The sequence below is a fragment of the Streptomyces sp. NPDC048291 genome, from assembly GCF_043201715.1.
In the GTDB taxonomy this organism is placed as follows: Bacteria; Actinomycetota; Actinomycetes; order Streptomycetales; family Streptomycetaceae; genus Streptomyces.
Genome location: NZ_JBICZC010000009.1, coordinates 338,716 through 396,202 on the forward strand (window position 1 = coordinate 338,716; position 57,487 = coordinate 396,202).

51 protein-coding genes and 2 pseudogenes (2 of these 53 running past the window's edge) are annotated in these 57,487 nt (G+C 71.3%); 42 read left to right on the top strand and 11 right to left on the bottom strand.

The features are described from left to right. On the bottom strand, window positions 1-537 hold the 5' portion of the coding sequence (locus ACGF5O_RS25645; RefSeq protein ID WP_393812194.1) for a GlxA family transcriptional regulator. It extends 468 nt beyond the left edge of the window; 537 of the gene's 1,005 nt are visible here — the first part of the coding sequence; it begins with the start codon at window positions 535-537; the stop codon falls past the left edge of the window. A gap of 235 nt (window positions 538-772) precedes the next feature. On the opposite strand from ACGF5O_RS25645, the gene ACGF5O_RS25650 reads away from it, so the two are divergent. Next, entirely contained in the window at window positions 773-1,939 is a 1,167-nt protein-coding gene (locus ACGF5O_RS25650) for a TDT family transporter (protein ID WP_393812195.1), read from the top strand. Between the two features lie 13 nt (window positions 1,940-1,952). On the opposite strand, the pseudogene ACGF5O_RS25655 reads toward ACGF5O_RS25650, so the two are convergent. Both ACGF5O_RS25655 and ACGF5O_RS25660 read right to left on the bottom strand, forming a co-directional pair. Next, a pseudogene (locus ACGF5O_RS25655) lies at window positions 1,953-4,634 on the bottom strand (multifunctional oxoglutarate decarboxylase/oxoglutarate dehydrogenase thiamine pyrophosphate-binding subunit/dihydrolipoyllysine-residue succinyltransferase subunit); the annotation flags it as partial. Between the two features lie 6 nt (window positions 4,635-4,640). After that, window positions 4,641-4,886, bottom strand: a pseudogene (locus ACGF5O_RS25660) (hypothetical protein); the annotation flags it as partial. A gap of 107 nt (window positions 4,887-4,993) precedes the next feature. On the opposite strand from ACGF5O_RS25660, the gene ACGF5O_RS25665 reads away from it, so the two are divergent. Beyond that, the gene (locus tag ACGF5O_RS25665; protein WP_393812196.1) at window positions 4,994-5,512 is read left to right on the top strand and encodes a MarR family winged helix-turn-helix transcriptional regulator; all 519 of its coding nucleotides are present in this window, start codon (window positions 4,994-4,996) and stop codon (window positions 5,510-5,512) included. Here the strand turns inward: ACGF5O_RS25665 and ACGF5O_RS25670 are convergent. Further along, window positions 5,439-6,164 carry a 3'-5' exonuclease gene (locus tag ACGF5O_RS25670; RefSeq protein WP_393812197.1) on the bottom strand — a complete coding sequence of 242 codons (726 nt, stop codon included), beginning with the start codon at window positions 6,162-6,164 and terminating at the stop codon, window positions 5,439-5,441. The two genes, ACGF5O_RS25665 and ACGF5O_RS25670, sit on opposite strands and share 74 nt — an antisense overlap. A gap of 169 nt (window positions 6,165-6,333) precedes the next feature. On the opposite strand from ACGF5O_RS25670, the gene ACGF5O_RS25675 reads away from it, so the two are divergent. The 3 genes from ACGF5O_RS25675 (at window position 6,334) to thrS (ending at window position 10,219) form a co-directional block, all read left to right on the top strand. Then, window positions 6,334-6,900, top strand: a complete 567-nt coding sequence (locus ACGF5O_RS25675) for a DUF4365 domain-containing protein (RefSeq protein WP_362584655.1) — start codon at window positions 6,334-6,336, stop codon at window positions 6,898-6,900. Continuing rightward, window positions 6,897-8,132 (top strand): hypothetical protein, encoded by a 1,236-nt coding sequence (locus ACGF5O_RS25680; RefSeq protein WP_393812198.1) that lies wholly within the window; start codon window positions 6,897-6,899, stop codon window positions 8,130-8,132. Before ACGF5O_RS25675 ends, ACGF5O_RS25680 begins: the two co-directional genes overlap by 4 nt. A gap of 110 nt (window positions 8,133-8,242) precedes the next feature. Then, on the top strand, window positions 8,243-10,219 hold the full coding sequence (gene thrS / locus ACGF5O_RS25685) for a threonine--tRNA ligase (protein ID WP_393812199.1): 1,977 nt from the start codon (window positions 8,243-8,245) through the stop codon (window positions 10,217-10,219). A gap of 32 nt (window positions 10,220-10,251) precedes the next feature. Here thrS and ACGF5O_RS25690 read toward each other — a convergent pair whose 3' ends face one another. Continuing rightward, window positions 10,252-10,911 (bottom strand): potassium channel family protein, encoded by a 660-nt coding sequence (locus ACGF5O_RS25690; RefSeq protein WP_393812200.1) that lies wholly within the window; start codon window positions 10,909-10,911, stop codon window positions 10,252-10,254. A gap of 79 nt (window positions 10,912-10,990) precedes the next feature. Here ACGF5O_RS25690 and ACGF5O_RS25695 point away from each other — a divergent pair, with 79 nt between their 5' ends. After that, complete coding sequence (locus ACGF5O_RS25695) at window positions 10,991-11,542, top strand: HIT family protein (protein ID WP_393812201.1); 552 nt, start codon at window positions 10,991-10,993, stop codon at window positions 11,540-11,542. A 134-nt stretch (window positions 11,543-11,676) separates the two neighbouring features. Here the strand turns inward: ACGF5O_RS25695 and ACGF5O_RS25700 are convergent, their stop codons facing one another. Next, window positions 11,677-13,317 carry a hypothetical protein gene (locus tag ACGF5O_RS25700; protein WP_393812202.1) on the bottom strand — a complete coding sequence of 547 codons (1,641 nt, stop codon included), beginning with the start codon at window positions 13,315-13,317 and terminating at the stop codon, window positions 11,677-11,679. A 152-nt stretch (window positions 13,318-13,469) separates the two neighbouring features. Then, window positions 13,470-15,668 (bottom strand): elongation factor G-like protein EF-G2, encoded by a 2,199-nt coding sequence (locus ACGF5O_RS25705; protein WP_393812203.1) that lies wholly within the window; start codon window positions 15,666-15,668, stop codon window positions 13,470-13,472. A gap of 280 nt (window positions 15,669-15,948) precedes the next feature. On the opposite strand from ACGF5O_RS25705, the gene pgsA reads away from it, so the two are divergent. From pgsA to ACGF5O_RS25780, 15 genes are all read left to right on the top strand, one after another. After that, window positions 15,949-16,626 carry a phosphatidylinositol phosphate synthase gene (pgsA, locus tag ACGF5O_RS25710; RefSeq protein WP_393812204.1) on the top strand — a complete coding sequence of 226 codons (678 nt, stop codon included), beginning with the start codon at window positions 15,949-15,951 and terminating at the stop codon, window positions 16,624-16,626. Beyond that, a complete protein-coding gene (locus ACGF5O_RS25715; protein WP_393812205.1) occupies window positions 16,623-17,531 on the top strand; it encodes a phosphatidylinositol mannoside acyltransferase in 909 nt (302 codons plus the stop codon). Before pgsA ends, ACGF5O_RS25715 begins: the two co-directional genes overlap by 4 nt. Further along, on the top strand, window positions 17,528-18,688 hold the full coding sequence (locus ACGF5O_RS25720; protein WP_393812206.1) for a glycosyltransferase family 4 protein: 1,161 nt from the start codon (window positions 17,528-17,530) through the stop codon (window positions 18,686-18,688). The genes ACGF5O_RS25715 and ACGF5O_RS25720 overlap by 4 nt, the downstream gene beginning before the upstream one ends. Window positions 18,689-18,829: 141 nt before the next feature. After that, complete coding sequence (locus tag ACGF5O_RS25725; RefSeq protein ID WP_393812207.1) at window positions 18,830-19,381, top strand: hypothetical protein; 552 nt, start codon at window positions 18,830-18,832, stop codon at window positions 19,379-19,381. Window positions 19,382-19,485: 104 nt separating this feature from the next. Continuing rightward, window positions 19,486-20,391 carry a pyridoxal 5'-phosphate synthase lyase subunit PdxS gene (pdxS, locus tag ACGF5O_RS25730; RefSeq protein ID WP_393812208.1) on the top strand — a complete coding sequence of 302 codons (906 nt, stop codon included), beginning with the start codon at window positions 19,486-19,488 and terminating at the stop codon, window positions 20,389-20,391. A gap of 19 nt (window positions 20,392-20,410) precedes the next feature. After that, window positions 20,411-21,016, top strand: a complete 606-nt coding sequence (pdxT, locus tag ACGF5O_RS25735; protein ID WP_393812209.1) for a pyridoxal 5'-phosphate synthase glutaminase subunit PdxT — start codon at window positions 20,411-20,413, stop codon at window positions 21,014-21,016. Window positions 21,017-21,068: 52 nt separating this feature from the next. Then, entirely contained in the window at window positions 21,069-21,821 is a 753-nt protein-coding gene (locus ACGF5O_RS25740) for a YebC/PmpR family DNA-binding transcriptional regulator (RefSeq protein WP_393812210.1), read from the top strand. A 202-nt stretch (window positions 21,822-22,023) separates the two neighbouring features. Further along, window positions 22,024-22,563, top strand: coding sequence for a crossover junction endodeoxyribonuclease RuvC (gene ruvC / locus ACGF5O_RS25745; RefSeq protein ID WP_359222714.1), 540 nt, complete (start codon window positions 22,024-22,026; stop codon window positions 22,561-22,563). Continuing rightward, window positions 22,560-23,165 (top strand): Holliday junction branch migration protein RuvA, encoded by a 606-nt coding sequence (ruvA, locus tag ACGF5O_RS25750; RefSeq protein WP_393812211.1) that lies wholly within the window; start codon window positions 22,560-22,562, stop codon window positions 23,163-23,165. The genes ruvC and ruvA overlap by 4 nt, the downstream gene beginning before the upstream one ends. A 27-nt stretch (window positions 23,166-23,192) precedes the next feature. Continuing rightward, window positions 23,193-24,266: a Holliday junction branch migration DNA helicase RuvB gene (ruvB, locus tag ACGF5O_RS25755; RefSeq protein ID WP_393812212.1), complete on the top strand. Its 1,074-nt coding sequence runs from the start codon at window positions 23,193-23,195 to the stop codon at window positions 24,264-24,266. A gap of 580 nt (window positions 24,267-24,846) precedes the next feature. Continuing rightward, entirely contained in the window at window positions 24,847-25,365 is a 519-nt protein-coding gene (yajC, locus tag ACGF5O_RS25760; RefSeq protein WP_393812213.1) for a preprotein translocase subunit YajC, read from the top strand. 141 nt (window positions 25,366-25,506) lie between these two features. Next, window positions 25,507-27,312, top strand: coding sequence for a protein translocase subunit SecD (gene secD, locus ACGF5O_RS25765; RefSeq protein ID WP_393812214.1), 1,806 nt, complete (start codon window positions 25,507-25,509; stop codon window positions 27,310-27,312). Between the two features lie 3 nt (window positions 27,313-27,315). After that, the gene (gene secF / locus ACGF5O_RS25770; RefSeq protein WP_393812215.1) at window positions 27,316-28,425 is read left to right on the top strand and encodes a protein translocase subunit SecF; all 1,110 of its coding nucleotides are present in this window, start codon (window positions 27,316-27,318) and stop codon (window positions 28,423-28,425) included. After that, entirely contained in the window at window positions 28,422-28,961 is a 540-nt protein-coding gene (locus tag ACGF5O_RS25775; protein WP_393812216.1) for an adenine phosphoribosyltransferase, read from the top strand. Before secF ends, ACGF5O_RS25775 begins: the two co-directional genes overlap by 4 nt. Before the next feature lie 227 nt (window positions 28,962-29,188). Further along, window positions 29,189-31,717 (top strand): RelA/SpoT family protein, encoded by a 2,529-nt coding sequence (locus ACGF5O_RS25780; protein WP_393812217.1) that lies wholly within the window; start codon window positions 29,189-29,191, stop codon window positions 31,715-31,717. 76 nt (window positions 31,718-31,793) lie between these two features. On the opposite strand, the gene ACGF5O_RS25785 is transcribed toward ACGF5O_RS25780, so the two are convergent. Together ACGF5O_RS25785 and ACGF5O_RS25790 are read right to left on the bottom strand one after the other, a co-directional pair. Next, entirely contained in the window at window positions 31,794-33,023 is a 1,230-nt protein-coding gene (locus ACGF5O_RS25785) for a DUF349 domain-containing protein (RefSeq protein ID WP_393812218.1), read from the bottom strand. A gap of 135 nt (window positions 33,024-33,158) precedes the next feature. Beyond that, a complete protein-coding gene (locus tag ACGF5O_RS25790; RefSeq protein ID WP_393812219.1) occupies window positions 33,159-33,983 on the bottom strand; it encodes a peptidylprolyl isomerase in 825 nt (274 codons plus the stop codon). A 178-nt stretch (window positions 33,984-34,161) separates the two neighbouring features. Between ACGF5O_RS25790 and ACGF5O_RS25795 the strand changes: the two genes are divergently transcribed. From ACGF5O_RS25795 to rpsD, 6 genes are all read left to right on the top strand, one after another. Beyond that, complete coding sequence (locus ACGF5O_RS25795) at window positions 34,162-34,881, top strand: MBL fold metallo-hydrolase (RefSeq protein WP_393812220.1); 720 nt, start codon at window positions 34,162-34,164, stop codon at window positions 34,879-34,881. A gap of 11 nt (window positions 34,882-34,892) precedes the next feature. Next, window positions 34,893-36,155, top strand: a complete 1,263-nt coding sequence (hisS, locus tag ACGF5O_RS25800) for a histidine--tRNA ligase (RefSeq protein WP_393812221.1) — start codon at window positions 34,893-34,895, stop codon at window positions 36,153-36,155. A 129-nt stretch (window positions 36,156-36,284) separates the two neighbouring features. Further along, window positions 36,285-37,100 (top strand): tetratricopeptide repeat protein, encoded by an 816-nt coding sequence (locus tag ACGF5O_RS25805; protein WP_393812222.1) that lies wholly within the window; start codon window positions 36,285-36,287, stop codon window positions 37,098-37,100. A gap of 294 nt (window positions 37,101-37,394) precedes the next feature. Then, window positions 37,395-38,051: a vitamin K epoxide reductase family protein gene (locus ACGF5O_RS25810; RefSeq protein ID WP_393812223.1), complete on the top strand. Its 657-nt coding sequence runs from the start codon at window positions 37,395-37,397 to the stop codon at window positions 38,049-38,051. Window positions 38,052-38,110: 59 nt separating this feature from the next. After that, window positions 38,111-39,466 carry a replication-associated recombination protein A gene (locus ACGF5O_RS25815; RefSeq protein WP_393812224.1) on the top strand — a complete coding sequence of 452 codons (1,356 nt, stop codon included), beginning with the start codon at window positions 38,111-38,113 and terminating at the stop codon, window positions 39,464-39,466. Between the two features lie 310 nt (window positions 39,467-39,776). Continuing rightward, the gene (rpsD, locus tag ACGF5O_RS25820; RefSeq protein ID WP_046726586.1) at window positions 39,777-40,391 is read left to right on the top strand and encodes a 30S ribosomal protein S4; all 615 of its coding nucleotides are present in this window, start codon (window positions 39,777-39,779) and stop codon (window positions 40,389-40,391) included. 27 nt (window positions 40,392-40,418) lie between these two features. Here rpsD and ACGF5O_RS25825 read toward each other — a convergent pair whose 3' ends face one another. Continuing rightward, window positions 40,419-42,584, bottom strand: coding sequence for an ATP-binding protein (locus tag ACGF5O_RS25825; RefSeq protein WP_393812225.1), 2,166 nt, complete (start codon window positions 42,582-42,584; stop codon window positions 40,419-40,421). A 146-nt stretch (window positions 42,585-42,730) separates the two neighbouring features. Here ACGF5O_RS25825 and ACGF5O_RS25830 point away from each other — a divergent pair, with 146 nt between their 5' ends. The 13 genes from ACGF5O_RS25830 (at window position 42,731) to nusB (ending at window position 55,714) form a co-directional block, all read left to right on the top strand. Further along, on the top strand, window positions 42,731-43,171 hold the full coding sequence (locus ACGF5O_RS25830) for a DUF948 domain-containing protein (RefSeq protein ID WP_393812226.1): 441 nt from the start codon (window positions 42,731-42,733) through the stop codon (window positions 43,169-43,171). A gap of 12 nt (window positions 43,172-43,183) precedes the next feature. Continuing rightward, entirely contained in the window at window positions 43,184-43,531 is a 348-nt protein-coding gene (locus ACGF5O_RS25835) for a hypothetical protein (RefSeq protein WP_362584750.1), read from the top strand. Continuing rightward, window positions 43,531-46,203 (top strand): alanine--tRNA ligase, encoded by a 2,673-nt coding sequence (gene alaS / locus ACGF5O_RS25840; RefSeq protein ID WP_393812227.1) that lies wholly within the window; start codon window positions 43,531-43,533, stop codon window positions 46,201-46,203. Before ACGF5O_RS25835 ends, alaS begins: the two co-directional genes overlap by 1 nt. A gap of 14 nt (window positions 46,204-46,217) precedes the next feature. Then, window positions 46,218-46,682, top strand: a complete 465-nt coding sequence (gene ruvX / locus ACGF5O_RS25845; RefSeq protein ID WP_393812228.1) for a Holliday junction resolvase RuvX — start codon at window positions 46,218-46,220, stop codon at window positions 46,680-46,682. A 123-nt stretch (window positions 46,683-46,805) separates the two neighbouring features. Then, a complete protein-coding gene (gene mltG / locus ACGF5O_RS25850) occupies window positions 46,806-48,539 on the top strand; it encodes an endolytic transglycosylase MltG (RefSeq protein WP_393812229.1) in 1,734 nt (577 codons plus the stop codon). Next, window positions 48,520-49,359: a shikimate dehydrogenase gene (locus ACGF5O_RS25855; protein ID WP_393812230.1), complete on the top strand. Its 840-nt coding sequence runs from the start codon at window positions 48,520-48,522 to the stop codon at window positions 49,357-49,359. Before mltG ends, ACGF5O_RS25855 begins: the two co-directional genes overlap by 20 nt. A gap of 184 nt (window positions 49,360-49,543) precedes the next feature. Continuing rightward, the gene (gene aroC / locus ACGF5O_RS25860; RefSeq protein WP_393812231.1) at window positions 49,544-50,728 is read left to right on the top strand and encodes a chorismate synthase; all 1,185 of its coding nucleotides are present in this window, start codon (window positions 49,544-49,546) and stop codon (window positions 50,726-50,728) included. A 32-nt stretch (window positions 50,729-50,760) separates the two neighbouring features. Then, on the top strand, window positions 50,761-51,243 hold the full coding sequence (locus ACGF5O_RS25865; protein WP_393812344.1) for a shikimate kinase: 483 nt from the start codon (window positions 50,761-50,763) through the stop codon (window positions 51,241-51,243). Next, window positions 51,240-52,331, top strand: coding sequence for a 3-dehydroquinate synthase (gene aroB / locus ACGF5O_RS25870; RefSeq protein WP_393812232.1), 1,092 nt, complete (start codon window positions 51,240-51,242; stop codon window positions 52,329-52,331). The genes ACGF5O_RS25865 and aroB overlap by 4 nt, the downstream gene beginning before the upstream one ends. Before the next feature lie 142 nt (window positions 52,332-52,473). Further along, window positions 52,474-53,283, top strand: coding sequence for a Pro-rich N-terminal domain-containing protein (locus tag ACGF5O_RS25875; RefSeq protein ID WP_393812233.1), 810 nt, complete (start codon window positions 52,474-52,476; stop codon window positions 53,281-53,283). A gap of 268 nt (window positions 53,284-53,551) precedes the next feature. Beyond that, complete coding sequence (locus tag ACGF5O_RS25880; protein ID WP_393812234.1) at window positions 53,552-54,661, top strand: M24 family metallopeptidase; 1,110 nt, start codon at window positions 53,552-53,554, stop codon at window positions 54,659-54,661. A gap of 52 nt (window positions 54,662-54,713) precedes the next feature. Then, window positions 54,714-55,280: an elongation factor P gene (gene efp / locus ACGF5O_RS25885; protein WP_351487768.1), complete on the top strand. Its 567-nt coding sequence runs from the start codon at window positions 54,714-54,716 to the stop codon at window positions 55,278-55,280. A gap of 2 nt (window positions 55,281-55,282) precedes the next feature. After that, window positions 55,283-55,714, top strand: coding sequence for a transcription antitermination factor NusB (nusB, locus tag ACGF5O_RS25890; RefSeq protein WP_189264621.1), 432 nt, complete (start codon window positions 55,283-55,285; stop codon window positions 55,712-55,714). Between the two features lie 242 nt (window positions 55,715-55,956). On the opposite strand, the gene bldD is transcribed toward nusB, so the two are convergent. Continuing rightward, entirely contained in the window at window positions 55,957-56,460 is a 504-nt protein-coding gene (gene bldD / locus ACGF5O_RS25895) for a transcriptional regulator BldD (protein ID WP_293993121.1), read from the bottom strand. Between the two features lie 253 nt (window positions 56,461-56,713). On the opposite strand from bldD, the gene pyrR reads away from it, so the two are divergent. Together pyrR and ACGF5O_RS25905 are read left to right on the top strand one after the other, a co-directional pair. Continuing rightward, window positions 56,714-57,313 (top strand): bifunctional pyr operon transcriptional regulator/uracil phosphoribosyltransferase PyrR, encoded by a 600-nt coding sequence (gene pyrR, locus ACGF5O_RS25900; RefSeq protein ID WP_393812235.1) that lies wholly within the window; start codon window positions 56,714-56,716, stop codon window positions 57,311-57,313. An 85-nt stretch (window positions 57,314-57,398) separates the two neighbouring features. Beyond that, window positions 57,399-57,487: the 5' portion of an aspartate carbamoyltransferase catalytic subunit gene (locus tag ACGF5O_RS25905; RefSeq protein ID WP_393812236.1), read on the top strand. It continues 895 nt past the right edge of the window; only the first 89 of its 984 coding nucleotides appear in the window; the start codon lies at window positions 57,399-57,401; its stop codon lies beyond the right edge, outside the window.

Here is a 57,487-nt window from a genome sequence, read left to right on the forward strand (position 1 = left end):
GACCAGGGCGAGTGACAGGTCGATGCCCGAGCTGACGCCCGCGGAGGTCATCATGCGGCCGTCGCGCACGAACAGCGCGTCGGTCGCCACGGTCACCCGGGGGTGGCGCAGCGCGAGCTGGTCGGCGAAGCGCCAGTGCGTGGTCGCGGTGCGTCCGTCGAGCAGCCCGGCGGCGGCGAGGAGGAACGCGCCGGTGCACACGGACGCGGTACGGCGGCTGCGCGCGTCGAGTGCTCGAACGGTGTCCAGCAGCGAGTCGTCCTTGACGAGGGAGGGCCACTCGGGGCCGCCGGGGACGACCACGACGTCGCTGACCTCGCGCACCTGACCGGCCCCCGCGTCGACGCGCAGGCCGGTACCGGACGAGGTGACCACGTCGGCGCCGTCCGGGGAGACCGTGCGTACGCGGTACCGGCCGCCGAACTCGTTGGCCGTCGAGAACACCTCGATCGGACCGGTGACGTCGAGCAGCCGGACGCCAGGGAAGACCAGCACGGTCACCAGCAGCGGCTTCCTGCCTGACGGCCTGTCCTTCATCGTGCGCCTCCCGGCCGGACGGACCTCCCACCGTAGACCTGCTGGGTTGGATTATCAAACTTTCCGTTGTGCCGGGTGCCCCGATGTCCTGGTGTGAGGGCGTCCTGGCGCGTGCTGCTCTGTGGCGCGATCCCCGCCGCGCCATACGTTCGAAGGCGTCGGCCGCCCGACGGCCCCGGCCGCGGTCGGACCGGCGCGCGACAAGATCCGACACCGGAAGAAGGCCCTGCACGCCGTGGCACCCCACACCAGTACCACCCAAGCGGTCCCGCCCGAGGGCGGCCCGGATCCGAGCACTTCCGGACGGGCCCGGGCCCGTCCGGCCGGGGCGGACGGCGCAGGACGACGGCGGCTCGGGCCCGGCTGGTTCGCGGCCGTCATGGGCACCGGGATCGTCGCCGTCGCGGCGGCCACCCTGCCGCGCACCCTTCCCGGGCTCCGCGCGACCGCCACGGTGGTCTGGGCGGCGGCCGGGCTGCTGCTGATCGTGCTGGCCGCCCGCTATCTCGGGCAGCGGACGCTGCGCGTACACGCCGGTGATCCGCTGCTGGCGCAGTTCCTCGGGGCACCGCCGATGGCGCTGCTCACCGTCGGCGCCGGGACGCTGCTGCTCGGCCCGCGGCTGCTGGGGGAGCGGGCGGCGCTGGACGTGGACTGGGCGCTGTGGTCGGCCGGCACGGTGCTCGGTCTCGTCAGCGCCTGCGCGGTGCCGTGCCTGATGGTCACCCGGCACCGGTTCACGCCGGACGCGGCGTCCGGCGGCTGGCTGCTGCCGGTGGTGCCGCCGATCGTCTCCGCCGCGACGGGTGCCCTGCTCGTGCCCCGGGCACCGGCCGGCCAGCCGCGGCTCGCCCTGCTCCTCGGCTGCTACGCGATGCTCGGGCTCGGGCTGGTCGCGGTCCTGCTGGTGCTGGCCATGGTGTACAGCCGTCTGGTGCACCACGAGGCACCCGGCGGTGCGACGGTGCCCACGGTGTGGATCGGAGTGGGGGCGCTGGACCAGGCGGTGACGGCGCTGGGCGCACTGGCCAAGGCCACGCCGAGCACGCTGCCCGCCCCGTACGGTCGCGGCAGCGCGGTCGCGGCGCTCCTCGGCGGCCTCGGGATCTGGGGCTTCGCCATGCTGTGGCTGGTGCTCGCCACGGCGCTGACCGTGCGCGAGGTCCGCAGGGGCCTGCCCTTCGCGCCCACCTGGTGGTCCTTCATCTTCCCGCTGGGCGCCTGCGTCACCGGCACCAGCGCCCTCGCCGCCCGGACCGGCTCCCAGCCGTTCGTCTGGGGTGCCGTCGCCCTGTACGCACTCCTGGTCGCCGCCTGGGCGGTGGTCGCCTGGCACTCCCTGCGGCACGCCGTCGGCCAGTGGCGTCGGACCGGTGCGCGGGCCACGCACAGGCCTTCCTGACCAGGGCGAGCGGTCACCCGAAGGCCGCCGCCACGAGGGCCCGCTGCTCCAGGGCGTGCCTGCGGGCGGAGCCGACCGCGGGTGCGGGCGCCGGGGGCCGGCTGACGCAGGCCACCGGGCGGCCCGCCGGCCGGAGCAGACGCGGCGCGACGAAGGACCACGCACCCTGGTTGCCGTGTTCCTCCTGCACCCAGCGCACCTCCGCGGCAGCGGGGAAGCGGCCGAGCTCCGCCGCGAGCTCGGCCTCGGGGAACGGGTGCAGGCGCTCCACCCGGATGATCGCCGTGTCCGCCGCACCCGACTCGCGCCGGTGTGCGTCCAGGTCCTGGAAGACCTTGCCCGCGCACAACAGGACGCGGGTGACCCGGGCGGGGTCCACCGTGTCGTCCGGCAGGACCGGACGGAAGCGGCCCTGGGTGAACTCCGCCAGAGCGGAGGTGGCCGCCTTCGACCGCAGCATCGACTTCGGGGTGAAGACCACCAGCGGTCGCCTGCGGCCGTCCAGCGCCTGCTCCCGGAGCAGATGGAAGTAGTTGCTCGGCAGGGTCGGCAGCGCGACGGTCATGTTGTCCTGCGCGCACAGCTGGAGGAAGCGCTCGATCCGGGCGGAGGAGTGGTCCGGGCCCTGCCCCTCCAGGCCGTGCGGCAACAGCAGCGTCACCGCGGACCGCCGGCCCCACTTCTGCTCGGACGACGCGATGTACTCGTCGACGACCGTCTGCGCACCGTTGGCGAAGTCCCCGAACTGCGCCTCCCACAGCACCAGGGCCTCCGGGCGGGCCAGCGCGTAGCCGTACTCGAAGGCCAGCGCCGCCAGTTCGGACAGCATCGAGTCGTACGGCGCGAAGCTCGCGGCCCGCGGGCCCAGGGAGCTCAGCGGCGTGTGCTCCGCGCCGGTGTGCCGGTCGATCAGTACGGCATGGCGCTGGCCGAAGGTGCCGCGCCGCGAGTCCTGCCCGGCCAGCCGCACCGGGACGCCCTCCAGCAGCAGTGAACCGATCGCCAGCAGCTCCGCGGTGGCCCAGTCGACCGTCCCGGTCGTGAGCGTCGCCGCACGCCGCCGGAGCTGCGGCAGGACGCGCGGGTGCACGGTGAACCCCGGCGGCAGGTCGGTCTGCGACGCGACGACCCGCCGGACGGTCGACTCGTCGACCGCGGTCACCGCGCGGCGGGCGGGCTCCCGTCCGGTGCCGCGCAGGCCCTCGGCGCCGGGAGCGTCCTCGGCGGGTCCGGACGCGGACAGCCCGCGGGTCTCGGCGAAGGCCCGCTCCAGGTGGTCCCGGTAGGCGCGGCCGGCGCTCTCCACCTGCTGTTCGCCGATGTCCCCGCGGCTCATCAGGGCTTCGGCGTACAGCGCGCGCACCGAGGCCCTGGAGTCGATGCGGTCGTACATCACCGGCTGCGTGACGGACGGGTCGTCGACCTCGCTGTGCCCGTGGCGCCGGTAGCAGACCAGATCGACCACGACGTCCTTGCCGAACGTCCGGCGGTAGTCGAACGCCAGCCGCGCGACGCGGTCGACGGCCTCCGGGTCGTCGCCGTTGACGTGGAAGACCGGCGCCTCCACCATCCGCGCCACATCGGTGGCGTAGGTGCCCGAGCGGCCGCTCGCGGGCGCGGTGGTGAAGCCGACCTGGTTGTTGACGACCACGTGGACCGTCCCGCCCGTGCGGTAGCCGGGCAGCTGCGACATGTTCAGGGTCTCGGCGACCACACCCTGGCCGGCGAAGGCCGCGTCGCCGTGCACGACGACCGGCAGGACCGGCCGGCGCCCGCCGTGCTCCGCGGCCTGGTCCTGCCTGGCGCGCACCACTCCCTGGGCGACCGGGCCCACGACCTCCAGATGCGAGGGGTTCGCCACGACCGAGACGGCGATGGTGCCGCCGTGCAGGTCGTGGTAGGTGCCCTCGGCACCGAGGTGGTACTTCACGTCCCCCGAACCCTGGACGGACCCGATGTCCACGGCGTCCTCGAACTCGCCGAAGATCTGGGCGTAGGACTTGCCGACGATGTTGGCCAGGACGTTGAGCCGGCCGCGGTGCGCCATCCCGATGACGGCCTCCGCGACGCCTTCCTCGATGGCGCGGAGCAGCAGGGCGTCCAGCAGCACGACGGCCGACTCGCCGCCTTCGAGCGAGTACCGCTTGTGGCCCACGTACTTGGTCTGGAGGAACGTCTCGAAGGCTTCCGCCGCTCCCAGCCGGTAGAGGATCCGGAGCTGACCGGCACGGTCCGGCCGGTGCCGCCCGTTCTCGACGCGCCGCTGGATCCAGCGGCGTTCGCCGGGGTCCTGGATGTGCATGTACTCGAACCCCGCGCTGCCGCAGTAGAACTCCCGCAACGCGCCGAGCACGTCGTCGAGCGTCATCGTGGTGTGCCCGGCGAAGCCGTCCACGGCGAACTCCGCCGCCCGGTCCGCCTCGTGCAGCCCGAACGCGGCGATGTCCAGCCCCGGATGCGCCGCGGCGGACCTCGGCCCGAGCGGGTTCGTGTCGGCCGTCAGATGGCCGCGCACCCGGTAGGCGTGGATCAGGGCCGCGACCCGGACGGCCCCGACCGCCGCCTCGGCGCCGTCCCGGCGCTCCGGGACGGCGCGGGGGGCCGGGACGGCAGGGGGCACCGGGACGGCAGGGGGGGCCGGGACGGTCGGGGACGGCGGGGCCGCGAAGAAGTCCCGCCACGTCTCGTCGACCGAGTCCGGGTCGTGCAGGTAGCGCTGTCGCTGCTCGTCCACGACCCATTGGTTGAGTCCGAAGTCCAGCCTGTGCACCGCCGCTGGAGCGGTTTCTGATGGCGACGTCATGGCGCGCACCGCCTTCTTCCCTGTGCGAAGTCGTCGGGCTGTCGACGCTAGAACGCGGGGCGCGGGGAGACGGACGGCCCAGCGGGCCACATTTGCCTCACATCGGGACATCCGGCGACGCGCGCTAGGGGGCCGTGTCCTCATCCGAGGGCCCGCTGTCCATCCGGTGCGCGATCGGGGTCGTACGGAATCCGGTTGTGACCGTCGGGCCGCGCGTCCGCGGCCCGAGCGACGACCTCTGAGGAGCGAAGATGACCGACCGTGATCCGCCGGACACCGCCCGGCCGCAGCCTCCGTCCGTCCTGCGGACCCTGGGTCTCCTGCACGGCGAGCTGCGGGCCCGGCACGGCCTCTCGCTGCACGACTACCTCGTCCTCGGTGCCCTCGCCGAAGCCGAAGCCGAAGCCGAAGCCGAAGCAGACGGCCGGTCCGGGGCGGGGCCCGTGCCCGTGCCCGTGGCCCGGCTCACGGCACTCCTCGGGGAATCGGGAAACCGGATGTCCTTCGTCCTGAAGGGACTGCAGGAGGCCGGACTGATCGAACGCGACCGCCGGGCCGGCGACCGCAGGACGGTCGAGGTCACCCTCACCGACGTGGGACGCGCCGGTTTCACGGACGCGGAGAACTCGGCGCGGGCGCTGCTGCGCCGGCACCCGGTGGCGTCGGGGCGGGGCGCCGGTGCCGGCGCCCCGCCCGTCACGCCGCCGTCGGCAGTTCCGGACGCAGCGGCCAGTCCTGGTTCACCGTCTCCGGTGTGCCGCTGCGGGTGAACCATGCCTGGAGGCCGCGGGCCTGCGCCGCGTGCCAGGTCGTCTGCAGGGTGTGCAGCTCGGCCGGGGTCAGGCGCTCCAGGCGGGCCGCGAAACGGCGGCCCAGCGCCCGTACGAGCTCCAGGGACGCGAGCGCGTCCGCGCCCGCGTCGTGCGCGCCTTCGAGGGTCACCTCGTAGTGCGCGCACAGGTCGGTCAGGGTCCGGCGGCCCTTGCGGTAGCGGTCCAGATGCTTGTCCAGGACCCGGGGGTCGAGGACGAGCAGCGGGCTCGCCTCGAACCAGCGGTCCAGTGCGGACGCCCGGTGCCGGCGCAACTCCCGGTCCAGCAGCGTCAGATCGAACGGCGCGTTCATCACCACCAGCGGGCGGTGCATCGCCGCGTGCTCGGCCAGTTCCTCGGCTATCTCATGCATCACCGGCGCCGGCCAACGGCCGTTGCGCTGGAGGTGCTCGTCCGTCAGCCCGTGCACCGCCGTCGCCGCTTCCGGCACCGGCACACCCGGGTTGACCAGCCAGCGGGTCACCCGGGGTCGGGTGCCCGGGGCGTCCTGGACGACGACCGCGGCGGACACGATGCGGTCGGTCTCCACGTCCACGCCCGTGGTCTCCGTGTCGAAGGCCGCCAGGGGCCCCTCGTACCAGCACGTCATGCCAATACAACTCCTCGTTCACCCACGGCAGGTGACGTTCCGTCTTCTGCCCGTTTGGTGATACCCGGGCCGTTTGCGGCGTACGCCGGAAGGACACAACAGGAGTGCGGGTCTTTGCAGTTCAGCGGCCCGCCACGGGGAAACTCTTTGGCTGGGAAGGCTGTTGGTCATGGCGATAGCGCAGCCCGAACGGGGCGGGCTGCTGCCCGAACGTACGGGCCCCCATCGCGGCACACTCGCGACCACCGCCTGCATGGAGACACTGCAGGTGGGCTATCTGCATGCCGTCGCGGCGGCGGCCGGCTGCTCGCTGTCGCAGCCGTTCCCCGACAACGGCATCGACTGGCACGTCAGCCACGGCTCGCCCGGTCACACCGTCGACGACGAGGTGACGATAAAGGTGCAGCTCAAGTGCACCTACCAGATCGCACCCAACCCGCCGGGACGTTTCTTCTCCTTCACGCTGGACAACGACCACCTGCGCAAGCTCGCCCGCACACCGGTGTCGGTGCACAAGATCCTGGTGGTGATGCTGGTACCGCGCTCCCAGGACGACTGGCTGCGCGCCAGCCACGACCGGCTCGATCTGCGCCACTGCTGCTACTGGGTCAACCTGGCAGGGCACCAGATCACCGGCCGGCACCGGACCACCGTGCGGGTTCCGACCTCGCGCATCTTCGACGACCGGGCGCTCTGCGAGATCATGACGCGGGTCGGGACGGGAGGCAGACCATGAGGCACCGTCCGTACGAGGAGCAGCTGCGGGAGGTCCGGCCGCATCCCGACGATCTCCACGGGCCCCACTGGAACCATCCCCCCGAGCCCGCCGAGGTCGACCCGGCCGTGCTCGGCGCCCTGCTGCGCCGGCACGGCTGGCAGCGGCGCGGGGGCGCACCGGGACGCTACGGCCGCTGGACCCCACCCGGGCCGGGCAACACCGGCACCAGCCTGCTGGTACCCGAGAACCGCGCCTTCCCGGACAGTGACGACCTGCTCGGGGAGGCGCTCACGGCTCTCGTGCGCAGCGGTACGCCCGCCGCGCGTGAGGTGCTGGTCGGGCTCGCCGTGCCCAGCGACGAGATCCGCTGGTGGCGGGACGTGCCCAGCGGACCCGCGGACGCCGCGTCCTGGACGGTCGAGGAACAGTTGCGCACCGCCGCCCGGCAGACCCTGCTGGCCGGCGCGCTGGCCACCCGCGCGCGTGCCGGTTACTACGGCGCCCGGCACAAGCGCGCGGCCGCCGCCATGCTGGAGTCGGTCCTGGTCGGCTCGGCGGACGGCGGGCGCGGCCTGGCCGCGTTCGTGCCCGTCGGCACGGGCCGGCCCCTCGCCGTACGCCTCCACCAGGCCCTGTACGCCGTCCGCGAGGCCATCGACTACCAGCGGGCCACCGGCGGCATGGACGCCTTCGACGGCGCCGTCGAGGCGGGCGTGAGCCGGGAGCTGACCGACGCCCTCGTCACGCTCGTACGCGGCACGGAAGGCGCCCGGGTCTCCGTGGAGTGGGCGCCGGGCGCCGGGGTCCCCGACGACTGCGCGGCCACCACCGAGCCGATCGAGTTCTCGCCCGGCGACCTGCCCGTGCTGCGCGAGGCCGGCGCCCGCTACCTGCGCGACGAACCCTCGGTCGCGGTCCGGGTCACCGGCACCGTCGTGCGGATGCGCCGCTCCGAGCCGCGCGGCGAGGGCGCGGTACGGCTGCGGGTGATCGCCGGGGCCGAGGTGCCGTACGTCCGGGTCACCCTCGACGAGGAGGACTACCGGATCGCCGGGCAGGCGCATCTCGTGGGCCTTCCGGTGCGCGTGCACGGGCGCCTGGAGAGCCGGGGCGGCTTCCGGCGGCTGTCCGGCGCCTTCGGGGTCGCGCCGGTCCAGGTGGACGAGGCCGAGCGGGACCGGCTGATGAAGTCGCTGCAGGAGAACCTCGACTTCTTCGAGGAGGCGTGCACCGGGGACGACTGCGACTGAGCGCGGACTGACGGTAACCGTTTCGCGGACGGAGGGTCGGGGTCGGTACGATCCCCTATTGCGCGCGCTCCTGGTATGGCGCCGCATCCACCTTCAGTCAGGAGAGACCGGTGTCAGACGTCCGTGTGATCATCCAACGCGATTCCGAGCGGGAAGAGCGCGTGGTGACGACGGGCACTACGGCCGCCGAGCTCTTCGCCGGCGAGCGCTCGATCGTCGCCGCCCGGGTGGCCGGTGAGCTCAGGGACCTCGCGTACGAGGTGCGGGACGGCGAGACCGTCGAGGGCGTCGAGATCTCCTCCGAGGACGGCCTCAACATCCTGCGCCACTCCACCGCGCACGTCATGGCCCAGGCCGTGCAGGAGCTCTTCCCCGAGGCCAAGCTGGGCATCGGCCCGCCCGTCAAGGACGGCTTCTACTACGACTTCGACGTCGAGAAGCCCTTCCACCCCGATGACCTCAAGGCCATCGAGAAGAAGATGCAGGAGATCCAGAAGCGCGGGCAGAAGTTCGCCCGCCGTGTCGTCACCGACGAGGCGGCCCGCGAGGAGCTGGCGGACGAGCCGTACAAGCTGGAGCTGATCGGCCTCAAGGGCTCCGCGTCCAGCGACGACGGCGCGGACGTCGAGGTCGGCGCCGGCGAGCTGACGATCTACGACAACCTGGACGCCAAGACCGGCGAGCTGTGCTGGAAGGACCTCTGCCGCGGTCCCCACCTGCCCTCCACCCGCCTCATCCCGGCGTTCAAGCTGATGCGCAACGCCGCCGCCTACTGGCGCGGCAGCGAGAAGAACCCGATGCTCCAGCGCATCTACGGCACCGCCTGGCCGTCCAAGGACGAGCTGAAGGAGTACCTGGACTTCCTCGCCGAGGCCGAGAAGCGCGACCACCGCAAGCTGGGCAGCGAGCTCGACCTGTTCTCCATCCCGGAGCAGATCGGTTCCGGCCTCGCCGTCTTCCACCCCAAGGGCGGCGTCGTCCGCCGCGTGATGGAGGACTACTCGCGCCGCCGGCACGAGGAGGAGGGCTACGAGTTCGTCTACACCCCGCACGCCACCAAGGGGAAGCTCTTCGAGACCTCCGGGCACCTGGACTGGTACGCCGACGGCATGTACCCGCCCATGCAGCTCGACGAGGGCGTGGACTACTACCTCAAGCCCATGAACTGCCCGATGCACAACCTGATCTTCGACGCGCGCGGCCGCTCCTACCGTGAACTGCCGCTGCGCCTCTTCGAGTTCGGGACCGTGTACCGGTACGAGAAGTCGGGCGTCGTGCACGGCCTGACCCGGGCCCGCGGCTTCACCCAGGACGACGCGCACATCTACTGCACCAAGGAGCAGATGGCGGAGGAGCTCGACAAGACGCTCACCTTCGTCCTGAACCTGCTGCGCGACTACGGCCTGACCGACTTCTACCTGGAGCTCTCCACCAAGGACCCGGAGAAGTTCGTCGGCTCCGACGAGGTCTGGGAGGAGGCCACCGAGACGCTCCGCTCGGTCGCCGAGAAGCAGGGCCTCCCGCTCGTCCCCGACCCGGGCGGCGCCGCCTTCTACGGCCCGAAGATCTCCGTGCAGACCAAGGACGCCATCGGCCGCACCTGGCAGATGTCGACCGTCCAGCTGGACTTCAACCTGCCCGAGCGCTTCGACCTGGAGTACACCTCCGCCGACGGCTCCAAGCAGCGTCCGGTGATGATCCACCGCGCCCTGTTCGGCTCCATCGAGCGGTTCTTCGCGGTGCTCCTGGAGCACTACGCGGGCGCGTTCCCGGCGTGGCTGGCGCCGGTGCAGGCGGTGGGCATCCCGATCGGCGACGCGCACGTCGACTACCTGCACAAGTTCGCCGCCGAGGCGAAGAAGAAGGGCCTGCGGGTCGAGGTGGACGCGTCCTCCGACCGCATGCAGAAGAAGATCCGCAACGCCCAGAAGCAGAAGGTGCCCTTCATGGTCATCGCGGGCGACGAGGACATGGCGGCCGGTTCGGTCTCCTTCCGCTACCGCGACGGCTCGCAGGAGAACGGCATCCCGTTCGACGAGGCCATCGCCAAGATCGTGAAGGTGGTCGAGGAGCGGACCCAGGTCTGATCCGCCCCGCCTCCGTCAGGGGCCCTCGGAGATCACTTCTCCGGGGGCCTCCTCTCGTCCTCGTTCAGCGCGAACCGCTGCAGCATCCAGGACGAGAACGACCCCGTGACCGTGCCCAGCAGCGCAAGTCCGCAGGCCATCAGCCCCGCCGCGATGAACCGCCCCAGGGTGGTCACCGGGACGTAGTCGCCGTAGCCGACCGTGGAGAGGGTCGAGCACGTCCACCACAGGGAGTCGCCGAAGGTGCGGATGGTGGCGTTCGGGGCCGAGCGTTCGACCTGGTAGACGGCGAGGGCGCCGGAGAACCCCAGCAGGGAGATCGACAGCGTCGAGTAGAGCGCCACGCGCGCGTGCAACGGGAGCCGGGGTTCCCCGCGCCGGCGCTGGATCGACTCGTAGGTCCGCACGACCCGCACCGGCCGCAGCAGCGGCAGCACCAGGACGACCGTGTCCAGCCAGTGCCGCCGTACGAACCGGGGCCCCTCGCCGCTGAGCCGCCAGCGCACCGCGTAGTCGACGGCGAACAGCGCCCAGGCCGTGTACAGCAGCGACAGGAAGAAGGCGTGCGCGGCGTCCGGCATCCGGGGCAGCAGCACATGCACCGCGTACGAGCCGAGGAAGACCAGCGAGGCGGCGCCGAGCACGAGGTCGGTCCTCCGGTCCCAGCGCTTCAGCCGGCTGTCGTCGTCCATCCGCCCAGCTTCGCCGCCCGGGGCTTTCCCCCGGCCCCGGCGACACGCCGCGAACGGGCGAAGCCATATGCTGCCTAGCATGACGAGTGAGCCGGAGCAGCAGATCGGAGTGGGGACGCAGGACGCGTTCCAGCGCCTGTGGACGCCCCACCGGATGGCCTACATCCAGGGTGAGAACAAGCCGACCGGTCCGGGGGCCGACGACGGCTGCCCCTTCTGCTCGATCCCGGCCAAGTCCGACGAGGACGGGCTGATCGTCCGGCGCGGCGAGCACGTCTACGCGGTGCTCAACCTCTACCCGTACAACGGCGGTCACCTGATGACGGTGCCGTACCGGCACGTCGCCGACTACACGGACCTGACCGGCCCGGAGACCGTCGAGCTGGCCGAGCTGACCAAGCAGGCGATGACCGCGCTGCGCACGGCGTCCGGCGCCCACGGATTCAACATCGGCATGAACCAGGGCACGGTGGCGGGCGCCGGCATCGCGGCCCACCTGCACCAGCACATCGTCCCGCGCTGGGGCGGCGACACGAACTTCATGCCGGTGGTCGGCCACACCCGCGTGCTGCCGCAACTGCTCGCGGACACCCGCAAGATGCTGGCCGAGGCCTGGCCGACGGCACACTGAACAGCAGCGCAGCGCCCCGAAGGGGGCGCTGGGGGCACCCCCGGCCGAAGGCTGGGGGAGGAACTGCGCGACCAGCCACGACGGCGCCGCGGACAGACGACGGCGCAGCGCGCCAGTTCCAGCGGAGCGCTGCCTCACGCGTCGTACGTGTCGGCCTTCTTCGGTGACGCCTCCTGGACCGACCCGCTGAGCGCTCCCGCCCGCGCGTTGAACTTGTCCATGTTGACGTCGTGCTCCTTGAGCACGGTGAACGCGGCCCGGTGCACCGCCCGGAGCACCGGCGTGGCCGCGCGCAGCGCGTCGTCGGCCATGAAGCGGTGCTTCCACGGCTGGTCGGCCCAGGCGTGCCGCAGGCCGAACGGCTCGGGCAGGCCGAGGGAGCCGCCGAGCCACTTCAGCAGCGGCGGATACCAGCTGATCGACGCCCGCGCGGCGAGCCGGACCACCTCGTCCGGGGTGACCAGCGGCAGCTTGATCGTCCGGGTCTCCCAGAACCGGACGGTCTTGGCCACCGTCTTGGTGGGGGCCTCGGGTTTGCCGCTGAACAGGCCGTTGACCGGGCCGAGGGCGTGTCCGGTGACCTCGATCCGCAGGGTCTCCTTCAGCACGGTCACGGTGGCCATCATCGTGATGATCAGGCCGCCGTCCCACAGGTGCGGCCACTGCACGCCCAGGTAGTGCCGTTCGCCCTTGTCGAAGTGGTTGTTGTTGCAGATCCGCTCCACGTCGGCGGGGCCCACCTGGTAGTCCCCCTCGGGCCGGGACACCGCCTTGGCGCCCTCTCCGACATGGGTGACGATCCAGTGCCTGACCTGGGGCGCCGGGAAGCCGCCGGTCTTCAGGTGCTGCCGGTGCAGCACGCTCAGCTCCTTCTCGATCTCCCGGACGACCGTCCAGGCACGGAACTCGTGGACGCCCTTGACCGGATCGAGCGGGACCAGCTCCTCCGCGAGGTGCCAGGAGCCCCAGCGGGTGCCCATGCCGAGTATGCCCTTGGGCCCGGCGTAGAAGACCGAGTTGGACTGCTGCTCGGCGCTGAGCCGGGCCAGGGACTGGCGCAGCTGCTCGGCCGCCGCCTGGTCGGGGCTGGTCGGCACCGCCTCCGGGACCTTCGCGCCGACGCTGCCGCCGGACAGCAGGCCGTCCCAGGCCTCGCGCAGGTCCCGCGCGGTGCGCTCGCAGAGCCGCTTGGCCAGGTACCAGCCGACCACCGGGAGCACGATGCAGCCACGCGCGTACCAGCCCCAGAAGCCGGTGAGGGGCATCCGGATCAGGAAGACGATCGCGACGACGCCGACGGCGGCCAGCAGGGCGCTGCCGAGCCCGGAGACCCGCTTGTTGTCGGCCTTCATCATGGTGGCCCGGAGCTGGAAGACGCCCAGCCAGACGAGGAGTCCGGGCAGGAAGAGCACGCCGCACAGGAACATGACGGCGGTGAGCCGGGTGTCGCGTTCGCGGCGGATGCGGTTGGCCGCGAGGCAGTGCTCGACGACCACCTGGGGTTCGCTGCCGAAGGACTGGACGAGGGGTTTGCGGCCGACGCCCAGCATGCGGTCGATGACCGCCTGGGAGTACGCCTCACCGAAGTTGGGCCGGAATATCTTCGCCCACTTGCGGCCCTCGCTGACCGAGGACTGGTGCCACTCGTTGTCGGCCTTCTTGATCTCCTCCATCGGTGTGTCCCGGTAGGCCGCCGAGGCCAGGGCGTAGGTCGGTGCCTGCGCCTCGCCGCCCGGCCTGGGCACCTGTGGCCCGAAGAAGTCCTCGAAGCTCATTCCCGCCCCCACTTGCCGCCGTCCCGCTTCTGCGGCCTTCCCGACTTCCGTACTCCGCACACCTGTTGATCAAGTACTCAGAGTATCCCCAGCCACCGGCAGCCGTCGGCGGACGGCCGAAGCCGTCCGCCGAACGTTCGCCGCGGCACCGATCAGGAGGTGTCTTTGGCCTGTTCGCGAATCTTCTCGGCGATCTGTGGCGGCATCGGTTCGTGCCGGGCGTAGGAGCGGCTGAAACGCGCCGTGCCGTGCGACAGGGAGCGCAGGTCGACCGCGTACCGCCCGATCTCGAACTCCGGTACCTCCGCCTTGATCAGGGTGCGTCCGCCGCTGGTCTGCTCGGTGCCGAGCACCCGGCCGCGCCGCCCGGACAGGTCGCTCATCACCGCGCCCACGTAGTCGTCGCCGACCAGCACGGACACCTCGGCGACCGGTTCGAGGAGATGGATCCTCGCGTCCGCGGCGGCCTCCCGCAGCGCCAGCGCGCCCGCCGTCTGGAAGGCGGCGTCGGAGGAGTCCACCGAGTGCGCCTTGCCGTCGAGCAGGGTGACCCGCACGTCGACCAACTGGTAGCCGGCGGCGACCCCCTTGACGGCCTGGGCCCTGATGCCCTTCTCGACCGACGGGATGAACTGCCGGGGCACCGCGCCGCCGACCACCTTGTCGACGAACTCGATGCCGGAACCGCCCGGCAGGGGCTCCACCTCGATCTCGCAGATCGCGAACTGCCCGTGCCCGCCGGACTGCTTGACGTGCCGGCCGCGCCCGGCGGACTTCCCGGCGAACGTCTCCCGGAGGGACACCTTGTGCGGTACGACGTCGACCTGGACGCCGTACCGGCTGCGCAGCCGCTCCAGGGCGACGTCCGCGTGCGCCTCGCCGAGGCACCACAGCACCACCTGGTGGGTGTCCTGGTTCTGTTCGAGGCGCATCGTCGGGTCCTCGGCGACCAGGCGGGACAGGCCCTGGGAGAGCTTGTCCTCGTCCGCCTTGCTGTGCGCCTCGATGGCGAGCGGCAGCAGCGGGTCGGGCATCTCCCACGGCTCCATGAGCAGCGGGTCGTCCCGGCCGGAGAGGGTGTCCCCGGTCTCCGCGCGGCCGAGCTTCGCCACGCACGCGAGGTCACCGGCGATGACATGGGTGACCGGCCGCTGCTGTTTGCCGAACGGTGTGGACAGGGCGCCGATCTTCTCGTCGACGTCGTGGTCCTCGTGGCCGCGGTCGGCCAGCCCGTGCCCGGAGACGTGGACCGTCTCGTCGGGGCGCAGGGTGCCGGAGAAGACCCGGACCAGCGAGACCCGGCCGACGTACGGGTCGGAGGCGGTCTTCACGACCTCCGCGACCAGCGGGCCGCCGGTGTCGCACGGCTTGATCTCGCGCGGCTCGCCGTCGAGGGTGGTGACGCCCGGCGTGGGGTGCTCGAACGGCGTCGGGAAGCCGCCGGTGACCAGTTCCAGGAGCTCGACCGTGCCGAGGCCCTGGCGGGCGCCGTCGGCGGCCGGGGCGGCGGCCAGGACGGGGAAGAAGGACCCGCGGGCCACGGCCCGCTCCAGGTCCTCGATCAGCGTCTTGAGATCGATCTCCTCGCCGCCCAGATAGCGGTCCATGAGGGTCTCGTCCTCGCTCTCCGAGATGATCCCCTCGATGAGCCGGTTGCGGGCGTCCTCGATGTCCGGCAGCTGCTCGGGGCCCGGCTCGGACTCCTTGCGCTCGCCGGTGGAGTAGTCGAACAGCTTCTGCGTGAGCAGCCCGACCAGGCCGGTCACGGGCGCGTGCCCGTCCGGACCCTGCGGGCCGTACAGCGGCAGGTAGAGCGGGAGCACGGCGTCGGGGTCGTCGGCCCCGAACGCCTCGGCGCACACCCGGGTCATCTCCTGGAAGTCCGCGCGGGCGGCCTCCAGGTGCGTGACGACGATCGCCCGCGGCATCCCGACGGCGGCGCACTCCTCCCACACCATCCGGGTCGAGCCGTCCACCCCGTCCGAGGCCGAGACGACGAAGAGGGCCGCGTCCGCCGCGCGCAGACCGGCCCTCAGCTCACCGACGAAGTCGGCGTATCCCGGGGTGTCCAGGATGTTGATCTTGATTCCGTTCCATTCGACCGGTACCAGCGACAGCTGTACGGAGCGCTGCTGCCGGTGCTCGATGTCGTCGTAGTCCGAGACGGTCCCGCCGTCCTCCACCCGGCCCGCCCGGTTCACCGCTCCCGCGGTCAGCGCGAGCGCCTCCACCAAGGTGGTCTTTCCCGATCCGGAGTGGCCGACCAGCACCACATTCCGTACAGACGCGGGGTGGTCGGCCGCCCTTGCCCTGCCGGCGGCTCCGGGGTGTTCCTTGACCTTGTCGCCCATGGTTATGCCTCCCGTGCACGGTGAGGTCTCTGTGGGCGCGGGCGAGCATGGCGGGCCGCGTGCGGTGGCGGCTCCGATGACGCCCGCGGTTATTCGAGCTTTCCACTCCCGTCACGGTGCGTCCATACGAACGACGTGATCGTGCCCGCGGGACCCTTCCCGCCGGGCCGCCGGCCCCTCCTGCGAGTGCCCACCCGTCGCACACACGCGCGCGTGGCTACGATGGGCCAGCCGGGGTGGCCAGCAGGGGCCGCACGGCGCTACGACCGTCGGGAAGGCCATGCTGAACAAGTACGCGCGTGCATTCTTCACGCGTGTCCTCACACCGTTCGCCGCGTTTCTCATCCGCAGGGGCGTGAGCCCGGACACGGTCACGCTCCTCGGCACGGCCGGAGTGGTCGCGGGCGCGCTGGTCTTCTTCCCCCGGGGCGAGTTCTTCTGGGGCACGATCGTGATCACGCTGTTCGTGTTCTCGGACCTGGTGGACGGCAACATGGCCCGCCAGCTGGGCCGCACCAGCCGCTGGGGCGCCTTCCTGGACTCCACCCTGGACCGGGTCGCCGACGGCGCGATCTTCGGCGGCTTCGCTCTCTGGTACGCGGGCAACGGGAACGACAACGTCCTGTGCGCGGTCTCCATCTTCTGCCTGGCCAGCGGCCAGGTGGTGTCGTACACCAAGGCGCGCGGCGAGTCGATCGGGCTGCCGGTGGCGGTCAACGGTCTCGTGGAGCGTGCCGAGCGCCTGGTGATCTCGCTGGTGGCGGCCGGTCTGGCCGGCTTCCACAAGTTCGGCGTCCCGCACATCCAGATCCTGCTGCCGATCGCCCTGTGGATCGTCGCCGTGGGCAGCCTGGTCACCCTGGTCCAGCGGGTCGTCACGGTCCGCCGGGAGTCCGCCGAGGCGGAGGCCGCGGCCGAGCGCGAGAATGCCTCGCACGGGAGCGAGGCCTCCCAGTGACCGCCGCCGACCGGCTCACCGACTCTCTGTACGGTCTCGGCTGGAGCACCGTCAGGAAGCTCCCCGAACCGGTCGCCGTGCGCCTCGGCAACTCCGTCGCGGACCTCGCCTGGCGGCAGCGCGGCAAGGGCGTCCAGCGGCTGGAGTCGAACTACGCGCGCGTGCGGCCCGACGCGGGCCCGGAGCGGCTGCGCGAGCTCTCCAGGGCCGGCATGCGCTCGTACCTGCGCTACTGGATGGAGTCCTTCCGGCTGCCGTCCTGGAGCGAGGAGCGGATCCGCGGCGGCTTCGTCCCCAAGGACGTCCACCACCTCACCGACGGCCTCGCCTCCGACCGCGGTGTGATCCTCGCGCTTCCGCACCTGGCCAACTGGGACCTGGCCGGCGCCTGGGTCACCACCGAGCTGAAGACCCCGTTCACCACGGTCGCCGAGCGCCTGAAGCCGGAGACGCTCTACGACCGCTTCGTCGCCTACCGCGAGGGCCTCGGCATGGAGGTCCTGCCGCACAGCGGCGGCTCCGCCTTCGGCACCCTGGCGCGCAGGCTGCGCGACGGCGGCCTGGTCTGCCTGGTCGCCGACCGCGACCTGTCCGCCTCCGGCATCGAGGTCGACTTCTTCGGCGACACCGCGCGGATGCCCGCCGGACCCGCCCTGCTGGCCCAGCAGACCGGCGCGCTCCTGCTGCCCGTCACGCTCTGGTACGACGACAGCCCCGTCATGCAGGGCCGCGTGCACGCCCCGATCGAGGTACCCGAGTCAGGTGACAAAGCGTCGAAGACGTCTGTCATGACACAGGCGCTGGCCGACGCCTTCGCCACCGGGATCGCCGACCATCCGGAGGACTGGCACATGCTCCAGCGCTTGTGGCTCGCCGACCTCGACCCCGCGAAGGGACCGTCGTGAGGATCGGGATCGTCTGCCCCTACTCCTGGGACGTCCCGGGTGGCGTCCAGTTCCACATCCGCGACCTCGCCGAGTACTTCATCCGCCTGGGCCACGAGGTCTCCGTCCTCGCCCCCGCCGACGACGACACCCCGCTGCCGCCCTACGTCGTCTCGGCCGGCCGCGCCGTCCCGGTGCCGTACAACGGCTCGGTGGCCCGTCTCAACTTCGGCTTCCTGTCCGCCGCGCGGGTGCGCCGCTGGCTGCACGACGGCGCGTTCGACGTGGTCCACATCCACGAGCCGACCTCCCCGTCCCTCGGCCTGCTGACCTGCTGGGCGGCCCAGGGCCCGATGGTGGCGACCTTCCACACCTCCAACCCGCGCTCCCGCGCGATGATCGCCGCGTACTCGATCCTCCAGGCCGCCCTGGAGAAGATCAGCGCCCGGATCGCGGTCAGCGAGTACGCCCGCCGCACCCTGGTCGAGCACCTCGGCGGCGACGCCGTCGTGATCCCCAACGGCGTGGACGTCGACTTCTTCGCCAAGGCCGAGCCGCGCCCCGAGTGGCAGGGCGACACCATCGGCTTCATCGGCCGCATCGACGAGCCCCGCAAGGGCCTCCCGGTCCTGATGCGGGCCCTGCCCGAGATCCTCGCCGCCCGCCCGCAGACCCGGCTCCTGGTGGCCGGCCGGGGCGACGAGGAGGCCGCGGTCGAGTCCCTCCCCGCCGATCTGCGCTCCCGCGTCGAGTTCCTCGGCATGATCAGCGACGACGACAAGGCCCGCTTCCTGCGCAGCCTCGACCTGTACATCGCGCCCAACACGGGCGGCGAGAGCTTCGGGATCATCCTGGTCGAAGCCCTGTCGGCGGGTGCCCCCGTCCTCGCCTCCGACCTCGACGCCTTCGCCCAGGTCCTGGACCAGGGGGCGGCGGGCGAGCTCTTCGCCAACGAGGACGCGGGCGCGCTGGCGGAGGCGGCGGTACGGCTCCTGGCGGACCCGGAGCGCCGGGCCGGGCTGAGCGCCCGCGGCAGCGTGCACGTGCGGCGCTTCGACTGGTCCACGGTGGGCGCGGACATCCTGTCCGTCTACGAGACGGTGACGGCGGGCGCGGCGGCGGTGGCGGCGGACGAGCGGTCGGGGCTGCGGGCGCGGTTCGGGTTGGCGCGGGACTAGGCGCTCCGCTGGGAGGGGCGCCGATATCAGGAAGTGCCGCGCTGTGACGTCCGGCGGGTGCGGCGCCGTCGTGGCCGGGCGCGCAGTTCCCCGCGCCCCTGACGGGGCGCTGCCGTGGGCGTCTCCTATAGCGTTCCGCCCGTGAGCGCTTCCCTCGTCTGGACTCTCTGGATTCTTGCCGCCCTCGTGGTGATCGGGCTCTATCTGAGCTGGACCGCCGGTCGGCTGGACCGGCTGCATGCGCGGATCGACGCGGCCCGGGCCGCCCTCGACGCGCAGTTGCTGCGGCGCGCGTCGGTGGCTCAGGAGCTGGCGACCTCGGGGGTGCTGGATCCTGCCTCCTCGATCGTGCTGTACGAGGCCGCGCATGCCGCCCGGCAGGCCGAGGAGGAGCAGCGGGAGGTCGCGGAGAGCGAGCTGAGCCAGGCGCTGCGGGCCGTCTTCGAGCACCCGCAGCAGGTCGAGGAGGTCCGTCAGGCGCCCGGCGGCGACGCCGCCGCGAGGGAGCTGGCCGAGTCCGTGCGCCGGGTCCCGATGGCCCGCCGCTTCCACAACGACGCCGTCGGCGCGGCCCGCCGGCTGCGCGAGCACCGCAAGGTCCGCTGGTTCCGGCTGGCCGGGCACGCCCCCTTCCCGCTGGCCTTCGAGATGGACGACGAACCGCCTGCCGCGCTGGTCGAGCGCACGGCCTGACCGGAAAACGATCCACCGCCTTCCCATTGGCCCTTGCTGTGGACTGGTCCACTCGCGTTTCCTCGGTGTTTGCAGAAACCCTCTTTCAGCGAGTGAGGTCACCCGTGTCCACCAGTGAGAACCAGACCCCCGAGACCGGCACCGCCCGTGTGAAGCGCGGCATGGCCGAGCAGCTCAAGGGCGGCGTGATCATGGACGTCGTCACGCCGGACCAGGCGAAGATCGCCGAGGACGCGGGCGCCGTCGCCGTCATGGCCCTGGAGCGGGTCCCGGCCGACATCCGCAAGGACGGCGGCGTGGCCCGGATGTCCGACCCGGACATGATCGAGGGCATCATCGAGGCCGTGTCCATCCCGGTGATGGCCAAGTCCCGGATCGGCCACTTCGTCGAGGCCCAGGTCCTGCAGTCGCTCGGCGTCGACTACATCGACGAGTCCGAGGTCCTGACCCCGGCCGACGAGGTCAACCACTCCGACAAGTGGGCCTTCACCACCCCCTTCGTCTGCGGCGCCACCAACCTCGGCGAGGCCCTGCGCCGGATCGCCGAGGGCGCGGCCATGATCCGCTCCAAGGGCGAGGCCGGCACCGGCAACGTCGTCGAGGCCGTCCGCCACCTGCGCCAGATCAAGGGCGAGATCGCCAAGCTGCGCGGCTGCGACAACAACGAGCTGTACGCCGCCGCCAAGGAGCTGCGCGCCCCCTACGAGCTGGTCAAGGAGGTCGCCGAGCTCGGCAAGCTGCCGGTCGTGCTGTTCTCCGCCGGCGGTGTCGCCACCCCGGCCGACGCGGCCCTGATGCGCCAGCTCGGCGCCGAGGGCGTCTTCGTCGGCTCCGGCATCTTCAAGTCCGGCGACCCGGCCAAGCGCGCCGCCGCCATCGTCAAGGCGACCACCTTCTACGACGACCCGAAGATCATCGCGGACGCGTCGCGCAACCTCGGCGAGGCCATGGTCGGCATCAACTGCGACACCCTCCCCGAGGCCGAGCGCTACGCCAACCGCGGCTGGTAAGGCCAGAGGTTTCACGCACATGACCGACGCACCTGTCATAGGCGTCCTGGCCCTCCAGGGCGACGTACGGGAGCACCTCATCGCCCTGGCCGCGGCAGACGCCGTGGCCAGGCCGGTCCGGCGCCCCGAGGAACTCGCCGAGGTGGACGGCCTCGTCATCCCCGGCGGCGAGTCCACCACCATCTCCAAGCTCGCCGTCCTGTTCGGCGTGATGGAGCCCCTTCGCGCGCGCGTGCGGGCCGGAATGCCCGTCTACGGCACCTGCGCGGGCATGATCATGCTCGCCGACAAGATCCTCGACCCGCGCTCGGGCCAGGAGACCATCGGCGGCATCGACATGATCGTGCGCCGCAACGCCTTCGGGCGGCAGAACGAGTCGTTCGAGGCGGCGGTCGACGTACGCGGGATCGACGGCGATCCTGTAGAGGGCGTGTTCATCCGCGCCCCCTGGGTCGAGTCGGTCGGCGCCGAGGCCGAGGTGCTCGCCGAGCACGAGGGCCACATCGTCGCGGTCCGCCAGGGCAACGCGCTCGCCACGTCCTTCCATCCGGAACTGACCGGCGACCACCGCGTGCACTCCCTGTTCGTCGACATGGTGCACGCCGACCGGGCGACGGAGTCCTAGTAGGATCTCTGGCGTTCGTTGTTTGGATGGGTTACGCGAAGGAGACAGGCAGATGTCCGGCCACTCTAAATGGGCTACGACGAAGCACAAGAAGGCCGTGATCGATGCCAAGCGCGGCAAGCTCTTCGCGAAGCTGATCAAGAACATCGAGGTCGCGGCCCGGATGGGCGGCGTCGACATCGAGGGCAACCCGACTCTGTACGACGCCATCCAGAAGGCCAAGAAGCAGTCGGTCCCGAACAAGAACATCGACTCCGCGGTCAAGCGCGGCGGCGGCCTGGAGGCCGGCGGCGCCGACTACGAGACGATCATGTACGAGGGCTACGGCCCGAACGGCGTCGCGGTGCTCATCGAGTGCCTCACCGACAACCGCAACCGCGCCGCCTCCGACGTGCGCGTCGCCATGACCCGCAACGGCGGCAACATGGCGGACCCGGGCTCGGTGTCGTACCTCTTCAACCGCAAGGGCGTCGTGATCGTCCCCAAGGGCGAGCTGACCGAGGACGACGTGCTCGACGCCGTCCTGGACGCGGGTGCCGAGGAAGTCAACGACCTGGGCGAGTCCTTCGAGGTGCTCAGCGAGGCCACCGACATGGTCGCCGTCCGCACCGCCCTCCAGGACGCCGGGATCGACTACGACTCCGCCGAGGCCAACTTCGTCCCGACCATGCAGGTCGAGCTGGACGAGGACGGCGCCAAGAAGATCTTCAAGCTGATCGACGCCCTGGAGGACAGCGACGACGTGCAGAACGTCTTCGCCAACTTCGACGTCAGCGACGAGGTCATGGAGAAGGTCGACGCGTAACGCTGCCGCGGGCTGAGCGGAATCGGCGGGCTGGTGGGACACGTCCCACCAGCCCGCCGCCGTTGTCAGTGGCAGCGGCTAGCCTGGCGCCATCCGTAGATCGCCGTCCACGGACCGCAGCCATCAGTCGAGGAACCACGACGGCGCTCGGCCAGGTCCGCGAGAGCGGCGGCGGTTCAGCCGCAAGGAGGGGAGGGGCGCGGTGCGTGTACTGGGGGTGGACCCCGGGTTGACCCGGTGCGGTGTCGGGGTCGTCGAGGGCGTCGCCGGGCGGCCGCTCACCATGGTCGGCGTGGGGGTCGTACGGACTCCGGCGGACGCCGAACTCGGCCTGCGCCTGGTCGCCATCGAGCAGGGCATCGAGCAGTGGCTGGACGAGCACCGGCCCGAATTCGTCGCCGTGGAGCGGGTGTTCAGCCAGCACAACGTACGGACCGTGATGGGCACCGCCCAGGCCAGCGCCGTCGCCATGCTGTGCGCCGCCCGCCGGGGCATCCCCGTCGCCCTGCACACCCCCAGCGAGGTCAAGGCCGCCGTCACCGGCTCCGGACGGGCCGACAAGGCCCAGGTCGGCGCCATGGTGACCCGGCTGCTCCGGCTCAGCGCCCCGCCGAAGCCCGCCGACGCCGCCGACGCCCTCGCGCTCGCCATCTGCCACATCTGGCGCGCCCCCGCGCAGAATCGACTCCAGCAGGCCGTCGCCCTGCACGCAGCCAACGCAACGAAAGGCCGTACGGCATGATCGCCTTCGTCAGCGGCCCGGTCGCCGCCCTCGCCCCGGACTCCGCGGTGGTCGAGGTGGGCGGGATCGGCATCGCCGTCCAGTGCACGCCCAACACCCTGTCCGGGCTGCGCATGGGCCAGCCGGCCAAGCTCGCCACCTCGCTGGTCGTACGCGAGGACTCGCTCACCCTGTACGGCTTCGTCGACGACGACGAGAAGCAGGTCTTCGAGCTGCTCCAGACGGCGAGCGGGGTCGGTCCGCGGCTCGCCCAGGCGATGCTCGCCGTGCACAGCCCGGACGCGCTGCGCCGCGCGGTCGCCACGGGTGACGAGAAGGCGCTGATCGCCGTCCCCGGCATCGGCAAGAAGGGTGCGCAGAAGCTGCTGCTGGAGCTGAAGGACCGGCTCGGCGAGCCCGTCGGCGCCCCCGCGATCGGTGCGCCGGTCAGTCAGGGCTGGCGCGACCAGCTGCACGCCGCCCTCATCGGCCTCGGCTACGCGACCCGGGAGGCCGAGGAGGCCGTCACCGCCGTGACCCCGCAGGCCGAGGCGGCGGGCGGCACCCCGCAGGTCGGCCAGCTGCTGAAGGCCGCCCTCCAGACCCTCAACCGCGCCCGCTGACCCCACCACCGCTGAGGCACATCACTTATGAACTGGGACGACCCGACCGACACCGGCGCCGACGCGGAGCGGCTGGTGGGCGCCGTCGCCGACCGTGAGGACCAGGCCGTCGAGGCCGCCCTGCGCCCCAAGGACCTCGGCGAGTTCATCGGCCAGGAGAAGGTCCGCGAACAGCTCGACCTGGTGCTGCGCGCCGCACGCGCGCGTGGCGCCACCGCCGACCACGTGCTGCTCTCCGGCGCCCCCGGCCTGGGCAAGACCACCCTCTCCATGATCATCGCGGCTGAGATGGGCGCCCCCATCCGCATCACCTCGGGCCCCGCCATCCAGCACGCCGGCGACCTGGCCGCGATCCTCTCCTCCCTCCAGGAGGGCGAGGTCCTCTTCCTCGACGAGATCCACCGCATGTCGCGGCCCGCCGAGGAGATGCTGTACATGGCGATGGAGGACTTCCGGGTCGACGTCATCGTCGGCAAGGGCCCGGGTGCCACCGCCATTCCCCTCGAACTGCCCCCGTTCACCCTGGTCGGCGCCACCACCCGCGCGGGCCTGCTGCCGCCGCCGCTGCGCGACCGCTTCGGCTTCACCGCGCACATGGAGTTCTACGAGCCGCGCGAGCTGGAGCGGGTGGTGCACCGCTCGGCCAACCTGCTGGACGTCGAGATCGAGCCGGCCGGCGCCGCCGAGATCGCCGGCCGCTCGCGCGGTACGCCCCGTATCGCCAACCGGCTGCTGCGCCGGGTCCGGGACTACGCGCAGGTCAAGGCGGACGGACTTGTCACACGTGACATCGCGCACGCGGCCCTCGCCGTCTACGAGGTGGACGAGCGCGGCCTGGACCGGCTGGACCGCGCGGTCCTGCAAGCCCTGCTGAAGCTGTTCGGCGGCGGACCGGTCGGCCTGTCCACCCTCGCCGTCGCGGTGGGGGAGGAGCGGGAGACCGTCGAGGAGGTCGCCGAACCCTTCCTGGTCCGCGAGGGCCTGCTGGCCCGCACCCCTCGCGGCCGAGTCGCCACCCCCGCCGCCTGGGCCCACCTGGGCCTCACCGCCCCCCGCGGCACGACGGGCGGAACAGGCCAGCAGGACCTGTTCGGCACCTGACACGAACGCGGCGGGGGCCCTCCCGGCACCGACCCGGCCGGAGCCCTCCGGCACCGACACGGCAGAGGCCCTGCCGGCACCGACATGGCGGGGGCCCTGCCAGGACCGACGCGGCGGAGGCCCGGCCGCCCCGTGGGCACCTCCGGGCTTCGGGTCTGCGGAAAACCGGCCCACGGCCCCGGAAACCCGGTGACTCGGTGCCCGGACCTGCGCCCGGCCGGTGGCCGGACCTGCGCCCGGCCGGTTCCCGGCCGTAGGCGATGTTCGCGGTGCCCGGGACGTTGCCGGTGAGAACGTCTTGTGCCCGCCGTATCCCCGGACCGGTCCCGGACTCCCGCCCCTCCTCGCCCGGACAGCGCAGCGCCCGCGGACCAGGCTCCCGTCGCAGACGTGATCGCTTCGTGACGGCGGGGCATTGGCGGGCCCAGGAACCCAGGTGCCATGCTGAGCGTTGTTCCATGCGCGCGGACTCGCCTAGACTCCGCCGATGCCGCCTTTGCGGGCGGCGCCGACCACGCCCCCATCATCCAGGCCGCTCACCGCCGCGGCTGCGCGAAGGAAATTCCGTCCCGTGAATAGCTTGCCCATTCTCGTGTTCATCGTCCTCATCGCGGCCATGTTCCTGATGACGCGTTCCACCCGGAAGCGCCAGCAGCAGGCCACGCAGATGCGGAACGAGATCCAGCCCGGCAACGGGGTCCGCACCATCGGGGGCATGTACGCGACGGTCAAGGAAGTCAACGAGGACACCGTCCTCCTCGACGCCGGCCCGGGCGTCGACCTCCTCTTCGCGAAGAACGCGATCGGCGCCATCCTCACGGACGACGAGTACAACCGCATCGTGCACGGCGTCGAGCACGACCTGAAGTCCGACGCCGACGTCGTCCCGGACGACGCCTCCTCCCTCACCGAGACCGACGACGAGCCTGCCGAAGCTGCCGCCGCCTCCGACGACAAGGCCGTCGACCTCGGGAAGAAGGACGCCGCCGAGGACGAGGACACGGAGACCAAGACCGACGGGCCGGCCGAGTCCGCGACCGCCGAGGCGAAGGCTGACGAAGAGCCGAAGAAGACCGACGGCGACTCCGACGCGAAGTAGCCGTGTCCCGGGGAGCGGTGCGCACATCCCACGCGCACCCCGCACCCCGGGAGCGTCTGTTTCCCGCACGGGATCCCGACACCATGTCATGGCCGACCGCACCGACCAGGCGCGCGGCGGCCCGAGAGGGAGTACGAGAAGGTGGCAGCACCTAAGAGGGGCCGGAGCGCGAGCGCCCAGAGCAAGCCAGGGCGCTCGCTGGCCCTCATCCTGATCGCCATCGTGGCGCTCACCGGCGGAATGTTCGCCTCCGGAAACACCACTCCACGTCTCGGTATCGACCTGGCCGGTGGTACGAGCATCACGCTGCAGGCGAGGAACGAGCCGGGCCAGCCCAACGCGATCAACAAGACCAACATGGACACCGCGGTCGAGATCATGAACCGCCGTGTCAACGGTCTGGGCGTGTCCGAGGCGGAGGTCCAGACCCAGGGCACCAGCAACATCATCGTCAACATCCCCAAGGGCACCAACTCCGCAGAGGCCCGCCAGCAGGTCGGCACCACCGCGAAGCTCTACTTCCGCCCGGTCCTGGCCCAGGAGGCCAGCGCCGCCGCCTCGTCGAGCGCCTCCCCGAGCGCGTCCGCCAGCGGCAGCTCCACCTCCTCCCCGAGCGCCTCCCCGTCGAGCAGCGCGTCCGGGACCCAGAAGGCGACCGGCTCGTCCGCCTCGCCGTCCTCCTCGGCCACCTCGCAGGGCCGCGCGGTCACCGACGCCCTGAAGGCCGGCTCCACGCCGTCGTCCTCGGCGTCCGCCTCCTCCTCGGCGAGCCCCTCCGCCACCTCCTCGGCCGACGCGAGCGCCTCTGCCAGCGCCTCCGCCGCGGCCTCGAAGCTGGAGGCCGAGTACACCGCACTGGACTGCACCAAGGCCGCGCAGCGCGCCACCGCGGGCAAGAGCGCCAAGCCGACCGACACCACCGTGGCCTGCGGCCAGATCGGTGGCGCCTGGTACAAGTACGTGCTCGGCCCGGCCCGCGTGGACGGCACCGATGTCAAGAAGGCCCAGGCCGTCTTCGACACGCAGGGCGCCTCCGGCTGGCAGGTCCAGATGTCCTTCACCTCCGGTGGAGCCAAGAAGTTCGCGGACGTCACCGCCGAGCTCGCCAAGAACGCCTCCCAGCCGACGAACGAGTTCGGCATCGTCCTCGACGGCGAGGTCGTCTCCAGCCCGACCGTGAGCCAGTCGATCACCGGCGGCCAGGCGGAGATCTCCGGCAGCTTCACCCAGGAAGAGGCCCAGAGCCTCTCCAACATGCTGTCCTACGGCGCGCTCCCGCTCTCCTTCAGGACCGAGAGCGTCACCACGGTGACCGCCGCCCTCGGCGGCCAGCAGCTGCACGCCGGTCTGATCGCGGGCGCCATCGGCCTCGCGCTGGTCATCATCTACCTGCTGGCCTTCTACCGCGGCCTGTCGCTGATCGCGATCCCCTCGCTGCTGGTCTCCGCGGCTCTCACCTACACGATCATGTCGCTGCTCGGCCCCACGATCCACTTCGCGCTGAACCTGCCCGCCGTCTGCGGTGCGATCGTCGCGATCGGTATCACGGCGGACTCGTTCATCGTGTTCTTCGAACGCATCCGGGACGAGATCCGCGAGGGCCGCACGCTGCGCCCCGCCGTCGAGCGGGCCTGGCCGCGCGCCCGGCGCACCATCCTGGTCTCCGACTTCGTGTCGTTCCTGGCCGCCGCCGTGCTGTTCATCGTGACCGTCGGCAAGGTCCAGGGCTTCGCGTTCACCCTCGGTCTGACCACGGTGCTCGACGTGGTCGTCGTCTTCTTCTTCACCAAGCCGCTGATGACGATCCTCGCCCGGCGTAAGTTCTTCGCGAACGGCCACAAGTGGTCGGGCCTCGACCCGAAGGGCCTGGGCGCCAAGGCCCCGCTGCGCCGCACCCGCCGTCCCGCCGGCCCCGTCGCCGGCCCTGCCGACCCGAAGGAAGCGTGAGCGATGTCGAAACTCGGCAACCTCGGCGCCCGACTGCACCGCGGCGAGATCAGCTACGACTTCGTCGGCAAGCGCAAGATCTGGTACGGCGTCTCCATCCTGATCACCATCACGGCCATCGTCGGCCTGGCGGTGCGCGGCCTGAACATGGGCATCGACTTCCAGGGCGGCGCCGTCTTCACCACCTCGAAGACCAGCGTCTCGGTGTCCCAGGCGGAGACCTACGCGCAGCAGGCCTCCGGCCACGAGGCGGTCGTACAGAAGCTCGGCACGGGCGGTCTGCGCATCCAGATCGCCGGTATGGACACCGAGAAGTCGGACGCGACCAAGGCCGCGCTCGCCAAGGACATGAACGTGGACCCCGAGTCCATCAACTCCGACCTGGTCGGCCCCAGCTGGGGTGACGAGATCGCCAACAAGGCCTGGGAAGGCCTCGCCATCTTCATGGTCCTCGTGGTGATCTACCTGGCGATCGCCTTCGAGTGGCGGATGGCGGTCGCGGCCCTGGTCGCGCTGATCCACGACATCACCATCACGACCGGTATCTACGCCCTGGTCGGCTTCGAGGTCACGCCCGGCACGGTCATCGGTCTGCTGACCATCCTCGGTTACTCGCTCTACGACACGGTCGTCGTCTTCGACAGCCTCAAGGAGCAGACGAAGGACATCACCAAGCAGACCCGCTTCACCTACAGCGACATCGCCAACCACTCGATCAACGGCACCCTGGTCCGTTCGATCAACACCACGGTGGTCGCGCTGCTGCCGGTCGCGGGCCTGCTGTTCATCGGCGGCGGCTTCCTCGGCGCGGGCACGCTCAACGACATCTCGCTGTCGCTGTTCGTCGGTCTCGCCGCCGGTGCCTACTCGTCGATCTTCATCGCCACGCCGCTCGTCGCCGACCTCAAGGAGGCCGAGCCGCAGATGAAGGCCCTGAAGAAGCGCGTCCTCGCCAAGCGTGCCCAGGCCGCGGCCGAGGAGGAGATGGCCGAGGCCCGGGTGGACGGCTCCGAGGACCCCGAGGACGCCGCTCCGGCCGTCGTCGGCCCGCGCAACCAGCCCGCGTCCCGCAACCGGGGCGGCCGTGGCCGACCGTCGGGGAAGCGCCGGTGACCGACATCGAGGAACTGCTGCTCAGCCGTATCCGGGACGTCGAGGACTACCCGGAGCAGGGCGTGATGTTCAAGGACATCACCCCGCTGCTGGCGGACCCGGCCGCGTTCACCGCGCTCACCGACGCCCTCGCGGAGATCGCCGAGCGCACCGGCGCCACCAAGATCGTCGGCCTGGAGGCCCGGGGCTTCATCCTGGGCGCCCCGGTCGCCGTCCGCGCCGGACTCGGCTTCATCCCGGTCCGCAAGGCGGGCAAGCTCCCCGGAGCCACCCTGCGCCAGGCCTACGAGCTGGAGTACGGCTCGGCCGAGATCGAGGTGCACGCCGAGGACCTCGGGGCGGACGACCGGATCCTGATCGTCGACGACGTGCTCGCCACCGGCGGCACCGCCGAGGCCGCGATCCGGCTGATCCACCGCGCCGGTGCCGAGGTCTCGGGCGTCGCGGTCCTGATGGAGCTGGGCTTCCTGGGCGGCCGGAGCCGCCTGGAGCCGGCCCTGCGGGGAGCGCCGCTGGAGGCCCTCCTCCAGGTCTGAGCGCCCTACGACCGACCGAACGGCCGCCCCTTCGGGGGCGGCCGTTCGCGTTCCGCGGGGGCCGTGGCCACCCGCACGACACCCCTGTGGAATCCCACGGCAGCCTCCGGTGTTTCTCCCGTATACGGTCCACCGTCCGGCCTGCAGGCGATGACATGGCCCAGGATCGCTACCATGGGCACTCCGGAGCCTGACCGGGGGACCCGGATCGCGCACGAGGAGCCCTCTTGCCAGACGAGGCCCAGCCACTGACAGCCGCCAAGCCCGAGCCTGCCTCGGCGCCCGCGGCCAAGCCCGCGCCGAACGTGTCGCAGACGAAGAACGACACCCGTGGGCCGGTCGAGCACGCCCAGTCCGCGCCGGTCGAGAAGTCGGCGGAGACCTCGCGTCCCAAGCCGGCCCCGCCCGAACGCCCCGCGACCCGCCCCAACAGCGGCCAGCCCGCCCGGTCCGGCTCCTCCAACCGCGTCCGCGCCCGCCTGGCCCGCCTCGGCGTGCAGCGCGCGAACCCGTACAACCCGGTCCTGGAGCCGTTGCTGCGCATAGTCCGTAGCAACGATCCCAAGATCGAGAACGCCACGCTGCGCCAGATCGAGCGCGCCTACCAGGTCGCCGAGCGCTGGCACCGCGGCCAGAAGCGCAAGAGCGGCGACCCGTACATCACGCACCCGCTCGCGGTCACCACCATCCTCGCCGAGCTGGGCATGGACCCGGCGACCCTGATGGCGGGCCTGCTGCACGACACCGTCGAGGACACCGAGTACGGCCTGGAGGACCTGCGCCGCGACTTCGGCGACGTCGTCGCGCTGCTCGTCGACGGCGTCACCAAGCTGGACAAGGTCAAGTTCGGCGAGGCCGCGCAGGCCGAGACCGTGCGCAAGATGGTCGTCGCCATGGCCAAGGACCCGCGCGTCCTGGTCATCAAGCTCGCCGACCGCCTGCACAACATGCGCACCATGCGCTACCTCAAGCGCGAGAAGCAGGAGAAGAAGGCGCGCGAGACCCTGGAGATCTACGCGCCGCTCGCCCACCGGCTGGGCATGAACACCATCAAGTGGGAGCTGGAGGACCTCGCGTTCGCGATCCTCTACCCCAAGATGTACGACGAGATCGTGCGGCTGGTCGCCGAACGGGCGCCCAAGCGGGACGAGTACCTCGCCATAGTGACCGACGAGGTCCAGGCCGACCTGCGCGCCGCCCGGATCAAGGCGACCGTCACCGGCCGCCCGAAGCACTACTACAGCGTCTACCAGAAGATGATCGTCCGCGGCCGGGACTTCGCGGAGATCTACGACCTGGTGGGCATCCGCGTCCTGGTGGACACCGTCCGCGACTGCTACGCGGCCCTGGGCACCGTCCACGCGCGCTGGAACCCGGTTCCGGGGCGCTTCAAGGACTACATCGCGATGCCCAAGTTCAACATGTACCAGTCGCTGCACACGACGGTCATCGGACCCAACGGCAAGCCCGTCGAACTCCAGATCCGCACGTTCGACATGCACCGCCGCGCCGAGTACGGCATCGCCGCGCACTGGAAGTACAAGCAGGAAGCGGTCGCCGGCGCCTCCAAGGTCCGCACCGACGTGCCCAAGTCGTCCGGCAAGGGCAAGGACGACCACCTCAACGACATGGCCTGGCTGCGGCAGTTGCTCGACTGGCAGAAGGAGACGGAGGACCCCGGCGAGTTCCTGGAGTCCCTGCGCTTCGACCTGTCCCGCAACGAGGTCTTCGTCTTCACGCCCAAGGGCGACGTCATAGCGCTCCCGGCCGGGGCCACCCCGGTCGACTTCGCGTACGCGGTCCACACCGAGGTCGGCCACCGCACGATAGGGGCCAGGGTCAACGGCCGCCTGGTGCCGCTGGAATCGACGCTGGACAACGGCGACCTGGTAGAGGTCTTCACCTCCAAGGCGACCGGCGCCGGACCGTCCCGCGACTGGCTCGGCTTCGTCAAGTCCCCGCGCGCCCGCAACAAGATCCGCGGCTGGTTCTCCAAGGAGCGCCGGGACGAGGCGATCGAGCAGGGCAAGGACGCCATCGTCCGCGCGATGCGCAAGCAGAACCTGCCGATCCAGCGCATCCTCACCGGCGACTCGCTGGTCACGCTGGCGCACGAGATGCGCTACCCGGACATCTCCTCGCTGTACGCGGCGATCGGCGAGGGCCATGTGGCCGCGCAGAACGTCGTGCAGAAGCTGGTGCAGGCGCTCGGCGGCGAGGAGGCGGCCACCGAGGAGATCGACGAGGCGGTCCCGCCGACCCGCGGCCGCCGCAACAAGCGGCGCAGCAGCCAGGACCCCGGCGTGGTCGTCAAGGGCGTCGACGACGTCTGGGTCAAGCTGGCCCGCTGCTGCACCCCCGTGCCCGGCGACCCGATCATCGGCTTCGTCACGCGCGGCAGCGGGGTCTCGGTGCACCGCAGCGACTGCGTCAACGTCGAGTCACTGTCCCGCGAGCCCGAGCGCATCCTCGACGTCGAGTGGGCGCCCACCCAGTCCTCGGTCTTCCTGGTCGCCATCCAGGTCGAGGCCCTGGACCGGTCCCGGCTCCTGTCGGACGTCACCCGCGTCCTGTCCGACCAGCACGTCAACATCCTCTCCGCGGCCGTCCAGACCTCCCGCGACCGGGTGGCCACCTCCCGCTTCACCTTCGAGATGGGCGACCCGAAGCACCTGGGCCACGTCCTGAAGGCCGTACGGGGCGTGGAGGGCGTGTACGACGTCTACCGGGTCACCTCGGCGCGCAACCGGTCGTAGCGGCGGACGGACATACGACGAGGGGCCCCGTACGCGGTGTACGGGGCCCCTCGTCGAACCGTGCGTGCGCGGGGACTCAGCCGCCGAACTCGTGGAGGCCCTTCAGGGCCTGGTCCAGGAGTGCCTGGCGGCCCTCCAGCTCACGCTCCAGCTTGTCCGCCTTCGACGTGTTGCCCTGGGCGCGGGCCTGCTCGATCTGCGACCGCAGCTTGTCCACGGCGGCCTGCAGCTGGCCGGTCAGACCCGCGGCACGCGCGCGTGCCTCCGGGTTGGTCCGGCGCCACTCGGCCTCCTCGGCCTCCTGGATGGCCCGGTCGACCGTGTGCATCCGGCCCTCGACCTTCGGACGCGCGTCGCGCGGCACGTGGCCGATGGCCTCCCACCGCTCGTTGATCGAGCGGAAGGCGGACCGCGCGGTCCGCAGGTCCGTGATCGGCAGGAGCTTCTCGGCCTCGGCGGCCAGCTCCTCCTTCAGCTTCAGGTTCTCCGTCTGCTCCGCGTCCCGCTCCGCGAAGGCGGAGCCGCGTGCGGCGAAGAACACGTCCTGGGCGCCGCGGAAGCGGTTCCACAGGTCGTCCTCGTGCTCGCGCTGGGCGCGGCCGGCGGCCTTCCACTCGGCCATCAGCTCGCGGTAGCGCGCGGCCGTGGGACCCCAGTCCGTCGAGTCGGAGAGCGACTCCGCCTCGGCGACCAGCTTCTCCTTGGCCTTGCGGGCGTCCTCGCGCTGGGCGTCGAGCTGCGCGAAGTGCGCCTTGCGGCGCTTGGAGAACGCCGACCGGGCGTGCGAGAAGCGGTGCCACAGCTCGTCGTCCGACTTGCGGTCCAGCCGCGGCAGGCCCTTCCAGGTGTCCACCAGGGACCGCAGCCGCTCGCCGGCCGCCCGCCACTGGTCGGACTGCGCCAGCTGCTCCGCCTCGACGACCAGGTCCTCCTTGGCCTGACGGGCCTCGTCGGACTGCTTGGCGCGCTGCGCCTTGCGCTCCTCGCGGCGCGAGTCCACGGTCTTCACCAGCTCGCCCAGCCGGGTCCGCAGCGCCGCCAGGTCACCGACCGCGTGGTGCGCCTCCACCTGCTCGCGCAGGTGGTCGATGGCGACCTGGGCGTCCTTCGTGGACAGGTCGGTGGTCTGTACTCGCTTTTCGAGGAGGCCGATCTCGACAACCAGGCCCTCGTACTTGCGCTCGAAGTAGGCCAGCGCCTCCTCGGGGGAGCCGGCCTGCCAGGACCCGACGACCTGCTCGCCGTCGGCCGTACGCACGTACACGGTCCCCGTCTCGTCGACGCGGCCCCACGGGTCGCTGCTCACAGCGCCTCCTCCACATGATGCCCGCGAGGGGCCTCAGCGCCCCCGGGCATCGTCCACAGTTTCGTCACGGCCAACATAGGCGACCGGCGGGTTGCCTGTCCGCATCCCGCGCGACCGAAATTTCGCAGTTCGTGGTCAGGATTTCGCGACCGTGGCCTTGTTGATGACGACCGTCGCGTTCGGGGCTCCGTCACCCTGTCCGGTGTTCTCACCCGCGGCGGCGATTTTCTTCAGGACCTTCATTCCGGCCGCGTCGACGGTGCCGAACGGGGTGTAGCTGGCCGGCAACTGGCTGTCCTGGTAGACCAGGAAGAACTGGCTGCCACCGGTGTGCTTCTGGCCCGTGTTGGCCATCGCGACCGTACCCGCCGGATAGACACCGCCCTTCAGGCTCGTGTCCTTCAGGTTCTCGTCGGGGATCGTGTACCCGGGGCCGCCGCTCCCGGTGCCCGTCGGGTCGCCGCACTGCAGCACGTAGATGCCGTTGGTGGTGAGCCGGTGGCACTTGGTGTGGTCGAAGTAGCCCTTCGACGCGAGGAAGTCGAACGAGTTCGCGGTGTGCGGGGCCGCCGACGTCTTCAGCGCGACGCCGATGTCGCCGCAGGTCGTCGACAGCGTCATCGTGTACTTCGCCGACGTGTCGATCGTCATCGCCGGCTCCTTCTTCCAGCTCAGCTTCTTCACCGAGCCGGCCGCGGCCTTCTCGCACGGGTCCGGGGCCTTGCTGGGCGAGGCGGAGGCGCTGGGCGTCGTCTCCGAGCTGGCGTTCGCCTTGTCGTCGTTGCCCTTCAGCGCACCGGTCATGTACAGCGTGACGCTGCCGATCACGACCACGCCGAGCACCGACGCGATCACGGAGTTGCGCGTGCGTGTCTTGCGCCGTGCGCTGGTGCGCCGCTGCTGCTGCCGCAAGAACTTCTCCCGGGCGAGCTGACGCCGCCGCTGCTCCTGGCTGACCACCGGGTTCTCTCCTCATGCGTGTCGTGTGTCGACCGGTACGCGTGCGTCCTGTGCGCTGTGTGAGCCGACTGCTGCGTGTAGCCCCGTACCGTATATGGGTTCGCTGAGGAAACGGCAGCGCCGGTAGGCTCTGGACCACAGCTTGCAGCCACCCGAACCGACACAACGAAGGACGATCGTGCTCATTGCCGGGTTCCCCGCCGGGGCCTGGGGGACGAACTGTTATCTCGTCGCCCCCGCCGCAGGCGCGGAGTGCGTGATCATCGACCCCGGCCACCAGGCCGCCGAAGGCGTCGAGGAAGCACTGCGGAAGCATCGGCTCAAGCCCGTCGCCGTCGTCCTCACCCACGGCCACATCGACCACGTGGCCTCGGTCGTCCCCGTCTGCGGAGCGCACGACGTACCGGCCTGGATCCACCCCGAGGACCGGTACATGATGAGCGACCCCGAGAAGGCGCTCGGCCGGTCCATCGGCATGCCGCTGATGGGCGAGCTGACCGTGGGGGAGCCGGACGACGTCCGCGAACTGACCGACGGCGCGCGGCTGGAGCTGGCCGGACTCGAGTTCTCCGTCGCGCACGCGCCGGGCCATACCAAGGGGTCGGTGACCTTCCGGATGCCCGAGACGGCCGAGATCCCCTCGGTCTTCTTCTCGGGCGATCTGCTCTTCGCCGGCTCCATCGGACGCACGGACCTGCCGGGCGGCTCCATGGACGACATGCTGGCCTCGCTGGCCCGTGTCTGCCTGCCGCTCGACGACTCCACCGTGGTCCTGTCCGGCCACGGCCCCCAGACGACCATCGGCCAGGAGCGCGCCACCAACGCCCATCTGCGGCAAGCGGCCGCAGGCCGCCGAGGTCACAGTGCGCAGGCCGACGCTCCCCGACGAGGAATGTGACGAGAACTTCCGTGAGCACCTTTCAGGCCCCCAAGGGCACGTACGACCTGATCCCGCCGGACAGCGCCAAGTACCTGGCCGTCCGCGAGGCGATCGCCGCTCCGCTGCGCAACTCCGGCTACGGCTACATCGAGACCCCGGGCTTCGAGAACGTCGAGCTCTTCGCGCGCGGTGTCGGCGAGTCCACCGACATCGTCACCAAGGAGATGTACGCGTTCGAGACGAAGGGCGGCGACAAGCTGGCCCTGCGCCCCGAAGGCACGGCCTCCGTGCTGCGCGCCGCCCTGGAGGCGAACCTCCACAAGACCGGCAACCTCCCCGTCAAGCTCTGGTACTCCGGCTCGTACTACCGCTACGAGCGTCCGCAGAAGGGCCGTTACCGCCACTTCTCGCAGGTCGGTGCCGAGGCGATCGGTGCCGAGGACCCGGCCCTCGACGCCGAGCTGATCATCCTGGCCGACCAGGCCTACCGCTCGCTGGGCCTGCGCGACTTCCGCATCCTGCTGAACAGCCTGGGCGACAAGGAGTGCCGCCCGGTCTACCGCGCCGCGCTCCAGGACTTCCTGCGCGGCCTGGACCTGGACGAGGACACGCTGCGCCGCGCGGAGATCAACCCGCTCCGCGTCCTGGACGACAAGCGCGAGTCTGTCCAGAAGCAGCTCGGCGACGCCCCTCTCCTGCGGGACTACCTCTGCGACGCCTGCAAGGCGTACCACGAGGAGGTCCGCGAGCTGATCACGGCGGCGGGCGTGGCCTTCGAGGACGACCCGAAGCTGGTCCGCGGCCTGGACTACTACACCCGCACCACCTTCGAGTTCGTCCACGACGGCCTGGGCTCCCAGTCCGCGGTGGGCGGCGGCGGCCGGTACGACGGCCTTTCCGAGATGATCGGCGGCCCCGCGCTGCCGTCCGTCGGCTGGGCCCTGGGCGTCGACCGCACGGTGCTGGCGCTGGAGGCCGAGGGCGTCGATCTCGACATCCCGTCCGCCACCAGCGTCTTCGCGGTACCGCTCGGCGAGGAGGCGCGGCGCGTCCTCTTCGCGAAGGTCACGGAGCTGCGCAAGGTCGGCATCGCGGCGGACTTCTCCTACGGCGCCAAGGGGCTCAAGGGCGCCATGAAGAGCGCCAACCGCAGCGGCGCCCGCTTCACGATCGTGGCCGGCGAGCGGGACCTCGCCGAGGGCGTCGTCCAGCTGAAGGACATGGAGTCCGGCGAGCAGACGGCGGTGGGCGTCAACGAGATCGTGGCGGAGCTGGAGTCGAGGCTCGGCTGACGGGGCCGGGAGGCCGGCCCGCCTGCCATCGGCCGGTCAACTCACCGAAGAATCGGCTCGGTTGACCGGCACGGTAAACCCTCGGCGATGTCTCCGAACGGGTGCGCGCGGCATGTCTACGCTGCGCGCATGAGATTCTTCCGGTCGCGCGACCGCGTGGACACCCGGCCCCCGGCGAACTCTCCCCTGCACCTGGCGCACGCCCACTTCCGGGCCGGGCGGTACGCCGAGGCGGCGGCCGAGGCACGGGCGGTGGCCGCCCTCGACGCCCGGTACGCTCCGGCGGCTCTCAGCCTCGTCGCGACGGCCCTGGGCGCCCAGGGCCGTCATGCCGAGGCCGTCGCCGAGTACGACGCGCTGCTGCCGGTCTTCGGCAGGAACCACGGCGCCGAACACCCGTTCACGCTGCAACTGCGCTCGAACCGCGCCCAGGCGCTGATCGCGCTCGACCGGTACGCCGAGTGCGAGATGGAGTGCGCCGCCGTCGCCAGGGCGGCGGACCGCGGCACGGGACCGGAGATGACGGTCCTCGCGGTGGCCGCCCGCAACGGACAGGTCTACGCCGTCAACGCGCAGGGCCGCCACGAGGAGGCCGAGGCGCTCGCCCGTGCCGCCCTGGCCGCCCGTGACTCGCCCGACCGGCTCACCCTCGTCCTGCGGCTCGGCCTGGCCCGCAGCCTCAACGGCCAGGCCCGCCACGACGAGGCCTTCGCGGAGGCGCTGGACGCCGAAGACCTGTACCGGAGCCTGTCCGAGGACCAGCGCCGCCCGGAGACCGGTACCGCCGAACTGGCCAAGGCCACCGCCCTCGTGGGGCTGGGCCGCGGCGCCGAGGCCCGCCCGCTGGTCACGGCCGCCCGCGACGCGTGCGTGGCCGCCTTCGGGCCGGACCACTACCGCGTCGCCGAGGCCCGGGCCCTGCTCGACCGCGTCGACGGAGCCTGACCGGAGGTGCGCGGCACCGGCGCGCACCGGGTCGACCGCCGCCCGCCGCCGGCATCCGTCGCGCGCGGACCGTCAACTCGGCGGGCGCCGGTTCGTCCTGCCGGACGATGCCCGTCCGGGACCGTCACGCGTATCCGTGTGCTGTCATGGCCCCGGGCATCGGCCGGAACCGAGCTGTCCGGGACGACCGTGCGTACTTCCTTATGTCCACCGAACGGTGGACAGGGCGCCTCGTGCGGCACAATGGCCCCTGCCCGAAGAAGTTCCAACTCTCAAACAGACGGAATCGGCGTGATGAGCAAGACGACAGTCAAGGACGTCTCCACCGAGCCCGAGCCCGAGCACGCCCCCGCGGCACCGCGCACGGAGGGCGGCAGCGTCGCCTTCGCGCTGCTGCTGATCATCACGGGTGCCGCCGGCCTGCTGGCCGCCTGGGTCATCACGATCGACAAGTTCAAGCTGCTGGAAGCCAAGGTCGAGGGCAAGACGTTCACCCCCGGGTGCAGCCTCAACCCGGTGGTCTCCTGCGGCAGCGTCATGGAGTCCAAGCAGGCCGCCGCCTTCGGCTTCCCGAACCCGATGCTCGGCCTGGTCTGCTACGGCATCGTCATCTGCGTCGGCATGAGCCTGCTGGGCCGTGCCCGGTTCCCGCGCTGGTACTGGCTGACCTTCAACTTCGGCACGCTCTTCGGCGTGGGCTTCTGCACCTGGCTGCAGTTCCAGTCCCTGTACCGGATCAACGCGCTGTGCCTGTGGTGCTCGCTGGCCTGGGTCGCCACCATCACCATGTTCTGGTACGTGACCTCCTTCAACATCCGCAAGGGCTTCCTGCCGGCGCCGAACTGGCTGAAGTCGTTCTTCGGCGAGTTCACCTGGGTGCTGCCGGTCCTGCACATCGGCATCATCGGCATGCTGATCCTGACCCGCTGGTGGGACTTCTGGACCAGCTGACGACCGGGGCCACCGACGGCCCCGGCGGGATTGTCAGTGCCGTGACTTAGGGTTTCAGCGTGGAACCCGACCTGTTCACCGCCGCCGCAGAAGAACGCCAGGAGAAGGACCCCGCCGGGAGCCCCCTGGCGGTGCGGATGCGCCCGCGCACCCTCGACGAGGTGGTGGGCCAGCAGCATCTGCTCAAGCCGGGATCCCCGCTGCGCAGACTGGTCGGCGCGGGCTCCGGCGGCCCGGCCGGCCCCTCGTCCGTGGTCCTCTGGGGGCCGCCCGGCACCGGTAAGACCACCCTCGCGTACGTCGTCTCCAAGGCCACCGACAAGCGGTTCGTGGAGCTCTCCGCGATCACCGCGGGCGTCAAGGAGGTCCGCGCGGTCATCGACGGCGCCCGCCGCGCCACCGGGGGCTACGGCAAGGAGACCGTCCTCTTCCTCGACGAGATCCACCGCTTCAGCAAGGCCCAGCAGGACTCCCTGCTCCCGGCCGTCGAGAACCGCTGGGTCACCCTGATCGCCGCCACCACCGAGAACCCGTACTTCTCGGTGATCTCCCCGCTCCTGTCCCGCTCCCTGCTCCTCACCCTCGAACCGCTCACCGACGACGACGTCCGGGGCCTGCTGCGCCGGGCGCTCACCGACGAGCGGGGCCTCAAGGAGGCCGTCACCCTCCCCGAGGACACCGAGGAGCACCTGCTGCGCATCGCCGGCGGCGACGCCCGCCGCGCCCTGACCGCCCTGGAGGCCGCCGCCGGGGCCGCCCTCGACAAGGGCGAGACGGAGATCGGCCTCGCCACCCTGGAGGAGGTCGTCGACCGGGCAGCGGTCAAGTACGACCGCGACGGCGACCAGCACTACGACGTCGCCAGCGCCCTCATCAAGTCCATCAGGGGCTCCGACGTCGACGCGGCCCTGCACTACCTCGCCCGCATGATCGAGGCCGGCGAGGACCCCCGCTTCATCGCCCGCCGCCTGATGATCTCGGCGAGCGAGGACATCGGCCTCGCCGACCCGAACGCCCTGCCCATAGCCGTGGCCGCCGCCCAGGCCGTCGCCATGATCGGCTTCCCCGAGGCCGCCCTCACCCTCAGCCACGCCACCATCGCCCTCGCCCTGGCCCCCAAGTCCAACTCCGCGACCACCGCGATCGGCGCCGCCCTGGAGGACGTCCGCAAGGGCCTGGCCGGACAGGTGCCCCCGCACCTGCGCGACGGCCACTACAAGGGCGCCGCCAAGCTCGGCCACGCGCAGGGATACGTCTACCCGCACGACCTGCCCGAGGGCATCGCCGAGCAGCAGTACGCCCCGGACACCGTCCGGGACCGCGAGTACTACACCCCGACCCGGCACGGCTCCGAGGCGCGGTACGCCGACGCCGTCGAGTGGACCAGGAAGCACCTCGGTCGCAGGCGGTCCTGAGCAGCCTGTAGACTTCCCCGAGCGCCGAGTCCCGCGCAGTCAGAGCGGGACAGCCGGCCGGAACCCCCGTCAGGGGGATCCAGGAGCGTCGCGCACCGTCGATCGGTGTCGCGGGCAGCCCACCACCATCCGTCGGGCTCACAGACGACGGGACCGGTCGGTGGGCCACTCGCGTGCTGCACGTATGTGCCCAGACCAGGGGAGCGGCTGCCCACCAGACCCGGCAACGGGATCCGGAGGGTTTCCCCGGCTGCGGATTGCGACCTCCCTCAACCCTGACAAGCCGAATATCAGAAGGAAGAAAGAGACAGTGGCGAACCAGTCCCGCCCCAAGGTCAAGAAGTCGCGTGCCCTCGGCATCGCGCTGACCCCGAAGGCCGTCAAGTACTTCGAGGCCCGCCCCTACCCGCCGGGTGAGCACGGCCGTGGCCGCAAGCAGAACTCGGACTACAAGGTCCGTCTGCTGGAGAAGCAGCGTCTGCGCGCGCAGTACGACATCTCCGAGCGCCAGCTGGTCCGCGCCTACGAGCGTGCCTCCAAGGTGCAGGGCAAGACCGGTGAGGCCCTGATCGTCGAGCTGGAGCGCCGCCTCGACGCGCTGGTCCTGCGTTCGGGCATCGCCCGCACGATCTACCAGGCCCGCCAGATGGTCGTCCACGGCCACATCCAGGTCAACGGCCAGAAGACCGACAAGCCGTCCTTCCGGGTCCGCCCGGACGACGTCGTGCAGGTCCGCGACCGTTCCAAGGACAAGACGCTCTTCCAGGTCGCCCGTGAGGGTGGCTTCGCCCCCGACGGCGAGACCCCCCGCTACCTGCAGGTGAACCTCAAGGCCCTGGCGTTCCGCCTGGACCGCGAGCCGAACCGCAAGGAAGTTCCGGTCATCTGCGACGAGCAGCTCGTCGTCGAGTACTACGCCCGCTGATCACCAGCCGGGTGTAGCACCTCAGCGTCAGCCCGCCGTCTCCCCGCCCTTCCGGGTGGGCGAGGCGGCGGGCTTCCGCATGTCGGTGCCCTCCCGCCGCTGCCGCACCGGCCCGCGCGGCGCGGGCAGCACCTCCGGCGCCCGTACCCCGAAGTACTCCAGCGCCCGGGCCACCGCCGCCTCCCGGTCCAGCAGGGCCCCCTGCCGTACGCACTCCGCGTACCGCTCCTCGCCCAGCGCCCGCCGGGCCGTCGCCGCGCACAGCTCGTGCGGGGCGTTGTAGTGCGCCGAGCCGAACAGCGGCAGCCCCACCGACGGCCACATCCGCCCGGCCGCGCCCTGCAGCACCGCCGCCTCCGCCGGATCGCCCTGCGCCACCGTCACCAGGGCGAGCAGCTCGATCGACAGGACCGAGCCGAGCAGGTCCCGGAAACCGTGTGCGTGGCCCAGGCAGTCGGTCAGCAGCTCCCGGGCCACCGCGTGGTCGCCGTCCTGCCAGGCCGCGTACGCCAGCACGTACAGCGCGTACGAACGGGCCCAGCGCTCGCCGTGGTCCTCGCACACCCGGCGCACGTCCTCGCACAGCCGTACCGCGTCCGCCAGATCACCGCGGAACGCCCTGGTCATCGCCAGCTCCACCTGCGCCATCAGGACGTTGCTGTTGAGCTCGCCGATCTCCTGATAGCGGTGGAGGGCCGAACGCAGCAGCGTCTCCGCCCGCGCCATGTCGTCCGTGACCAGCGCCAGACAGCCGGTCCGGTGCTCCGCGTACGCCGCCGCCGTCGGGTCGGCGGCCAGCTCGGCCTCCGCACGGCACTCCTGGAGCGCGGACAGCGCGGGCACCGCGTCGCCCTGGAGGATCGCCACGTAGCCGAGCACCCACAGCGCCTTCAGCCGGGACTGCGGATACTCCGAGTCCAGCTCCAGGCTCCGCTCCAGCCAGCGCCGCCCCTCTGAGAGCCGCCCGCAGCCCGCCCAGTGGAACCACAGCGAACCCGCCAGGTACTGGCCCAGATGCGCCTCGTCCGGCTCGGTCAGGCAGTGGTCGAGGGCCGCCCGCAGATTCGGCAGTTCGCTCTCGACCCGCGCGGCCACCTCACCCTGCCGCGGCGAGAACCACTCCAGTTCGCACCAGGTCGCCAGCCCCATGAACCAGTCCCGGTGCCGGCGCCGCAGCCGCCCCGCGTCCCCGGTCGCCGCCAGCCAGTCCGCGCCGTACGCCCGCACGGTGTCCAGCATCCGGTAGCGCACGCCCGACGGCGTCTCCGCACGGCAGACCACCGACTGGGCGAGCAGCTCCGCCAGGACGTCCAGGACCTCCTCGGCCGCCAGCCCGTCCCCGCTGCACACGTACTCGGCGGCCTCCAGGTCGAAGGTCCCCGCGAACACCGACAGCCGCGCCCACAGCAACCGCTCGGCGGGCGTGCACAGTTCGTGGCTCCAGCCGATCGCCGTGCGCAGCGTCCGGTGCCGGGGGAGCGCGTCCTGCCCGCCGCCGGTCAGCAGCCGGAACCGGTCGTCCAGCCGCTCCAGCAACTGCCCCGGCGACAGCGCCCGCAGCCGCCCCGCCGCCAGCTCGACCGCCAGCGGGATCCCGTCCAGACGCCGGCACACCTCCCGTACCTCCGCGCAGTCCCGCACCTGCAGCCCCTGCCGCCCGGCGCGCTCGGCGAACAGCTCCACCGCCTCGTCCTCGCCGAGCGGACCCACCGGGAACAGCAGCTCGCCCGCCACCCCGAGCGGCCGCCGGCCCACCGCCAGCACGGCCAGGTCCGGCAGCCGCCGCAGCAACTCGGCCACCAGCTCCGCACACGCGTCGACCAGATGCTCGAACCCGTCGAGCAGCAGCAGGACCCGCCGGCCGGCCAGCTGCTCCAACAGCGTCTCGCGCGGCAGCCGGGTGGTGTGGTCGGTCAGGCCGAGCGCCTCCGCGACCGCGTACTCCACGAACTCCGGATCGCGCACCGGCGCCAGCTCCACCCGCCACACCCCGTCCCGGGGCGCCACGCCGGCCGCCGCCCGCGCCGCCAGCCGGGACTTGCCCACCCCGCCTGCCCCGGTCACCGTCACCAGCCGGCCGGACCCCAGGACCCGGGACAGCTCGCCGAGTTCGGCCGACCGGCCCACGAATGCGGTCAGTTCCAGGGGCAGATTGCCGTCCGCCGAAGGGCCGGGGCGCTGAGGACCTCGCATGGGACACGGAGCGTACTTAACCGTGTTCATTCCGTACAATCGCTTCCCGCAACTCCGCCGCTCGCGCGCGGTAATCCGGTACGGAGCCCGACGTCCCGCGCGATAGGCTCGGAGCCCAGTAGATTTCGCGGAAGAGCGGGAAGCAGGTGCGCACGGTGTCCGGTGGAGAGGTGGCCGGGATCCTGGTGGCCGTCTTCTGGGCGATCCTGGTCTCCTTCCTCGCGGTGGCTCTCGTGAGGCTGGCCCAGACGCTCAGGGCGACCACCAAGCTGGTGGCGGACGTGACCGACCAGGCCGTCCCGCTGCTCGCCGACGCCTCCGCGGCCGTACGCTCCGCGCAGACCCAGATCGACCGGGTCGACGCGATCGCCTCCGACGTCCAGGAGGTCACCTCCAACGCCTCCGCGCTGTCCACCACGGTCGCCTCCACCTTCGGCGGCCCGCTGGTCAAGGTCGCGGCCTTCGGCTACGGCGTGCGCCGGGCGCTGGCCGGACGCAAGGCGGACGTGCCCGTGAAGGAACCCGGGCGCACGGTGATCGTGGGCCGGACCGTCCCCGCCGCACGGCGCAAGAACCGGGGAAAGTAGGAGCCAGGCCACATGTTCCGCCGTACGTTCTGGTTCACCACCGGTGTCGCCGCCGGAGTGTGGGCCACCACCAAGGTCAACCGCAAGCTGAAGCAGCTGACCCCCGAGAGCCTCGCCGCCACCGCCGCGAACAAGGCCCTGGAGACCGGTCACCGGATCAAGGACCGGGCGATCGGCTTCGCGCTCGACGTACGCGACAACATGGCCCAGCGGGAGGAAGAGCTGGGCGACGCGCTCGGTATCAACGCGGACCCCGAACTCCCCGCGCCCCGGCGGTTCGCCGCCATCGAGAACCGCAGCAACCCGAAGTACGCCGATGACAGGACGACGTACTCGTACAACCGGAATGAGGACCACTGATGGAGTCGGCCGAGATCCGCCGCCGCTGGCTGAGCTTCTACGAGGAGCGCGGTCACACCGTCGTCCCTTCGGCGTCGCTCATCGCGGACGACCCGACTCTGCTCCTCGTCCCGGCCGGCATGGTGCCCTTCAAGCCGTACTTCCTCGGTGAGGTCAAGCCGCCGTGGGCGCGCGCCACCAGCGTGCAGAAGTGCGTGCGCACCCCCGACATCGAAGAGGTCGGCAAGACCACCCGGCACGGCACCTTCTTCCAGATGTGCGGCAACTTCTCCTTCGGCGACTACTTCAAGGAAGGCGCCATCAAGTACGCCTGGGAGCTGCTCACCAGCCCCCAGGACAAGGGCGGTTACGGCCTTGAGCCGGAGAAGCTCTGGATCACCGTCTACAAGGACGACGACGAGGCCGAGCGCATCTGGCACGACGTCATCGGCGTGCCGAAGGAGCGCATCCAGCGCCTCGGCATGAAGGACAACTACTGGTCCATGGGCGTCCCCGGCCCGTGCGGCCCGTGTTCCGAGATCAACTACGACCGCGGCCCCGAGTTCGGCGTCGAGGGCGGCCCCGCCGTCAACGACGAGCGGTACGTGGAGATCTGGAACCTGGTCTTCATGCAGTACGAGCGCGGCGAGGGCATCGGCAAGGACAACTTCGAGATCCTCGGCGAGCTGCCCAGCAAGAACATCGACACGGGCCTCGGCCTGGAGCGTCTCGCCATGATTCTGCAGGGCGTGCAGAACATGTACGAGATCGACACCTCGATGGCCGTCATCAAGAAGGCCACCGAGCTGACCGGTGTCCACTACGGCGAGGCCCACGCCTCGGACGTCTCGCTGCGGGTCGTCACCGACCACATGCGTACGTCGGTCATGCTCATCGGCGACGGCGTCACCCCCGGCAACGAGGGCCGCGGTTACGTGCTGCGCCGCATCATGCGCCGTGCCATCCGCAACATGCGGCTGCTCGGTGCCACCGGACCGGTCGTCCTCGACCTGATCGACACCGTGATCGCCATGATGGGCCGGCAGTACCCGGAGCTGGTCACCGACCGCGAGCGCATCGAGAAGGTCGCCGTCGCCGAGGAGAACGCCTTCCTCAAGACGCTGAGGGCCGGTACGAACATCCTCGACACCGCCGTCACCGAGACCAAGGAGTCCGGCGGCACGGTCCTCGCCGGCGACAAGGCGTTCCTGCTCCACGACACCTGGGGCTTCCCGATCGACCTCACCCTCGAGATGGCCTCCGAGCAGGGCCTTTCCGTGGACGAGGAGGGCTTCCGCCGCCTGATGAAGGAGCAGCGGGAGCGCGCCAAGGCCGACGCCCAGGCCAAGAAGACCGGCCACGCCGGGGCCGGCGCCTACCGCGAGATCGCCGACAAGACCGGCGAGACCGACTTCATCGGCTACAGCGACACCGAGGGCGAGACCACGATCGTCGGCATCCTCGTCGACGGCGTCTCCTCCCCGGCCGCCACCGAGGGCGACGAGGTCGAGATCGTCCTGGACCGCACCCCGTTCTACGCCGAGGGCGGCGGCCAGATCGGCGACACCGGCCGGATCAAGGTCGACACCGGTGCCGTCATCGAGATCCGCGACACCCAGAAGCCGGTCCCGGGCGTCTACGTCCACAAGGGCGTGGTGCAGGTCGGCGAGGTGACCGTCGGCGCCAAGGCCCACGCCTCGATCGACTCCCGTCGCCGGACCGCCATCGCCCGCGCCCACTCGGCCACCCACCTCACCCACCAGGCGCTGCGCGACGCCCTCGGCCCGACGGCCGCCCAGGCCGGTTCCGAGAACCAGCCGGGCCGCTTCCGCTTCGACTTCGGCTCGCCGTCCGCCGTTCCGACGGCCGTGATGACCGACGTCGAGCAGAAGATCAACGAGGTGCTCGCCCGCGACCTCGACGTGCGCGCCGACATCATGGGCATCGACGAGGCCAAGAAGCAGGGCGCCATCGCCGAGTTCGGCGAGAAGTACGGCGAGCGGGTCCGCGTGGTGACCATCGGCGACTTCTCCAAGGAGCTGTGCGGCGGCACCCACGTGCACAACACCTCCCAGCTGGGGCTGGTGAAGCTGCTCGGCGAGTCGTCGATCGGCTCGGGTGTGCGCCGTATCGAGGCCCTCGTCGGCGTCGACGCCTACAACTTCCTGGCCCGTGAGCACACGGTCGTCGCCCAGCTCCAGGAGCTGATCAAGGGCCGCCCGGAGGAGCTCCCGGAGAAGGTCTCCGCCATGCTCGGCAAGCTGAAGGACGCCGAGAAGGAGATCGAGAAGTTCCGCGCGGAGAAGGTGCTGCAGGCCGCCGGCGGTCTCGCCGAGTCCGCCAAGGACGTCCGCGGCATCGCCGTGGTGACCGGGCAGGTCCCGGGCGGCACCACCCCGGACGACCTGCGCAGGCTGGTCCTCGACGTGCGCGGCCGCATCCAGGGCGGACGCGCCGCCGTGGTCGCCCTGTTCACGGTCAACAACGGCAAGCCGCTCACGGTCATCGCCACCAACGACGCCGCCCGCGACCGCGGTCTCAAGGCCGGTGACCTGGTCCGCACCGCCGCCAAGACGCTCGGCGGCGGCGGTGGCGGCAAGCCGGACGTCGCCCAGGGCGGCGGCCAGAACCCGGCCGCGATCGGTGAGGCCATCGACGCCGTCGAACGTCTCGTGACCGAGACCGCCAAGTAAGGAAACGGTCGGAAATGCGCAGAGGACGTCGACTCGCGATCGACGTCGGGGACGCCCGGATCGGGGTCGCCTCGTGCGATCCCGACGGGATCCTCGCCACCCCGGTCGAGACGGTTCCCGGCCGGGACATCCCGGCGGCCCACCGCCGGCTGCGGCAACTGGTCGAGGAGTACGAACCGATCGAGATCGTCGTCGGGCTCCCGCGCTCCCTCAAGGGGGGCGAGGGCCCGGCGGCCGTGAAGGTCAGGGCCTTCGCCCAGGAGCTGGCCAAGGGCGTCAAGCCGGTGCCCGTCCGGCTGGTCGACGAGCGGATGACGACCGTGACGGCCAGTCAGGGGCTACGGGCCTCGGGGGTGAAGTCCAGGAAGGGGCGCTCGGTCATCGACCAGGCCGCCGCTGTGATCATCCTCCAGCAGGCACTGGAATCCGAACGGGTGTCAGGTAAACCACCCGGCGAGGGCGTCGAAGTAGTCATCTGATCGCGATACGGTAACGTTCCGCGCGATGCGATGGTTTTCGAACAGCCACCGCACAGCAAGAGGCGGAACGGTCAGTCGGCCCACCAGCCGCGTGACGCGCCGCCTCGCGGCTCTAGGGGATCGATGACTGAGTATGGCCGGGGCCCAGGCTCCGAACCGTGGCATCCGGAGGACCCGTTGTACGGGGACGACGGGTGGGGAGGACAGCAGGCCCACGTCGGCCAGCAGTCCCCCTACGGCGGCCAGCCGCAGCACTACCCGCAGCAGCCGCAGCAGCAGTACGGCGACTGGAGCCAGCACCAGCAGGGCGGGTACGACCAGCAGCAGTACTCGTACTACGACGAACAGGGCCAACTCCACTACGTCGACGGGCAGGGCCAGCACACCCACGGGCAAGGCCAGCCGCAGTACGACCAGCAGTACGTCGGACATGCCCCGCAGCAGTACCACCAGGGCACCTGGGACGCGACCGGCACCCACGGCCACGTCCCCTATGCCGCCGACCCGGGCGACCCCTACGGCCAGCAGCCCGTGGCCTACGGCGCGGAGCAGCCCGACTTCTACGGCACCGAGGACGCCTACCCGCCCCCGGAGCCGCCCGGCCGCAGGCGCCCCGAGCCGGAACCGCAGCCGGAGCCCGCGGTCGAGGAGGAGGAAGAGGAGCAGCACCCCTTCTTCACGGGCGCAGGCGACGATGACGACGACGGGGACGACGACCCGAAAGGGCGCCGCGGTGGTGGCCGCGGCAAGGAGGCCAAAGGCGGCAAGGGCGCCAAGAAGCGCCGCAGCGGCTGCGCCTGCCTGGTGGTCTGCCTGGTCTTCGGCGGCGGCGCGGCCACCGTCGGCTACTTCGGCTGGCACTTCTACCAAAATCGTTTCGGCGCGGCCCCGGACTACGCCGGTAGTGGCAGCAGCGAGACCGTGACCGTCCAGATCCCCAAGGGCGCGGGCGGGTACGAGATCGGCCGTCGGCTGAAGGACGCGGGTGTCGTCAAGAGCGTCGACGCGTTCGTCCACGCGCAGACGCAGAACTCCAAGGGCGACACGATCCAGGCGGGCGCCTACACCCTCAAGAAGGAGATGTCCGCCGCCAGCTGCGTGCTGTTGATGCTCGACCCGAAGAGCCAGGCGAATGTGGTAGTCACCCCGGGTGAGCGCGCGGCGGCCGTATACGTGTCCCTGGACAAGAAACTCGGCCTTTCCGCCGGCTCCTCCAGGAAGATCGCCAAGGCCGAATACAAGAGCCTCGGCCTGCCGAGCTACGCGAACACCAACAGCAAGATCATGGATCCGCTGGAAGGATTCCTCTACCCGGGTACCTATCCCGCGGCCAAGGGCATGAAGCCCGACGCGATCCTGAAACAGATGGTCGCCGCGGCCAAGGAGCAGTACGCCGGCTACGACCTGGAGGCGGAGGCCAAGAAGTATGATCTGGACAGCCCGTTGCAGGTCATCACGGTCGCGAGCCTCGTCCAGGCCGAAGGGAAGACGCACGACGACTTCCGCAAGATGGCGGAAGTGGTCTACAACCGTCTCAAGTCCACGAACACCGAGACGAACCAGTTGCTGCAATTCGACTCGACCTTCAACTACCTGAAGGGCACCAGCAACATCCACATCAGCGAGTCGGAGATCAACAGCAACAGGGACCCCTACAACACGTACACCCAGAAGGGGCTTCCGCCCGGTCCGATCGGCAACCCCGGCGAGGAAGCGCTGAAGGCGGCGCTGAATCCGACCGACGACGGCTGGATGTATTTCGTGGCGACCGACGGCGTGAACAATACCGAATTCGCCAAGACCAACGCCGAATTCGAAAAGCTCAAGGAAAAATTCAATGCCAACTCGGGCAACTGACGCCCGCCGTGCCGCCGTGCTCGGTAAGCCCATCGCCCACTCCCTCTCCCCGGTGCTGCACCGGGCCGCGTACGACGAACTCGGCCTCGCCGACTGGTCGTACGAGCGCTTCGAGGTCGACGAGGCCGCGCTGCCCGGCTTCCTCGGGACGCTGGGACCGGAGTGGGCGGGGCTGTCGCTGACCATGCCGCTGAAGCGGGCGGTCATCCCGCTGGTCGACGAGATCAGCGAGACGGCCGCCTCGGTCGACGCGGTCAACACCGTCGTCTTCACCGAGGACGGACGCCGGATCGGGGACAACACCGACATCCCCGGCATGGTCGCCGCGCTCCGCGAGCACGGCATCGAACAGGTCGGCTCCGCCGCGATCCTCGGCGCCGGTGCCACCGCCTCCTCCGCGCTGGCCGCCCTGGCCCGGATCTGCACCGGCGAGGTCGTCGCCTACGTCCGCAGCGAGGAGCGCGCCGCCGAGATGCGGCACTGGGGCGAGCGGCTCGACGTCGAGGTCCGCACCGCCGACTGGGCCGACGCCGCGCAGGCCCTGCAGGCCCCGCTGGTGATCGCCACCACCCCCGCCGGGACCACCGACGCCCTCGCCGCCGCCGTACCCGAGCGCCCCACCACCCTGTTCGACGTCCTCTACCACCCCTGGCCCACCGCCCTGGCCGCCCGCTGGTCCATGTTCGGCGGCGCCGTCGTCAGCGGCCTCGACCTCCTGGTGCACCAGGCCGTCCTCCAGGTCGAACAGATGACCGGCCGCACCCCGGCGCCGCTGGAGGCCATGCGCCGGGCCGGCGAGAAGGCGCTCGCCGAGCGCTGACGGCTCCGCCGGTGCCGACCTGGCACATCCGCGTCCGTCTGCTGGACCGGCGGCCGGGTTGGCCGCCCGGACGTGGGAGGATCGGGGGTGGCGGACCGGGGCCGCGCACCCGGTCGGGCCGTCGCCGTACGCGAGGACGTGCGTACGCAGGGCAGTACCAGGGCGCGAGCACTGAGGAGCACCGTTGAGCAGGCTGCGTTGGCTGACCGCGGGGGAGTCCCACGGTCCCGCACTTGTCGCGACGCTGGAGGGCCTTCCCGCCGGCGTGCCGATCACGACCGAGATGGTCGCCGACCACCTGGCGCGGCGGCGACTCGGCTACGGCCGCGGTGCGCGCATGAAGTTCGAGCGCGACGAGGTCACCTTCCTCGGCGGCGTCCGGCACGGCCTGACCCTCGGCTCGCCCGTCGCGATCATGGTGGGCAACAGTGAGTGGCCCAAGTGGGAGCAGGTCATGGCGGCCGACCCGGTCGACCCCGAGATCCTCGCGGGACTGGCCCGCAACGCCCCGCTGACCCGGCCCCGTCCCGGCCACGCCGACCTCGCCGGCATGCAGAAGTACGGCTTCGACGAGGCCCGCCCGGTCCTGGAGCGCGCCTCCGCCCGGGAGACCGCGGCCCGCGTCGCGCTCGGCGCCGTCGCCCGCTCCTACCTCAAGGAGACGGCCGGCATCGAGATCGTCTCGCACGTCGTCGAGCTGTGCTCCGTGAAGGCCCCGCAGGGCACCTACCCGACCCCGGCCGACGTCGAGAAGCTGGACGCCGACCCGCTGCGCTGCCTGGACGCCGACGCCTCGAAGGCGATGGTCGCGGAGGTCGACCAGGCCCACAAGGACGGCGACACCCTCGGCGGCGTGGTCGAGGTGCTGGCCTACGGCGTCCCGGTCGGTCTCGGCTCCCACGTCCACTGGGACCGCAAGCTGGACGCCCGGCTCGCCGGGGCCCTCATGGGCATCCAGGCGATCAAGGGCGTCGAGATCGGCGACGGCTTCGAACTGGCCCGGGTGCCCGGCTCCAAGGCCCACGACGAGATCGTGAACACGCCCGACGGCATCCGCCGCGTCTCCGGCCGCGCCGGCGGCACCGAGGGCGGGCTCTCCACCGGTGAGCTGCTCCGGGTCCGCGCCGCGATGAAGCCCATCGCGACCGTCCCGCGCGCCCTGCAGACCGTCGACGTCACCACCGGCGAGGCCACCCAGGCCCACCACCAGCGCTCCGACGTCTCCGCCGTGCCGGCCGCCGGCATCGTCGCCGAGGCGATGGTCGCGCTCGTCCTCGCCGACGCCGTCGCGGAGAAGTTCGGCGGCGACTCGGTCGCCGAGACCCGCCGGAACGTGCGGTCCTACCTCGAGAACCTGGCCATTCGGTGAGCGGCACGCCGAGGGTGGTCCTGGTCGGGCCGATGGGCGTCGGCAAGTCCACGGTCGGGCAGCTGCTCGCCGAGCGGCTCGGCTGCGGCTACCGGGACACCGACGAGGACATCGTCGCCACCGAGGGCCGCGCCATCGCGGACATCTTCGTGACCGAGGGCGAGCCGGTGTTCCGGGAGATCGAGAAGCGGGCGGTGCGGGTGGCGCTGGCCGAGCACGAGGGTGTCCTCGCGCTCGGCGGGGGCGCCGTCCTCGACGCGGAGACCCGCGACCTGCTCGCCGGCCGCACGGTGGTCTACCTCTCGATGGACGTCGAGGAGGCCGTCAAGCGCACCGGGCTGAACGCCGCCCGGCCGCTGCTCGCCGTCAACCCGCGCAAGCAGTGGCGCGAGCTCATGGAGGCGCGGCGGCACCTGTACGAGGGGATCGCCACGGCCGTCGTCGCGACCGACGGCCGTACGCCCGAAGAGGTCACCCAAGCAGCCCTGGACGCACTGGAGTTGAAGGAAGCATGAGCGAGGCAGTCACCCGGATCCAGGTCGGCGGCACGGCGGGCACCGAGCCGTACGAGGTCCTGGTGGGCCGTCAACTGCTGGGCGAGCTGGGCAGCCTGATCGGCGACAAGGCCAAGCGGGTCGCGGTGGTCCACCCCGAGGCGCTCGCCGAGACCGGCGACGCGCTCCGCGCCGACCTGGCCGGGCAGGGCTACGAGGCCGTCGCCATCCAGGTGCCCAACGCCGAGGAGGCCAAGACCGCCGAGGTCGCCGCCTACTGCTGGAAGGCGCTCGGCCGGTCCGGCTTCACCCGCTCCGACGTGATCGTCGGCGTGGGCGGCGGCGCCACCACCGACCTGGCCGGTTTCGTGGCGGCGACCTGGCTGCGGGGCGTCCGCTGGATCGCCGTCCCGACCACCGTCCTCGCCATGGTGGACGCGGCCGTCGGCGGCAAGACCGGCATCAACACGGCCGAGGGCAAGAACCTGGTCGGCGCCTTCCACCCGCCGGCGGGCGTCCTCTGCGACCTCGCCGCCCTGGACTCCCTCCCGGTCAACGACTACGTCTCCGGGCTCGCCGAGATCATCAAGGCCGGCTTCATCGCCGACCCGGTGATCCTGGAGCTCATCGAGTCCGACCCCGAGGCCGCGCGCACCCCGGCCGGCCCGCACACGGCCGAGCTGATCGAGCGCTCCATCCGGGTGAAGGCGGAGGTCGTCTCCTCCGACCTCAAGGAAGCGGGCCTGCGCGAGATCCTCAACTACGGCCACACGCTCGGCCACGCCATCGAGAAGAACGAGCGCTACAAGTGGCGGCACGGCGCCGCGGTCGCCGTCGGCATGCACTTCGCCGCCGAGCTGGGCCGGCTGGCCGGCCGCCTGGACGACGCGACGGCCGACCGCCACCGCACGGTCCTGGAATCCGTCGGCCTCCCGCTGCACTACCGCTACGACCAGTGGCCCAAGCTGGTCGAGACGATGAAGGTCGACAAGAAGTCCCGTGGCGACCTGCTCCGCTTCATCGTCCTGGACGGCCTCGCCAAGCCGACCGTCATGGAGGGCCCGGACCCGGCCGTGCTGCTCGCCGCGTACGGCGAGGTCGGGCAGTAAGTACGCCGCTGTTCCTTCCGCCCGATTCGCCGTGTGGAACGGGCACTTCGGACCGCCCCCGGCCGTTTCACCAAACGACCACCGGGGGCGGTACCGTTCGGTAACGAGCGCAGCCGAACATGACGAGACGGAGTGGCACCGGATGCAGCACGCAGTGGGATCTCCGCTGCCGCCGCCCCATCAGCCGGGGCAGGGACCGACCGGCTGGCAGCCGGCCGCACAGCACCCGGGAGCGCCGCAGGGCCCCGCGCCCGTGCCGCCGCCACCGCCCGCGCCCCCGCAGCCGCCGCTCCCTCCGCTGCCGCCCGACACCACGGGCCACGTCCCGCTGCCGCCGGGCGCCCCGGTGGGCATGCCGAGCGCGCCCCCGGCCGCCACGGCCCCCGATCCGACGATCACCACCCTGGCGGTCCTCCTGATCGGTCCGGCCGGCGCGGGCAAGACCAGCGTGGCGAAGTACTGGGCCGACCACCGCCGGGCCCCCACCGCCCACATCAGCCTCGACGACGTCCGCGAATGGGTCCGCTCCGGCTTCGCCGACCCCCAGTCCGGGTGGAACGACCACTCCGAGGCGCAGTACCGTCTCGCCCGCCGCACCTGCGGCTTCGCCGCGCGCAACTTCCTCGCCAACGGCATCTCGTGCATCCTCGACGACGCGGTCTTCCCGGACCGCCCGGTCGTCGGCCTCGGCGGCTGGAAGCGTCACGTGGGCCCCGGCCTCCTCCCGGTCGTCCTCCTCCCGGGCCTCGACATCGTCCTTGAGCGCAACGCGGAACGCACGGGCAACCGCCGCCTCACCGACGAGGAGGTGGCCCGCATCCACGGCCGCATGGCGGGCTGGTACGGCTCAGGCCTCCCGATCATCGACAACTCCCAACTCGACGTCCCCACCACAGCAAGAGTCCTCGACGAGGTCCTGACCCGAGCAATAGCCAGCCCCCCGACCTGGTAACCAGGGACCAGCGGCCCCACCCAGGGGCGCGGGGAACTGCGCGAAAGCCCCCACCGGCGCACAGCCGAAAGACGACCGGTCCTCCGAGGGGCGCGGGGAACTGCGCGAGCACCTCCCACCGACCGGCAGCCGACGGACGGCCTGGTTCTTGAGGGGCGCGGGGAACTGCGCGAAAACCCCACGGACCCGCACCCTAAAACGGCGCCCAGCCACCCCACTCGGCCCCCCTCAACCGGCACAAACCGCCCACCCCTCCTACGCTCGACTCATGTCAGACGTGTACGCGGCCCGCCGGACCCGGCTGAGGGAACGCTGCCACGCGGCCGGCAGCCAGTCCGCCGTCATCTCGCGCCCGGCCAACGTGAGGTACCTCGCCGGCGCCGCACCCCACGGCTCCGTCCTGCTCCTCGGCAGACGCGAGGACCTCCTCGTCTGCCCCGGCCCGCTGGACGACCGCCCCGGCGAGGCCCGCCCCGACGAGTCCCTGCGGCCGCACCTCCTGGCAGGGCCGGGCGGCGGCGACCCCGCCGTCGCCGCCGCCGACCTCGCCGCCGCCCAGGACGCCGACGCCCTCGCCGTCGAGGAGCACCACCTCACCGTGGCCCGGCACCGCGCCATCGCCTCCGTCGCCCCCCACCTCCGCCTGACCGACCTCGGCAGCTCCGTCGAGCAGCTCAGGGTCGTCAAGGACGAGGAGGAGATCTCCTGCCTCCGGATCGGCGCCGAGATCGCCGACCAGGCCCTCGGCGAACTCCTGGAGTCGATCCTCGTCGGCCGTACCGAACGGCACCTCGCCCTGGAGCTGGAGCGCCGCCTGGTCGACCACGGCGCCGACGGCCCGGCCTTCCCCACCTCCGTGGCCACCGGCCCGAACTCGGGCCGCCGCGGCCACCGCCCCACCGACCGGCGGGTCGAGGAGGGCGACTTCCTCTCCGTCTGCCTCGGTGCCACCTACCGCGGCTACCGCTGCGAGATCGGCCGTACCTTCGTCATCGGCACCTCGCCCGCCGACTGGCAGATCGAGCTCTACGACCTGGTCTTCGCCGCCCAGCGGGCCGGCCGGGAGAGCCTCGTGCCCGGCGCCGCCTACCGCGACGTCGACCGCGCCGCCCGCCAGGTACTGGACTCCGCGGGCTACGCCGAGGGCCTGCAGCCCCTCACCGGACACGGTGTCGGACTCGAAATCGCCGAGGACCCGCAGCTCGCCCCTTCAGCCATGGGTAAACTGGACGCTTGCGTGCCGGTCACCGTCGAACCGGGGGTCCACCTCCCGGGCCGGGGCGGCGTCCGGATCGATGACACGCTCGTCGTACGCCCCGAGGCGGACGGCGGACCCGAGCTACTCACCATCACGACCAAGGAGCTGCTCGCACTCTAGGCAAGGTGCGCGCCCCGGGGTCGTCCACGTCAGTCCAGGAGATTCCGCAACCGTGGCTTCCACGAACGACCTCAAGAACGGCCTGGTGCTCAAGCTCGAAGGCGGCCAGCTCTGGTCCGTCGTCGAGTTCCAGCACGTCAAGCCCGGCAAGGGCCCGGCATTCGTGCGCACCAAGCTCAAGAACGTGCTGTCCGGCAAGGTGGTCGACAAGACCTTCAACGCCGGCGTCAAGGTCGAGACGGCCACTGTCGACAAGCGCGACATGCAGTTCTCGTACATGGACGGCGAGTACTTCGTCTTCATGGACATGGACACGTACGACCAGCTGCACATCGACCGGAAGACCGTCGGCGACGCCGCGAACTTCCTGATCGAGGGCTTCACGGCCGTCGTCGCCCAGCACGAGGGCGAGGTGCTCTTCGTCGAGCTCCCGGCCGCCGTCGAGCTGGTCATCCAGGAGACCGAGCCGGGTGTCCAGGGCGACCGCTCCACCGGTGGCACCAAGCCCGCGACCCTGGAGACCGGTCACCAGATCCAGGTCCCGCTCTTCATCACCACCGGTGAGAAGATCAAGGTCGACACCCGCACGAGCGACTACCTCGGCCGGGTGAACAGCTAACCGTGGCTGCCCGCAACACGGCCCGCAAGCGTGCCTTCCAGATCCTCTTCGAGGGCGACCAGCGCGGGGCCGACGTCCTGACCGTGCTCGCGGACTGGATCCGGCTGTCCCGGGACGACACCCGGCAGCCGCCGGTGAGCGAGTACACGATGCAGCTGGTCGAGGGCTACGCCGTGCACGCGAAGCGGATCGACGAGCTGATCGCCCAGTACGCGGTGGGCTGGACGCTGGACCGGATGCCGGTCGTCGACCGCAACATCCTGCGCCTCGGCGCGTACGAGCTGATCTGGGTCGACGAGACGCCGGACGCCGTCGTCCTCGACGAGATGGTGCAGCTCGCGAAGGAGTTCTCCACGGACGAGTCGCCCTCGTTCGTGAACGGGCTTCTGGGGCGTCTCAAGGAGCTGAAGCCGTCGCTGCGCCGCGAGGCGTGAGCCGACAGAACGCCGGAGGGCCTGCAGCGTGCCTCGCTGCAGGCCCTCCGGCGTTCTGTGTGCCCAATGGGGTGGGTGGTGCGGTTGTAGGGCGGCTGCGGGCCGTGTGTGGCTTGTCGCGCAGTTCCCCGCGCCCCTTAGGGGTCGCACTTACGTCGCTCAAGACGTGAGCCGCCGGGTCAGCCCGAACCGTCAGGTTCCGGCCACCCCGGCGGCACGTTTCTGCTCAGTCGTTGTACGGGTCAGGCCTCTTCGTGGGTGGCCACCGCGCGGCGGGCGTCCGCGTCCAGGACGCCCCAGCTGATCAGCTGCTCGGTGAGGACCGAGGGGGACTGGTCGTAGATGACGGCCAGTGTGCGCAGGTCGTCCTGGCGGATCGACAGCACCTTGCCGTTGTAGTCACCGCGCTGGGACTGGATCGTCGCCGCGTAGCGCTGCAGCGGTCCCGCCTTCTCGGCCGGCACGTTGGCCAGCCGCTCCAGGTCGAGGACCAGCTTCGGCGGGGGCTCGGCGGCACCGCCGGGAGTCGTGCCGGGCAGCAGCTCCTGCACCGGGACCCCGTAGAAATCCGCCAACTCTGCAAGGCGCTGTACGGTCACGGCACGGTCGCCGCGCTCGTACGAACCGACCACCACGGCCTTCCAGCGACCCTGGGACTTCTCCTCGACACCGTGGAGGGAAAGGCCCTGCTGGGTGCGGATGGCCCGGAGCTTGGCCCCGAGCTGTTTGGCGTATTCGCTGGACATATAGCTCCCCGGACACTGTGTCGACGCGGCCGGCCTTGGTTCCCGCCGCGCGGCTGGTAACTCACTGTGAGGTTACGCAGCGTTACTCTGCTGCGTCAAGCCGAATGGTCCGCACCGACTCTTCCGTGCCAGCGATGGCCGGTTAGGCCAGGGGGGTGATCAGGGCCCTCTCCGCCACCTGCTACCGTGGATGGCGCAAATCCGACGTCCTTTAAAGTCCGTCCCGTGAGGCGGAGAAGGGGGTCCGTTTCGTATGGACAAGCAGGAAAAGCTCGACAGCCCGGAGAAGCCCGGCGCCGCGGCGCAGGCTTCCGATGCGCGGCCCGTTCTCGAGGGCCCCGACATCGCGCGGGTGCTGACCCGCATCGCCCACGAGATCGTCGAGCGCGCCAAGGGCGCCGACGACGTGGTGCTCCTCGGCATCCCGACCCGCGGCGTCTTCCTCGCCCAGCGGCTCGCCGCCAAGCTGGAGCAGATCACCGACCGCAAGATGCCCGTCGGTTCGCTCGACATCACCATGTACCGCGACGACCTGCGCATGCACCCGCCGCGTGCGCTGGCCCGCACCGACATCCCCGGTGACGGCATCGACGGCAGGCTGGTGATCCTCGTCGACGACGTGCTCTTCTCCGGCCGCACCATCCGCGCCGCCCTCGACGCCCTGAACGACATCGGGCGCCCCCGCGCGGTCCAGCTCGCGGTCCTCGTCGACCGCGGCCACCGCGAACTGCCCATCCGCGCCGACTACGTCGGCAAGAACCTCCCCACGTCGCTGCGGGAGACGGTCAAGGTCCTGCTCGCCGAGGAGGACGGTCGCGACACCGTGCTGCTCGGCGCCAAGCCGACCCAGTAGCGAGCCGAGGAGGACGCGCCACTCAGGCACGTCCACGTCTGCCCGCAATCTCCCGATATGTGAACTGCCCTACGGAGCCTGACAGATGCAGCGTCATCTCATCTCGGCCGCCGACCTCACCCGCGACGACGCCGTCCTGATCCTCGACACCGCCGAGGAGATGGCCCGGGTCGC

Excerpts from the sequence above, each read along its gene's own strand:
- ACGF5O_RS25665 (WP_393812196.1), top strand. The coding sequence starts at position 4,994 with ATGACCGACCGTGATCCGCCGGACACCGCCCGGCCGCAGCCTCCGTCC.
- ACGF5O_RS25670 (WP_393812197.1), bottom strand. The coding sequence starts at position 6,164 with ATGACGTGCTGGTACGAGGGGCCCCTGGCGGCCTTCGACACGGAGACC.
- ACGF5O_RS25675 (WP_362584655.1), top strand. The coding sequence starts at position 6,334 with ATGGCGATAGCGCAGCCCGAACGGGGCGGGCTGCTGCCCGAACGTACG.
- ACGF5O_RS25680 (WP_393812198.1), top strand. The coding sequence starts at position 6,897 with ATGAGGCACCGTCCGTACGAGGAGCAGCTGCGGGAGGTCCGGCCGCAT.
- ACGF5O_RS25690 (WP_393812200.1), bottom strand. The coding sequence starts at position 10,911 with ATGGACGACGACAGCCGGCTGAAGCGCTGGGACCGGAGGACCGACCTC.
- ACGF5O_RS25695 (WP_393812201.1), top strand. The coding sequence starts at position 10,991 with ATGACGAGTGAGCCGGAGCAGCAGATCGGAGTGGGGACGCAGGACGCG.
- ACGF5O_RS25700 (WP_393812202.1), bottom strand. The coding sequence starts at position 13,317 with ATGAGCTTCGAGGACTTCTTCGGGCCACAGGTGCCCAGGCCGGGCGGC.
- ACGF5O_RS25705 (WP_393812203.1), bottom strand. The coding sequence starts at position 15,668 with ATGGGCGACAAGGTCAAGGAACACCCCGGAGCCGCCGGCAGGGCAAGG.
- pgsA (WP_393812204.1), top strand. The coding sequence starts at position 15,949 with ATGCTGAACAAGTACGCGCGTGCATTCTTCACGCGTGTCCTCACACCG.
- pdxT (WP_393812209.1), top strand. The coding sequence starts at position 20,411 with ATGACCGACGCACCTGTCATAGGCGTCCTGGCCCTCCAGGGCGACGTA.
- ACGF5O_RS25740 (WP_393812210.1), top strand. The coding sequence starts at position 21,069 with ATGTCCGGCCACTCTAAATGGGCTACGACGAAGCACAAGAAGGCCGTG.
- ruvA (WP_393812211.1), top strand. The coding sequence starts at position 22,560 with ATGATCGCCTTCGTCAGCGGCCCGGTCGCCGCCCTCGCCCCGGACTCC.
- ruvB (WP_393812212.1), top strand. The coding sequence starts at position 23,193 with ATGAACTGGGACGACCCGACCGACACCGGCGCCGACGCGGAGCGGCTG.
- secF (WP_393812215.1), top strand. The coding sequence starts at position 27,316 with ATGTCGAAACTCGGCAACCTCGGCGCCCGACTGCACCGCGGCGAGATC.
- ACGF5O_RS25805 (WP_393812222.1), top strand. The coding sequence starts at position 36,285 with ATGAGATTCTTCCGGTCGCGCGACCGCGTGGACACCCGGCCCCCGGCG.
- ACGF5O_RS25810 (WP_393812223.1), top strand. The coding sequence starts at position 37,395 with ATGAGCAAGACGACAGTCAAGGACGTCTCCACCGAGCCCGAGCCCGAG.
- ACGF5O_RS25825 (WP_393812225.1), bottom strand. The coding sequence starts at position 42,584 with ATGCGAGGTCCTCAGCGCCCCGGCCCTTCGGCGGACGGCAATCTGCCC.
- ACGF5O_RS25835 (WP_362584750.1), top strand. The coding sequence starts at position 43,184 with ATGTTCCGCCGTACGTTCTGGTTCACCACCGGTGTCGCCGCCGGAGTG.
- alaS (WP_393812227.1), top strand. The coding sequence starts at position 43,531 with ATGGAGTCGGCCGAGATCCGCCGCCGCTGGCTGAGCTTCTACGAGGAG.
- ruvX (WP_393812228.1), top strand. The coding sequence starts at position 46,218 with ATGCGCAGAGGACGTCGACTCGCGATCGACGTCGGGGACGCCCGGATC.
- mltG (WP_393812229.1), top strand. The coding sequence starts at position 46,806 with ATGACTGAGTATGGCCGGGGCCCAGGCTCCGAACCGTGGCATCCGGAG.
- ACGF5O_RS25855 (WP_393812230.1), top strand. The coding sequence starts at position 48,520 with ATGCCAACTCGGGCAACTGACGCCCGCCGTGCCGCCGTGCTCGGTAAG.
- ACGF5O_RS25865 (WP_393812344.1), top strand. The coding sequence starts at position 50,761 with ATGGGCGTCGGCAAGTCCACGGTCGGGCAGCTGCTCGCCGAGCGGCTC.
- aroB (WP_393812232.1), top strand. The coding sequence starts at position 51,240 with ATGAGCGAGGCAGTCACCCGGATCCAGGTCGGCGGCACGGCGGGCACC.
- ACGF5O_RS25875 (WP_393812233.1), top strand. The coding sequence starts at position 52,474 with ATGCAGCACGCAGTGGGATCTCCGCTGCCGCCGCCCCATCAGCCGGGG.
- ACGF5O_RS25880 (WP_393812234.1), top strand. The coding sequence starts at position 53,552 with ATGTCAGACGTGTACGCGGCCCGCCGGACCCGGCTGAGGGAACGCTGC.
- bldD (WP_293993121.1), bottom strand. The coding sequence starts at position 56,460 with ATGTCCAGCGAATACGCCAAACAGCTCGGGGCCAAGCTCCGGGCCATC.
- pyrR (WP_393812235.1), top strand. The coding sequence starts at position 56,714 with ATGGACAAGCAGGAAAAGCTCGACAGCCCGGAGAAGCCCGGCGCCGCG.